Below are 50,914 nucleotides of genomic sequence, written 5' to 3' on the forward strand. Positions count from 1 at the left end.
GACGTCGCCATCACCACCCACGTCCACCTGGTCTCCGACCACCTCACGGCCGGACTGGCGGCGGGCTGGACGCTGGTGGAGATGCGGGAGGCGGTGGTGGACGAGGGGTGGATCGCGCTCAAGCCGAAGTGGGAGAAGTACCGCAGCCACCCGGTCTCGGCGGCGTACGTGTGGGAGAAGCGGGGCTGACGGGCGACCAGTTCCACTTAGCGTCAACCAAAGGTTGACGACCCTCGGGTCGACAACCTACGGTTGACGCTATGGAGAATCCGATCGTTCCCAAGACCACTCAGCTGCGCCTCGACGACCTGATCGACGCGATCAAGAAGCTCCACAGCGACGCGCTCGACCAGCTCTCCGACGCGGTCATCGCCGCCGACCACCTCGATGAGCTCGCCGACCACCTCATCGGCCACTTCGTCGACCAGGCCCGCCGCTCCGGCGCCTCCTGGACCGACATCGGCCGCAGCATGGGCGTCAGCAAGCAGGCCGCCCAGAAGCGCTTCGTGCCCAAGGACCCGGCCACCCCGAACGACCTCGACCCGAGCCAGGGCTTCGGCCGGTTCACCGACCGGGCCCGGCACGTCGTGATGGCCTCGCAGGAGGAGGCCCGCCAGGCCGGCAACGCCGAGATCGGCGCCGAGCACCTGCTGCTCGGCCTGCTGGTCGAGCCGGACGGCCTGGCCGTGCGGGCGCTCGCCGCCCAGGGCATCGCCCCGGAGGCGCTCCGCGCGGCCGCGACGGCCGCCCTGCCCGCGCCCGACGCCGAGGTGCCGGCGCTGATCCCGTACGACGCGCAGGGCAAGAAGGCGCTGGAGCTGACCTTCCGGGAGGCCCTCAAGCTCGGCCACAACTACGTCGGCACCGAGCACATCCTGCTCGCCCTGCTGGAGCTGGAGAACGGCGCCGGGGTGCTGAACGACCTCGGGGTGGAGAAGGCCGCGATCGAGCGGTTCGTCAGCGAGATCCTCGCCGCGTTCGCCGCGTCGGGGACCGAGGACCCGCAGGACTGACCGGACCGTTCCGGGGCCGCGCGGGACGGGCGCGGCCCCGGAACACCGTCGGCCGCTCAGAAGCCCGACACGCGGGTGGTGACGATGCGCACCCGCCCGTCCGCCTTCGCCTCCAGGGCCGCCCGCAGCCGCAGCGACCGCGCCGGGCCCAGCAGTTCGAACGCCTCCTGGTCGCCGACCCAGCGGTGGTCGTCCAGTTCACCGGCCGGGACGGCCACGGGGGTGCCGTCCGGGACGGTGCCGAAGTCGAAGAGGAAGTGCTCGGCCGGGTGGTCGAGTTCGTCCGAGGGGTGGGTCCAGGAGATGGCCAGCAGGTCCCCGGCCTCCCGGACGATGCCGGTCTCCTCCAGCAGCTCCCGGGCCGCGCACTCGGCGGGCCCCTCCCCCAGGTCGATCGTCCCGCCGGGGAACTGCCAGTACTCCCGGTACCCCGCCTTGACCAGCAGGATCCGCCCGGACGCGTCCCGCAGGACGCACCCCGCCGCCGCGTAGATCCGCGGCAGCGAGGCCAGCCACTCTTCACGGGACTTCAACGGCTCGACCGACACGACGGGGCCTCCTGGGGTACGGGGACAGCGTGCCCCCACTCTGCCAGCCGCCGGAACGGTCAGCTCCGGGCGGCCAGGTGCTCGACCAGGCGGTCGAAGCTGGAGTTGTGGCCGGCCTCCGCCTCCGGGCCCAGGAACATCGCCGGGACGTTCTCCTGCTCCATGAGCACCCGGGTGCGGCCGTCGCCGAGGTCGACGAGGGTGATCCGGCCGGTCAGGCCGACGCCCTCCTCGAAGAACTCCAGCATCTCGCCCTCGCGGATCGCGGTGAACCGGGCGCGCAGCGGGTAGCGGTCGCCGGTCGCCTCGATCACCATCGTGCTGTCGAAGCGCCCGCCGACCTCCGGCTGGATGGTCACGGTGTCCAGCGGCACGTGGGTGCCGACCGGGCCCCAGAAGCGGACGAACTGCTCGGGCTCGACGTACGCCCGGAAGACGTCGGCCGGGGCGGCCGGCAGCTCGCGGACGAGGGACAGGGTGCCGAGGTTCTCGGTCATGGTGGTGGTTCCTTCTGCTCGGTCGACGCGCCGCTCAGTGCCGCGCTTTCACAGGGGTAGACCGGGGGCGCCGCGGAAACTCATCGCTCTCCGGAGAAGTTTTTTCCGGGAATCTCCCGGCGGGCCGATGAGGCCGGTCCGCCGCACCGGTCTCATCTCCGTGGAGACCGAACCGAAGAACGAACCGAAGACCGAGCCGAAGAACGAACCGAGGGCCGACCGGCGAACCGGGCCGCAGGCCGGACCGGAGGCGCCCGCCGACCGCGTGCTGCGCTGCGACCTGGGCGCCCTGACCGCCCCCGACCTGGCCGTCGTCGACGCCCTGGCCCGGCTGCGCCTCGCCGCCGCCCGGCACGGGGTGCGGCTCGTCCTGCGCAACGCGGGCGGCCCGCTGCGCGAACTGCTCGCGTTCAGCGGGCTGGCCGCCGTCCTCCCCGTCGAGGAGGACGCCGCGGGGCTACTCCCCGGCCCGTTCCCCGGCCGCCAGTCGCGGCGGCAGGCCGAAGAGCGGGAACAGCACCTCGGTGTCGAGGAAGTTGGTGAGCCCGGTGATCCGGCCCGCTGACACCTCCAGCACGATCAGCGCCCACGGCTCGTGGCCGCCCTCCGGGCTCGGCCGGTACTGGCCGAACGCCGGGCTGCCGTTGGCCGTCGCCGGCACCAGCCGCGAGCCCCGGCAGCCGCTGCCCGGCCCGAGCATCCACTCCCGGAGGTCCGCGTGCCCGGTCAGCCAGAGCGCGAACGGCGGCATGTTGAGCGTGACGTCCTCGTGCAGCAGCGCCGCCAGGCCGTCCATGTCGTACGCCTCGAAGGCGGCGACGTACCGGTCCAGCAGCGCCCGGTGGTCCTCGTCCAGCGCGGGGGCCGGCCGGGACCCGGCCGGGTCGGCGGCGAGCGCGGCCCGGGCGCGCTGGAGCGCGCTGTTCACCGAGGCGACGGTGACGCCGAGCAGCTCGGCGACCTCGTTGGCCCGCCAGCCGAGCACCTCGCGCAGGATCAGCACCGCCCGCTGCCGGGGCGCCAGCCGCTGGAGCGCCGCGACGAAGGCCAGCCGCACCGACTCGCGCTGCGCGGCCACCTCCGCCGGGTCGCCGGTCTCGGGCAGCACCCGGCCGTCCGGCGCCGGGCCGATCCAGGTGACCTCGGGCAGCTGGGCGTCGCTCGCGGTGGCCACGGTGGACGGGCCGGCCAGGTCCATCGGCCGGGCCCGGGCGTTGCGGCCGTTCAGCGCGTCCAGGCAGACGTTGGTGGCGATCCGGTAGAGCCAGGAGCGCAGCGCGGCGCGGCCCTCGAAGCCCCGGTGGCCGCGCCAGGCGCGGACCATGGTGTCCTGCACCGCGTCCTCGGCCTCGAACACCGAGCCGAGCATCCGGTAGCAGTACCCGGTCAGCTCCGTCCGGTACCGCTCCAGCTGGAGCTCGACCGGCTCCTCCGTCATCAGCTCGGCCATCGCCCGCGCCCCCGCTCACCTGCTGCCGTCGATCGCCAGGAACCGTACCGCAGGCCACCGACAACGCCGTCGCCCGCGCCACCGCGCGCACCCGGCCGCCGCCCTGGACGCGGGTCGGGGGCGGCGGCCGGGGCGGGAGCGCTCAGTGCGCGCTGTGCTTCTCGGCCCCGCGGTGCCGGTGTCCCCGCAGCTCGGCGTGCTGCGCGGGCGCGGAGTGCGGGACGGCGGTCACCGCGCCGCGGCCGCCGTGCCGGAAGGAGTCGGCGCCCGCCGCCCCGTCGCCGGCGGCGGACCACGGGGTTCCGGTGCGCGGCCGGGGCGGGAGCGTGTCCGGCGTGGTCGCCATGCACCGGCGTTCCAGCAGTTCCTGGGCGCCGCGGCGGAGCGTGGGAGAGCCTCCCGCTGTTCGCCTGGTCATCGTCGGCCTCCCTTCGGTGGCCGCCGGCCGGAAGGGTCCCGACCGGGGGCCGCACGGGCGTTATGTCCCGATTGTTCGGGGATTACACCTCAACCCATGGCCGCCGGAACGTCAACCCGGTCGACCCGGTCACGCCGGTCACCCCATGAGCTCGTGGACGAAGCACCACCGCCAGTCCTCCCCCGGCTCGTAGGACCGGATCACCGGATGGGAGGTGTTGTGGAAGTGCGCGGTGGCATGCCGCTGCGGCGAGAAGTCGCAGCAGCCGATGTGGCCGCAGTCCAGGCACAGCCGCAGGTGCACCCAGTCCCGGCGCCCCTGGGCCAGGCAGTCGGCGCAGCCGTCCTCGGGCGGCAGGGGCGCGATGTCCCGGGGTGCGGCGGCGAGGTCTTCGCAGGCGCTCATGGAACGCACAGTAGTGACGCCGGGCCCGCCCCGCTCCCCGGGACACGCTCCCGGGACCGCGTGGGAGCATGCCGTTTGTGGCGGATGCAACGGGGAACACGGCAATCAGCACGACCGGCGACACGGGGGACCCCCCGTTCCCGGGCATATCCGGCACCGGCCGGGTCCGGCAGCCCGCGGCGCTGATCCGGCTGCTCGCCGGCCTCGCCGCGACCGCCCTGGCCCTGCTCTGCGCCGACTACGCCCGCGCCACCACCAGCGGCCTCGCCGAGGACGTCGCGGCCGCCGCCGCACTGGTGCCGCACCCGCTGGGCGGCGTCGCCACCGGCCTCACCACCGCCGCCCTGCTGCTCCTGCCCGGCTACTCGGCCGCCCGCCGCCTGCTCCGCGCCCCGGCCGACCGGCGGCACGTCCTCCAGCAGCTCTCCGACGGCGTGCTGGCCGCCGTCCTGGCCTACGGCGCCGCGCTCGCCCTCGACCTCTGGATCGACGGGTCGGCGCCGTTCTCCCTGGTCTCCGCGCTCACCCAGCCGCTGCCCGGCGACCCGCTCGCCCGCACCGCGCCGGTGTACGGCTACCTCGCCCCGGTCCTCGCCTTCCTCACCGCCTCCGCGGCCCGTGAGCGGCGGGTGCCGTGGACTCTCCTCGCCCTCTCCGCGCTGGCCGGCCTCGCCTCCGGGACCGCCACCCCGACCGCCCTGCTGCTGGGGGTGCTGATCGGCTGGACGGCCGCCCACGGCACCCGCTGGGCCGTCGGCACCCCGGACCCCAGGCCCCGGCCCGCCCTGCTGCTGCACGGCCTGCGCGAAGCCGGCCTGCGCCCGGTCTCCGCCGTCCCGGCCGGCCCGGACCGCTACCTGGTCCGGCAGCAGGACGGCCGCCCCGAGCTGGACGTCCGGCTGCTCGACCGGCAGGCGGTCACCGCCGCCCTGGTGCAGCGGGCCTGGCGGCGGATGCGGCTGCGCACCGCCCCGCACCCGCGCGCCCTGTGCTCACTGCGCAACGGGCTGGAGCACGAGGCCCTGGTCTCCTACGCGGCCGTCGCCGCCGGGGTCCGCACCCGCCGGATCGCCGCCACCACCGAACCCTGCCCGGACACCGCCGCGGTCGCCTACGAGCGGCTGCCCGGCCGCACCCTGGACGAGCTGGCCGACGAGGAGCTCACCGACGCGCTGCTCGCCGACGCCTGGGGCCAGCTGGCCCTGCTCCAGCGGAGGGCGATCGCGCACCGCGCGCTGGACCCCTCCGCGCTGCTGGTCGACGGGGCGGGGGCGGTGCACCTGGTGGACCTCGCGGACGGCGACATCGCGGCGGGCGAGCTGGTGCTGCACAGCGACGTCGCCCAACTGCTCACCACGCTCGCGCTGCGCACCGGGGCGGAGCGGTCGGTGCGCAGCGCCGTGACGGTGCTCGGCCCGGACGCGGTCGCCGCCGCCATGCCGCTGCTCCAGCCGATCGCGCTGACCCCCGGCACCCGGCACGCCCTCAAGCGGGCCGCACGGGCCGCGCAGGCCGCGCAGGCCGCACCGGCCACGCCCCCCGCGGAGGGCACGCCCGACCTGCTGGAACAGATCCGCGCCGAGGTCCTCCGCAGCCGCCCGCAGGCCCCCGTCCGGCCGGTCCGGCTGGAGCGGCTGCGCCCCCGCACCCTGCTCGCCGTCGGCGGCGGCGTGGTGGCCGGCTGGCTGCTGCTGTCCCAGTTCGTCGCCACCGACCGCAACCCGTTCGCCGCCGTCGCCGACGCCGACCCGTTCTGGCTCTCCCTCGCCCTGCTCACCGCGGCCGCGAGCCACGTCATGGGGGCGATGGGCTTCGTCGGCTTCGTCCCCGAGCGGCTGGACTTCCGCAACGCCGTGCTGGCCCAGGTGGCCGGCTCCTTCGTGAAGCTGGTCTCCCCCGGCGGGGTCGGCGGCGTCGCCCTGAACACCCGCTTCCTCCAGCGGGCCGGCATCCCGACCGCGCAGGCGCTGTCCAGCGTCGGGGTCGGCCAGCTGCTCGGACTGGCGCTGCACGTGCTCCAGCTCGTCGCCTTCATCTACCTGACCGGCGCGGAGACCGGCGACTCCGAGCGGCGCGCCCTGCCGCTCGTGACCGTCGGCCTCGCCGTGGCGGTCGCCCTGCTGGCGGCGGTGTCCGCGATCGCGCCGGCCCGGCGCTGGCTGGTCGCCCGGCTGCGCCCGCTGACCGCGGAGGTGCTGCCCCGGCTGGTGGAGCTGCTGCGCAACCCGGGACGCCTGGCGGTCGGCTTCACCGGGCAGCTGATGGTGTCGATCGCGCTGATCGCCTGCCTGTACTGCTGCACCCGGGCGGTCGGAGAGGATCCGGGCTTCGCCGCGGTCGGTGTGGTGTTCCTGATCGGCAACGCGGCCGGGAACGCCGCGCCGACCCCCGGCGGGGCCGGTTTCGTGGACACCGCGCTGGCGGGTGGGCTGGTGGCCACCTCGATGGAGCACGGCGCGGCACTGGCCGCCGTCACGCTCTACCGGCTGCTCACCCTCGTCCTGCCGGTGCTCCCGGGCTGGGCGGCGTTCAGCTGGCTCCAGCGCCGCGGGGCGCTCTGAGCGCCGGTCCCGGCTCGGCGGCGGGCTACTCCCGGTACTCGTCCTCGTCGAGCTGGACGACCCGGCTCTGCTCGGCGACGTCCGCCACGTCGGTGGCCGGGTCCGCGCCCAGCGCGCGCCGTTCGGCCAGCTCGTCGTACTCGTCCTCCGCCGTCTCCTCGTCCGGCTCCGCGGCCTCGTCGACCTCGTCCAGGTAGTCCTCGTGGTTCTGCGGCATGGCGTCCGTCCTCGTTCCTCGAAGGTTCCTCGGAGGCTTCTTCCGACCCGCTGGCGACTGCCCGGTGGGGTACTGGCAGTATCCGTCGGCCGCCGCCCGGGCGCGAAGTGCCGGCGGCCCGTCGGCGTGTTGCCGCCCACCCGGATTGACCCGTGGAAACCGATCGGAACTGCACCACACCCGGGGTGCACCCGCTCCCTGGGGTCGTCCTCGTGACGACGAACGCGAACGCCCCGCGGCACCCCGCCCGCCTCGACCACGCCCGCACCGCCCCCAGGGCCTTCCGCGCGATGATCGCGCTGGACGCCGCCGCCCGCGAGGGCCTCGACCCGGCCCTCGTCGAGCTGGTGCAGATCCGCTCCTCCCAGCTCAACGGCTGCGCCTACGGCCTGGACATGCACGTCAAGGACGCCCGCAAGGCCGGCGAGAGCGACGAGCGGATCTACCTGCTGCCGGCCTGGCGGGAGGCCCCCGAGGGCGTCTACAGCGAGCGCGACCGCGCCGCCCTCGCGCTGGCCGAGCAGATCACCCACATCGGCGGCGGCGTCTCCGACGAGGTGTACGGGCGGGCCGCCGAACTGTTCCCGGAGCAGGAGCCGGCCCGGCTGATCTCGCTCTGCTGCACCATCAACGCCTGGAACCGGATCAACGTCGCCACCCGCAAGACCCCCGGCACCCACTGACCCCGCCGGACCGCCCGCGCGGGGCAGAACGGGCCTCCCGGCCACCGGGGTACGATCGGAGCCGTACCAGCAGGGCTTACCCACACCTCCCGGTGGCCCCGAGGCCCTTACGAACGACGGGGAAACCATGTCCGGCTCGCACTACTTCACCGGTGCACCCGAGGTCGCCAGCGAGCGCCGGCCGATCACGGTCACCCTGCCGGACCTCACCCTGGAGCTCACCACCGACGCGGGCGTCTTCTCCCGCACCCGGCTGGACCCGGGCACCCGGATCCTGCTGGAGCACGCGCCGCAGCCCCGGGTGCGCGGCCCGATCCTGGACGTCGGCTGCGGCTACGGCCCGATCGCGCTGACCTGGGCGACCCGCCGCAAGCGGCTCCCGGTCTGGGCGGTGGACGTCAACGGCCGCGCCCTGGACCTGGTCCGGCACAACGCCGAGTCCCTGGGGCTGGGCAACGTGCAGGCCGCGCTGCCCGAGGAGGTCCCCGCCGACCTGCGGTTCGCGGCGATCTACTCCAACCCGCCGATCCGGATCGGCAAGGCGGCGCTGCGCCGGCTGCTGGAGCAGTGGCTCGGCCGGCTGACCCCGGACGGCTCCGCCTTCCTGGTGGTGCAGAAGCACCTCGGCTCGGACTCGCTGCAGAAGTGGCTGAACGAGCAGGGCTGGCCGACCACCCGGCTGACCTCGGTCAACGGGTTCCGGATTCTGGAAGCGCGGCCCCGCCCGACGGCGGGCGAGGGCCCCGAGAGTGGACGAGGGACGACGTCGTGAAGCAGCTCCGCGGGACCGAACTGAAGCGGCTGCACCGCTCCTGGCGGCGTGGCAACGAGTTCCGGCTCGCGATGATCCTGGAGAACCTCCAGTCGCCGTTCAACGTCGGCTCGGTCGTCCGGACCGGTGCCGCGATGGGCGCGGAGAAGCTCTACCTCACCGGTGACACCCCGTCGGTGCGCTCCTCCGGCGCGCAGAAGGCCGCCATGGGCACCGACAAGTACCTGAAGGTGGAGCACCACCCGACCGTCGCCGAGGCGATCGCGGCCGCGAAGGCCGACGGCTTCAAGGTGGTCGGCCTGGAGCTCGCCGACGAGGCGGTGCCGATGTTCGCCGCCGAGCTGACCCCGGCGGTCGCCTTCGTCCTCGGCCACGAGGACCGCGGTGTGACGCCGGAGGCGCTCGGCCTCTGCGACCAGGTGGTCTTCGTGCCGCAGCTGGGCCGGGTCGGCTCGCTGAACGTCTCCGCCGCCGCCACGGTGGCCTGCTACGAGGCGCGCCGCCAGGGGTACGCGCTCACCGGCACCCCCGACGGCTCGGACGCCGGTGGCCCCGACGAGGACTGAGCCCCACCGTGGGCTGAGGCCCACCGCGGGCTGAGCCCCGCCGTGGACTGGGCCCCGCCGCGGGCGGGAGAGGGCCGGCACTCTCCCGCCCGCGGACCGGCTCACACCTGGACCAGCACCTTGCCCCGGTTGGCCTCCCGGTCCAGGTAGAGGCTCCGGTAGGCCTGCGGGATCGCGTCGAAGCCCTTGTGCACGGTCTGGTGGTAGCGGATCTCCCCGCTGCCGACCAGCCCGCCCAGCTCCCGGTGCATCTGCGCCAGCAGCGGCTCGGTGAACCACTCCTGGGCGAAGATCCCGCGGATCGTGGTGCGCGGGAACATGATGTACGGCAGCAGCCGCGGCCCGGTCAGCTCGCCGTTCACGGTGGTCGCCCACTGCCAGCAGACCGCCACCCGGCTGTCCACGTTCAGCATGGTGAACACCGCGTCCGTGATGCTCCCGCCCAGGTTGTCGAAGTACCGGTCGACGCCGTCCGGCGCGGCGAGCAGCAGCGCCTGCCGGGCCTTCTCCGCGTCGTCGGTCTGCGCGTAGAGCACCACCTCGTCGAAGCCCAGCCCGCGCAGGTACTCCGCCTTGCCCGCCGAGCCGGTGGTGCCGACCACCCGGCCGGCGCCGGCCCGCTTCGCCAACTGGCCCACCAGGGTGCCGATCGAGCCGGACGCGCCGCTGATCACCACGGTGTCGCCGGGGCGGACCTCCAGGAAGCGGGTGAGCGTGCCCCAGGCGGTCATCCCGGGCGCGCCCATGATGCCGAGCGCGGTGGACAGCGGCAGCCGCTCGTCGTACCAGGACGGGTCGAGCCGGCGGTAGGCCGGGAAGACCATCGGGAAGGTGCCGGTGGTCCACAGCTCCTCGGCGCCGTTGTGGACGACGTGGGTGCGCCAGCCGCCGAAGCCCTGCACCAGCTCGCCGACCCCGAACGCCGCCTCCGGCCCGGCCCCGACCACCTCCATGATTGAGTCGGCGCCCATGTGGTGGCCGATCGGCGTCTCCAGCGCCAGGCCGTTCTGGTACGGGTCCACCGAGACGTACCTGGTCCGGAAGAGCATCTCGTCCGGCCGCAGGTCGATCTCGACGTCCTCCACGACCTTCTCGTAGACCCGGTTGACGTCGGGCACGCCGTCCAGGTGCTCCCGGACCACCCACTTCTCGATCCTCATGCCAGGGCTCCCGTCTCCATGTTCTCGCTGTCCTCGGTCCGCGCCGCCGCGCCGGCCTCCGCCGGCTCCGCCCGGACCGGCTCGGCGGCCCGGCCCACCGGGATGACCAGGTGCGTCGGCATCGGCGCGCTCCGGTCGATCTCGGCGGTGAACTCCAGCCCGTCGTCCCGGCAGACGAACTGCATGACGTGCCGTCCGGCGGCGGCCGCCCGGATCAGCCCGCCGATGGTCGCCCAGACCCCGGAGAGGTAGAAGTTCGACAGCCCGGGCAGCACCGGGCCGCTCCGCTTGATCTCCTCCTCCACCGTCTCGGCCCCCTCCACGAAGGGGTTCCAGCCGGGGAAGGTGCCGTCGTAGACGCCGGTGTAGCGGACCTGGGTCAGCGGGGTGCAGACGTCGGCGATCGCCACCGCGTCCTTGAAGCCCGGGAAGCGCTCGTCCAGGAAGCCGACGACGCCGTTGCGGACCCTGCGCTTGGCCGCCATGTACTCCCGGCCGTGCTTGACCGGCAGGGTGTGCAGCTCCTCGCCGCGCCGGATCCGGGAGGACTGCTCCGGGCCCTCGTGCAGCGCCCGCCAGGGGGCGATGTCGGAGAAGTACGTCGCGAACACCACCGTGGAGTCGGACGGCGCCAGCTCCGGGTAGTGCCGGGTGCGGAACTGGACGTTCATCGACGGGCAGCGGATCCCGGTCAGCTGGGCCGCCTCCCGCTCGTCCAGCAGGTAGGTGGTGCACGGGTCGCCCGCCGGGAAGGGCTTGCGCAGGCCGAGGAAGAGCGCCACGTACCCCGGCGACAGCTGGCCCGGCTCGTCGATCAGCGAGGTGTAGAGCCGGCGGTAGGTGTCGTTGAGGTACTGGCCCTTGAGCAGCTTCATCACCGTGGTGTGGCCGTCGGCGGCGGACACCACGATGTCGGCGCGGTACTCCCGGCCGTCGCTGAGCCGCACGCCCACCGCGCGGTCCCGCTCGACCAGGATCTCCTCGACCTTGGCGTTGTAGGTGATCTCCCCGCCGAGCCCGCGGTAGCGGTCCTCGATCGAGCGGGCCAGCGCCAGCGAACCGCCCTCCGGCACCCCGGCCGCGTGGTTGGCGTGCGAGGCGAGCTGGAAGTAGAACGGCAGCACCGGGAAGGCCGGGTGCTTCTCGTAGAGGATGAAGTTGAAGGCCTCGCGCAGCAGCGGGTCGCGGAACCGCTGCGAGAAGTCCGTCATCAGCACCGCGATCGACTTGCGGATGGTGTTGAAGTACGGCGTGAAGGAGGCCAGCATCCGCCAGCGCTCCAGCCGGCCCATCAGCCCGACCGGCTTGAGGAACGGGTAGGCGGCGAGCGCCTTGCGGAAGGTCCGGATCCCCGCGCAGAACTCCCGGATCGGCGCGGCGTCGGCCGGCGAGAGGCCGAGCAGGTGCGCCTCCAGCCGGTCCGGGTCCGAGTAGAAGTAGACCGCCCGGCCGTCCCGGCCCCGGACGATGTTGAACACGTCGAAGTGCCGCATCTCCTTGCCCTGGAGCGCGCCCAGTTCGAGCCAGATCTGGTACATCTCGTTGCCCGGGCCGTTGCCGAGCAGCCAGCTGATGCACCAGTCGAAGGTGAAGTCGCTGCGGTCCCAACCGGTGCAGGAGCCGCCGGGGATCTCGTGCATCTCGAAGATCCTGGTGCGGTAGCCGTTCATCCGGGCGTAGCACCCGGTGGACAGGCCTCCGAGACCGCCTCCGACGATGATCATCGACTCCCGCCGGCGTGCGGTGTCCGTCTGCCGTGCCATTCCTGGCCTTCCTCGTCGTCCTTGCTAGCCGTGCCGTGCTTTGCCTAGCCGTGCCGTGCCGTGGCGTCAGTGGGGGTGGCGTCCGCGGGGGCGGCGTCCCTGGGGGCGGCACCCGCGGGGGTGCCGGTTCGTCACCAGGCCACCGGGAGCGCCCGCAGGCCGTTCACCATGGCGTCCTCCTTCCAGCGCAGCTCGCGCTCGGGGACGGCCAGCCGCAGGCCCGGCAGCCGGGTCAGCACCTGCTCGATCGCCACCTGGAGCTCCAGCCGGGCGAGGTGCGCGCCGATGCAGTAGTGCACGCCGTGGCCGAAGCCGATGTGCGGGTTGGCCGGCCGGTCCAGCACCAGCCGCTCCGGCTCCTCGAACACCTCCGGGTCCCGGTTGGCGGCGGCGGTGGCGATCATCACCGCCTCGCCGGCCCGGATCACCACCCCGCCCAGCTCGACGTCCTCGGTGGCGTACCGGGGCAGGCTGAAGCCGGTGAGCAGCGGCACGTAGCGCATCAGCTCCTCGACCGCCTTCGGGATCAGCTCGGGCCGCTCCCGGAGCCGCGCCAACTCCTCCGGGTTCACCAGCAGTTGGTGGAAGAAGTTGCCGATCTGGTTGGTGGTGGAGACGAAGCCGGCGATCAGCAGGTCGCAGGCGATGGAGAGCAGCTCCTCCTCGCTGATCAGCCGCTGCTCCCGGCAGGCCCGGACCAGCGTGGTCAGCAGGTCCTCGCCGGGCTCGCGGCCGCGCAGCTCCAGAACCCCGGCCATGTAGTCGATGAACGCCTGCCCGTCGACCGCCAGCACCTCGCCGGGGGTGACGGCGGAGAGCACCGTCTCCGCCCAGCGCCAGAGCATCCGGTGGTCCTCGGCCGGAATGCCGAGCACCTCGCAGATGATGGTGGTCGGCATCGGGATCGCGAAGTCCTCGACCAGCTCGGCGGGCTGCCCCTTGGCGAGGATCCCGTCGAGCAGCTCGTCGGCCAGCTCCCGGGCCCGCACCCGCAGCCGCTCGACCCGGCGGGCGCTGAACTCCTTGGCCACCAGCGAGCGCAGCCGGGTGTGCTCGGGCGGCTCGGTGGAGAACAGGCCGGCACCGGTGCGGGCCACCGGACGCATCCGCGGCTGGTCCTCGCCCATCGCGGCGGCCAGGCTGAACCGCGGCTCGCCGAGCACCGTCCGGACGTCCTCGTAGCGGGTGACCAGCCAGGCGCCGTCGCCGTACGGCATCCGGATCCGGACCAGCGGCTGCTCGCGCAGCTCGGCGTAGCGGGGGTCGAGTTCGAGGCCGTTCGGCTCGAAGGGGTAGGTCAGCGGGGAGTGCTGGCGGAGCATCGGCGGGTCCGTCTCTCGTGCGGGGGCGGGCAGGCTCGGGGCTCGGCCCTGGGCCGTCTCAGGACGCATGGGGGGCGGCTCCGGTGAGGATCGACCGGGCGAGCCCGGCGTTGTGGGCGATGAACTCGCGGTCGAGCATCTCGGCGTGGGTGCCGAAGCCCTTGAAGACCGCCGTCCGGGTGGCCGAGCTGCCGTGCCAGGCACCGTGCTGCCCGGCCTCGTACAGCGCCACCTTCTCGTCGTCGGAGATCACGCTGAGCGCCGCCGCGACCACCCCGAGGTTGGGCGTGCGGCTGCAGAACCGCAGGTAGTCCCGGGCCTGTTCGCGGGTCTCCTGGGCGACCGCGGCCGAACCGGTGTGCCGCTGGAGGTGCTCGGCCAGCTCCCGCTCGAAGGCCTGCAGGTGCTCGTCGGCGAGGTCGAAGGACTCCGGGATGCGGTGCGAGTCCATGATCACCACGTTGGGCACCGCCCGGCCGCGCCGCTCCAGCTCCTTGGCCACCTCGAAGGCGAGGTTGCCGCCGAGCGAGTAGCCGAGCAGGGCGCACGGCCCCTCCGGCTGGAGCGTCTCGACGAGGTCCGCGTACCGGTCGACCTTGTCGTCCCCGGTCACGTAGTTGAAGGCGACCGTCCGGTACTCCGGGAGGTGCGCCGCGAACTGCCGGTACACCAGCCCGTGGCCGCCGGCCGGCGGGAAGCAGAACAGCGTCTGCTGCTGCTCCTGGTTGAACCAGAGGTACGGCTGGGCGCCCTCGATCCGGCCGGTGATGATGTGCTCCACGGTCTTCGCCATCCCGTGCAGGGTGGTGACCTTGAAGAGCTGGCTGACCGGGATGCTGATGTTGAGCTCGGCCTGCAGCCCGTGGATCAGCTCGATCAGTTTGATCGAGGAGCCGCCCGACTCGAAGAAGTCGTGCTGGAGGCCGGGCTCCTCGATGCCGAGCAGCGCCCGCCAGTGCTCGGCCATCCGGACCTCGTAGAGGGTGACCGGCGGCTCCGCGGCCTCCGCGGCGTCCGACCGGGGCTCGGGCAGCGCGGCCGTGTCCACCTTGCCGTTGGCGGTGAGCGGCAGCGCGGACAGCTCGACGAAGTGCGTCGGGATCATGAAGGTCGGCAGGTAGCCGGCCAGGTGGCGGCGGAGCTCGCGGTGGTCGAAGGTCCGCCCGGGCGCCGGCACGCAGTAGGCGCAGAGCACGTGCTCGCCGTCCCGGTCCGGCCGGACGGTGACCACCGCGCGCTCCAGCTCGGGCCACTCGGCCAGCTGGGTCTCGATCTCGCCCAGCTCGATCCGGTGGCCGCGGACCTTGATCTGCGAGTCGGCCCGGCCGAGCAGGTGCACCCCGCCCCCGGTGTCCCAGCGGGCGAGGTCCCCGGTGCGGTAGAGCCGGACGGGCTCGGTGCCCTCGGGGCCTCCGAGCGGCCGGGTGGCGAACCGGTCGGCGGTCTGCTCCTCGTCGCCGAGGTAGCCGAGCGAGACGCCGGAGCCGCCGATCCACAGCTCCCCGGTGACGCCGGGGGGCACGGGCCGGCCCTGCGCGTCGAGCAGGTAGAAGGCGCTGTTGGGGAACGGCCGCCCGATCGGGACCATCCGGCTGGGCTCCAGGCCGTCCGCCGGGCCCTCGAAGTACGCGCTGTCGATGGTGGTCTCGGTCAGGCCGTAGGAGTTGACCAGCCGGGTGCGGGGCCCGCAGAGGGCGGCCAGCCGCTGGTACTCCTCGACCTTCCAGACGTCCGAGCCGACCACCAGCAGCCGCATGAACGCCAGGTCCTGCCCGGTGCGTTCGCAGTGGTCCAGGACGGTGCGGACCACCGCCGGGACGAACTCGGCGGCGTCCACCCGCTCGGTGCGCATCACCTCGTACAGCCGGGCGGTGTTGAACAGCAGCTCCCGGCCGATCAGCACCAGGGAGCCGCCCGAGCAGAGCGCGCGGACCACGTCCCCGGTGAAGACGTCGAAGGAGGTGCTGGCCATCTGGAGGTGGACCCGGGCGTCGGTGTCCAGCCGGTACTCGGCCTGCCAGGCCCGGTAGGCCGAGGCGAGGTTGCCGTGGGAGACCCGTACCGCCTTGGGCCGACCGGTGGACCCGGAGGTGTAGATGACGTACGCGGGGTCGTCGTGGGACACCACCGCGTCGGTGAACCCGCCGTCGACCCCGAGGTCCACCCCGCCGTCGAGGTTGCCGTCGGCCGCGCCGTCGACCCCGCCGCCGGCAGCGCCGAGTTCGGCGGTGGTGACCAGCCGGGCGGGCAGCGCGCCGAGCCGCTCGGCGTCGTCGCCGACCAGCAGGGCGGCGCCCGCGTGCCCGACCATGTACGCCAGCCGGTCCACCGGGTGCCCCGGGTCCAGCGGAAGGTAGGCGGCGCCGGTGCGGAGCACCGCGAGCAGGGCGGTGATCAGCTCCGGCGACTTCGGCAGGCAGAGCGCCACCACGGTGCCCGGCCCGGCGCCCAGCGCGCGCAGCCGGGCGGCGGCCCGCCGGGAGCGCTCGGCCAGCTCGCCGTAGGAGAGCCGGGCGGTCGGCCCGGACTCGGCCGGCGCGGCCACCGCGGGCGCCGCCGGGTCGGCCGCCGCCGCGCGCAGCACCAGCTCGTGGACCGGCTCCGGGAACGGCACCTGCCGGTCGGCGCCGCTCCACTGCCGCAGCACCACCGCGCGCTCCTCGCCGCCGAGCAGTTCCAGGCCGGTGGCGGCCCGCTCCGGGCCGGCCGCGGTCAGCGCGTCGAGCAGGTTGACGTAGTGGCCGGCCATCCGGGCCATCGTGGCGGGCAGGAAGAGGTCGGTGTTGTACTTGAAGACGCAGTGGAAGCGGCGCTCCGCCTCGTCCTCGTAGGCGGACAGCGTGATGTCGAACTGCCCCTCCTCCTCCGGGAGTTCGATGTACTCCAGGTGGTAGCCGTACTTCTCGGTGGCCACCTTGTGGTGGAGCAGGATGAACATCGCCTGGAACACCGCCGAGCGGCTCGGGTCGTGCTGCAGCCCGAGCTTCTCCACCAGCAGCACGAACGGGTACTCCTGGTGGTCCAGCCCGCCGAGCACCGTGGTCCGCACCCGGTCCAGCAGCTCGGCGACGGTGGGCTCGCCGGCCAGCGAGACGTGCAGCGGCAGCGGGTTGACGAAGTAGCCGTACACGCCGGCGAACTCCTCGTCGGTGCGGCCCGTCACCGGGCTGCCGACGATGATGTCCTCCTGGCCCGCGTAGGCGTGCAGCAGCAGGTAGTAGGCGCTGAGCAGCACCATGAAGACGGTGACGTTGTGCTCGCGGGCGAGCGCGTGCACCCGGGCGCTGAGCTCCTCGTCGAGGACGAAGAACTCGGAGGCGCCGTTGTGGGTCTGCACCGCCGGGCGCGGCCGGTCGGTGGGCAGGCTGAGGATCGGCACCTCGGCGGGCAGGTGGGTGCGCCAGTACTCCAGCATCCTCGGCGCCTCGCGGCCGGCCAGGAAGGCGTTCTGCCGGTTGAGGAAGTCCAGGTAGCGCGCGGCCACCGGGGGCAGCTCGGGCACCCGGCCGCGGCGCAGCCCCTCGTAGACGGCGAGCAGTTCCTCGATGAAGGTGAAGGTGGAGATCGCGTCCGAGATGATGTGGTGGACGGCCTTCATGATCACCCAGCGGGCCGGTCCGCGCCGGAACAGCCGGAACCGCACCAGCGGGTCCCGCTCCAGGTCGTACGGCTTGCGGTACTCGCGGACGATCATCGCGTGGATGTCGTCCCAGGCCAGGCCCTCGACGTCGAAGACCCCGAAGTCCGGCTCCACCTCGGCGGAGACCCGCTGCACGGCGCGCCCGCCGTCCAGCACGAAGTTGGCCCGCAGGCTCGGGTGGCGCTCGACCATGGTCCGGAAGGCCAGCGCCATCAGCTCGGGCTCCAGCTCCACCCGGACCTCGACGGCGCCGCCGATGTTGTAGGCGAAGCCGTCCGGGTTGAGCTGCTTGAGGAACCAGAGCGCCTTCTGGTTCTGGGTCAGCGGGTGGGCCGTCTCGTCCTCGTAGCGCTCGACCTCGGCCGCGCCCGGGCCGTCCGGGTCCTCGTCCAGCAGCTCGGCCAGCGACTCGTGCAGCCGGGCGGCCAACTCGGCCACCGGGGTGTTGCCGAGCAGCGCCACCACCGGGAGGGTGACGCCGAGTTCGCTGCTCAGCCGGGCCCGCAGCTCCATCGCGAGCAGCGAGTCCAGACCGAGGCCGCCGAGGCCGGCGGCGGGGTCGACCTGCTCGGACGGCACCCGCAGCACGGTGGCGGCCAGCTCCGTGAACCGCTCGGTGAGCAGGACCCGCCGCTCCTCCTCGCCGGCCGCCCGCAGGGTGCCCAGCAGGCCGGTCCGCCCGGCCACCGGGGCGGCCTCCCGGGCGGCCGCCGCGAGTTCGGCGACGAGCGGCGGCGGCGCCGGGTACCAGGAGAGGAACACCGGCCAGTCGACGACGGTGGCGACCAGCAGCTGGGCGCGGTCCTGGCCGAGCACCCGCTCCAGCACCGCCATCCCGGTCTCCGGGGCGAGCGAGCTCATGCCCCGGCTGTGCCGGTAGTGGTCGATGAGGCCGAGTTCCTCGATCATGCCGGTGGCCCACGGGCCCCAGTCCAGGCTGAGCGCGGGCAGGCCGAGGGCGCGGCGGTGGTGGGCCAGGGCGTCCAGAAAGGCGTTGCCTGCGGCGTAGTTGGTCTGTCCGGCGGTGGTCAGCAGCGAGGCGATCGACGCGAACAGCACGAAGTGGTCGAGCGGTTCGCCCGCCAGCTGCCGGTGCAGGGCGAAGGCGCCGAGCACCTTGGGGCCGTAGACGGTCTCGAAGGTCGCCCGGTCCAGTTCGCCGACCAGGGTGTCCCTGACCTGCCCGGCGAGATGGAAGACGCCCCGGATCGGCGGCCGGTCCAGCCGCCGGTACTCGGCCAGCCAGGCGGCCAGCGCGGCCTCGTCGGTGACGTCCAGCGGCGCCGGGACCGGCTCGGCGCCGAGCGCCTCCAGCTCGCGCAGGAAGGCGGCCCGCTGCCCGGCCGGACTCGCCGGGTCGAGGTCGCGCCACTGTTCGCGCGGCGGCAGCGGGCTGCGGCCGACCAGGATCAGCCGACGGGCCCCGCGCTTCACCAGGGTGCGGCAGAGCAGCCGCCCGAGCGCCCCGAACGCCCCGGTCACCAGGTACGCCGCGTCCGCCCGCAGCCGCGGCGCGAGCGGCCGGCTCAGCCCCTCGGCGGTCCGCAGCCGGCTGGTCAGCCGCCGACCGTCGCGCAGGGCGATCTCGTCCTCGTCGGCGAGCGCGAACTCCCGCAGCAGGGCCTCGGCTTCGGAGTCCGCTCCGGATCCGGCCGCGGTTCCCGCGCACGGGCCGAGGTCGATCAGCTTCCCCTGGTGGGAGGGGAGTTCCTGGTGGCGGAGCACCCGGGTGATGCCCCAGGCGGGGGCCGCCAGGGGTTCGACGAGCTCGCCGGGGGTGACGGGCTGGGCCGAGCGGGTCACCACGTGGAGGCGGCAGTCCGGGAGTTCGGCGGCCACCAGGGCGGCCAGGGCGACCAGGCTGTAGGCGCCCTCGGCCGTGTGGCCGGCGACGGCGGCGTGGTCGGCCCCGGCCAGCCCGGGCCGGTCGAGGTTCCACAGGTGGACCACCGCGGCCGGGTCGGGGGCGCCGGCCGCGCGGCGGTCGGCGAGCAGCCGGGCGAGGTCCTCGGCCGAGCCCGGGTCGACGGCGGCCGGACGGGCGCCGGCGGCGGGCCGGTAGCCGGTGCCGGGGCGGACCAGCAGGCAGCTGCCGCCGCGGGCGGCGATCCGCGCGGCCAGGGCGTCGGCGACACCGCCGCGGTCGGCGAACAGCAGCCAGTGGTCGGGGTGTTCGGCCAGCAGGTCGGGGACGTCCTCGGCGGCGTCCGGAAGCTCCTCCCAGGCGGGCTCGGCGAGCCAGCCGTCGATGGTGCCGAGGCCGACGGCGGTGGCGGCCTGCTCGACGTCCGCGGCCCGGAAGCCGGTGATCCCGCCGAGCGGCGCACCGGACTCCTCGTACACCGCGAGGTCGCCGACGAGTTCGCTGCCGGCGTCCCGGGTGACGGTGGCGTGCACCCAGAGCGGGCGCTCGCCGACCGCGTCCAGGCGGACCTCCGCGATCGCCACCGGCAGCCGGATGCCCGCCGACTCGGGCCGGCCGTCCAGCAGTTGGGGCGTCAGCAGGGTCTGGAAGAACGCGTCCATCACCACCGGGTGCACCTGGTGGTGCTCCCCCTGCCCGGCGACCGGCGCCGTCGGGCGGATCCGGGCCAGTGCCTCGCCGGGCCCGATCCAGACCTCCCCGATGCCCTGGAAGGCGGGGCCGTAGTGGTAGCCCAGCGCCGCGAGTTCGGCGTAGCAGTCGGGTCCGTCGAGCCGGCGCAGGGCTCGTCCGCGCACCGCCTCGGCGTCCAGCGGCCGGCCGGGCCGGCGGCGCTGGGCGGGGCGGACGGTGCCGACCGTGTGCACGGTGCGCTCGGCGCCCTCGCCGGTGGCGACGGTGAACGAGCCCTGCTCGGCGCAGAGGGTGAGCCGCACCGCACGGCTCTCCTCGTCCGGCAGGAACAGCGCCTTGCGCAGTTCGATGTCGGCCAGCGCGGCGTCCGTGCCGCCGGTGAGCGCGCGGACCGCCTGGACGGCCATCTCCAGGTACCCGGCGGCCGGGAAGAGCACGTCGCCCTGGATCCGGTGGTCCTCCAGGTAGGGCAGGGCCTCGGCGTCCAGCCGGGCCTCCCAGGCCGGTTCGGCGCCGGGCAGCCGGCGGCCGAGCAGCGGGTGGTCCAGCCGCCCGCGCCGGACCTGCTCGACCGGCCGCGGCTCCACCCAGTGCCGGTCGCGCCGGAACGGGTAGCGCGGCAGCGGGACGATCCGGCCGGCGGGCTGGAGCTCCGACCAGTCGACCGGGACACCGAGGTTGTGCAGGGCGGCCAGCGAGGCGGTGAGGACGGCCCGCTCGTCCTCCTGGCGGCGGATCGACGGCAGGGTCCGCACCTCGGGCCGGTCCGCCGTGCCCGGGTGGGCCTCCACGGTCTCCTGGATCGAGCGCCCGAGCACCGGGTGCGGGCCGATCTCCAGGAACAGCCCGTAGCCGTCGTCGGCCAACCGCTCCACGGCCTGCCGGAAGCGGACGCTGTCCCGGACGTTGTGCCACCAGTACCCGGCGTCGAGTTCGGTGCCGTGCGCGGTGCCCTCGCGGCCGGTGAGGTAGAGCGGCACCTGCGCCGGGCGGGCCTTGAGGTCGGCCAGCGACTCCAGCAGCTCGTCCTTGATCAGTTCCATCCGGGCGCTGTGGTACGGGACTTCGACGGTCAGCGGCCGGGCGAAGACCTGCTCCGCGGTGAGCGCGGCGGCGAGTTCGGCCAGCACCTTCTCGTCCCCCGCGAGGGTGAGCGAGCCGGGGCTGTTGACGGCGGCGACCGAGACGGCGTCCCCGTACGGGCGGAGCCGGCGCAGCGCCTCGGCCTCGGTGAGCGCGACGGCGAGCATGCCGCCGGTACCGGCGAGCCTCTGCTGGAGGCGGCTGCGGTGGACCACCACCTTCACCGCGTCGGCCAGGTCGTAGACACCGGCCTCGTGGAAGGCGGCGACCTCGCCGGTGGAGTGGCCGACGATCGCGTCCGGCCGCACGCCCCGGCTGCGCCAGAGCGCGGCGAGGCCGATCTGGACGGCGAAGTTGGCCGGCTGGGCGAGCCAGGTCTCGGCCATCCGGGACGCCGCCTCCTCGGCGGCGAGTTCGTCGGTCAGCGACCAGCCGGTGAGTTCGGCGAGGTGCTCGGCGCACTGCTCGACGGCCTCCCGGTAGACGGGCTCGGTGGCGAACAGCTGGCGGCCCATCGCCCACCACTGCGGGCCCATCCCGGTGAAGACCCAGGCCAGCCGGCGGTGCCGGGCCTCCCGGCGCTGGTCGGCGAGGACCCGGGGGTGCGGCTCGCCGCGCAGGTGCGCGCCGAGCGCCTCGTCGAGGGAGGCGCGGGCGGTGTGCTCGCGGGCGTCGTAGACGATCGAGAGCCGGGCGTCGTGGTGCTGGCGGCGGTGGGCGAGGGTGTGGCCGAGGTCGGCCGGGCGGGCCGGACCGCCGCCGCGGACGCCGGCCAGTTCGGCCCGGATCCCGGCGGCCAGTTCGGGCAGCGCGGCGGCGTCCCGCGCGGTGAGCGGCAGCACCGTCCAGGCGGGCAGGTCGGCGGCCGGAGCGGCGTCGAGCGCGGGGTCGGGGTCGGGGTCGGGGTCGGCGGGGGCCTCGCGCTCCGGCGCGGCCTCCAGCAGGACGTGCGCATTGGTGCCGCCGAAGCCGAAGGAGTTGACCCCGGCGCGGGCCGGTCCCTCGTGGGCCGGCCAGGGCGTCGGCTCGGTGGGGATCTCGTACGGCAGGGTGGCCGCGTCGATCGCCGGGTTGAGCCGCTCCAGGTTGATGTGCGGCGGGATGGTCCGGTGCTTCAGGGCGAGTGCGGACTTGATCAGCCCGGCCAGTCCGGAGGCGGACTCGGTGTGCCCGATGTTGGTCTTGACCGAGCCGACGTAGCAGGTGTCGCCGGGGCGACGGCCGACGGCGAGCGCCCGGGCCAGCGCGTTCGCCTCGATCGGGTCGCCGACCGGGGTGGAGGTGCCGTGCGCCTCGACGTACTGGAGGCCGCCGGGGGTGATCCCGGCCTCGGCGCAGACCCGTTCGATCAGCGCGACCTGGGCGTCCGGGTTGGGCACGGTGATGCCGTTGGTCCGGCCGTCCTGGTTGACGCCGCTGCCGATGACCACGGCGTGCACCGGGTCGCCGTCGCGCAGGGCGTCGGAGAGCCGCTTGAGCGCGACCACGGCGACGCCCTCGGCCCGGACGTAGCCGTCGGCGGCGGCGTCGAAGGTGCGCGAGCGGCCCTGCGGGGAGAGGAAGCCGCCCTTGGTCTCGGCGATGGTGTACTGCGGGGCGATGTGCAGCAGGGTGCCGCCGGCCAGTGCCAGGTCGGTCTCGCCGCGTTGCAGGCTCTGCGCGGCGAGGTGCACGGCGACCAGGGAGGAGGAGCAGGCGGTGTCGATCGAGACGCTGGGGCCGCGGAAGTCGAAGCAGTGCGAGATGCGGTTCGACACCATCGTCATCATCGTGCCGGTGGCGGTGTGCGCGGCGAGCGTCTCGAAGGAGAGGTCGGAGAACTGGACGATCTTGTAGTCCAGGGTGAACGCGCCGACGTAGACGCCGACCTCGCGACCGGCCAGCTCGGCCGGCTTCTGCCCGCCGTCCTCCAGCGCCTCCCAGGCCACCTCCAGCAGCTTCCGCTGCTGCGGGTCCATGTGGTCGGCCTCGCGGCCGCTGATGCCGAAGAACGCCGGGTCGAACTCGTCGAAACCGTCGATGTATCCGCCGCGGCCACCGACCAGCCGGCCCGGCTTGGCCTTGTCGCGGCTGCCGAGGGTGGCCACGTCGTAGCGGCTGCGCGGGGTGGGGGTGATGCAGTCCTTGCCGTCGACCAGGTTCTGCCAGAACGACCGGTGGTCGCAGGCCCCGCCTGGCAGGCGGAGGCCGATCCCGATGATCGCGATCTTCTCCCGCCCGGCGGCGGACGGGCCGGCGGGTGCGGGGCGTTCGGAGAGGTCCGGGGAGGTGACGAAGCGGGAATCCGTCATGCGAGTCGAGTCCTTGGGTCGCTGCGTTCGCGCGTGCGGGCGGGGTGCGGGAGCGCCGCGCGCGCCGGGGGACACGGGCCGTGCGCCGGTTCCGGGCAGGCCGGACGTCGGGTCGGCCGGAGGGACGAGCCGGTCGGGGAGCCCTCGGCCCGGGCGGGTCGGGGAACGGGGACATCGGGTGCGGGCAGGGCAGGGGCAGGGCAGGTCAGGTCGAGCCGGTCGGGGAGCCCTCGGCCCGGGCGGGTCTGCGCCAGGCCTGGAGGTGACTGGCGATCACCCGGCCGGTGGCGGGGAAGCCGCCCGGATCGGCCAGCCCCACCGCGACCGGGCGGCGCCCCGGCCGCCAGGTGAAGCTGCCGAAGGCGTGGTCCCACACCGAGAGGTCGGAGCCGTAGTGACCGGCCTCCGCCAGGTCGGTGCTGTGGTGCAGCCGGTGCTGCTCGGGCCCGGCGAGCACGTGGTTGAGCGGGCCGAGCCGGACGTCGATGTTGGCGTGCACGAAGTAGCCCTGGGCGACGACGAACAGGCCCACCACGAACACCGCCGGTTCCGAGAACCCGGCCAGCGCCAGCGAGAACTGGACGCAGCCCTGGGTGAGCAGGACGTCCAGCAGGTGGTTGACCCCGTTGTTGCCGACGTTCACCTTGTCGGGCACGTGGTGGACCCCGTGCAGCCGCCAGAGTCTCGGATCGGTGTGGCACCAGCGGTGCACCAGGTAGTTGGCCAGCGAGCCGAGCAGCAGCGCGGCCGGGATCTCCGCCCAGAGCGGCAGCGCCCCGTGCGACGGGGCCGCCCAGCCGACGAGCGCGGACACCGGCACCTGGGAGAGGGCCCCGCCGATCATCGTCAGCAGGAAGTAAACGCCGTAACAGCCCCACTCGCGCGCGCTCGGCGACCATTCCGGTTCGTACGGAATCAACTGTTCGAGCAGGGCCATGTAGCCGATCGTCCCGAGCAGGAAGAGCTGGTTCGCCCGGCCGAGGTCCCAGCGCATCCGCAGGGTCGCGGTCGATATCACGACCAGGGCGACCAGCAGGAACGGGTAGGCGCCGTGGCGCAGCGCGATGCGAAAATGCCCACCCACGACGTCCCCCTTCACGACCCGCGGTCGAACGATCACCGAAAGTGTTCGTTCAGATACTAAGGGCGTCTGGAACGCGTGGCGAGACATTTTCGAGGGAAATCATGGAACTCTCGATTTGTCTTATGATCTGCGAACAAGCAATTCACCAGAAGGAGTGAACATTCAGCCCTCCATGGGCACGAATTGCCAAGAGATCAAGGTAATTCAACACATCATCATTCCGGCGTGTTCGACGATTTCGCGCGGCCCGCGCCCACCGCACCACCCCGCGGGCGCCGCCACGCGGATCCCGCGGTCGACCGGGCCTCTGATATCACTGACGGTTCACGACCGGCACCACAGAACGGAACGCCCGCCTTGTCGACCACCCGACCCCCCGCCCCCGGGAGCGGCGGCCCGCTGCTCGCCGGCTACTTCGTGGCGGTCCCCGAGCCGGTGACCGGCGCGGGCCTGCGGTTCGAACGACTGACCACGGCCTGCGACTGCCTGATCGACCGGCTCCCGGAGGACGGCTGCTGGTTCGCCACCCCGCAGGAGGCCCTGGACGCCTGCGCGACGGTCCCGGTGCCCGCCGCGGCCCGGCTCTACGCCCTGCTGATCCCCGCCGAGCACATCGCCGGCGTCGTCTCCGACATCCGCGCGGCCGGCGAGTACGAGCCGGTGCTGCTCGCCCACCTCGACCCCCCGGCCGGCGCCGGAGCCGCCCCCGAGCCGGCCGCGGGCGGGCACGAACTCGGCTGGGAGGTGCTCGGCTACGACTGCGGCATGATCCACAGCTGGCTCTGCAACAGCCTCCACCAGGACGCCGCCCGCGAACTCGGGGTCACCGCCGACGAACGCGGCCTGCTCCCCTCCCGGCAACCCGCCGAACGCCTCGCCGCCTGGGCCAACGCCCGCGACGACACCAAACCGGTCACCTGGTTCCCGGCCGCCCTGGTCGAGTGGGACGCCCCGGTCGAGGGCAACGGCGTCCCGGCCGCCCCCGCGGACCCCGCCCCCTCCCCCACCCCCTGGTGGCACCGCCTGCTCGGACTCGACCGGCCCTGAACCCGCGGCCCCTCACCCGCCGACGCGCGCCTCCCGGAACGGACCCGGGTCGCCGACCGGCTCGGCGACGGCCTCGCCGACCCCCTGCCCGCCGAGCTTCTCCAGGACCGTCTCCAGCAGCTCGGTGTCGCAGTAGATGTGCAGCTCGGTGATCCTGCCCCACTTGATCCGGACCACGTGCACACCCTGGTTCGAGTAGTGGTTGCCCTCGCGGTCGGTGAGGTGGTCGACCCACTCGGCGAAGGCCACGGTGTCCCAGGGCCAGCCCTTGGCGACGACCTTCTTCAGCTCGAACCGCAGATCGGGCATCACCTCCGCCAGCCGGTCGTACCACCGCTGGATCTGCTCGGCGCTGTGACGCCCCCCGGACAGCGCGTGCCCCCCGGAGAACCAGTGCTCCGCGCCGGGAGCGAACTGCCGCACGACGGCCGCGTGGTTGCCCCGGTCGACCTCCGCGAACGAGCGGCGAAGGTTGCGCCGGACGATGGCGTGATACACGTTTCCACCTCTGGTCGTATCGGTGACGATCGCACGTAGTGATGGTTCGTCAACACACTACGACGTCTCGACACCCGGCGGCGGCGCCCCCTCCCCACCCCGCGCACAACACCAAAGAACCCCAGGTCAGCGAACTGACCTGGGGTTCTCGACGGAGCCGCCTGCGGGATTCGAACCCGCGACCTACGCATTACGAGCCCGAGAGTGATCATGATGACTGCTGTCAGCACCGACCACTTGGTGATGAACCCGCAGGTCAGGACATTGCGCCGTGATCCACGATCCCGCCCGAACGGGCACGTGCTACCCCGTCCGCTCACGCAGCGCTCACGCAGCGCGGGTCATGCTCGACTCCAGCACGGCTGCCAAGTTGGACCGTCGTTCTGCACCAACGTGGACCCGATCGCCGACAGCTCGGTCTCCCCTAGACGTAGCTGGGGACGTCCTCGTAGTACCTGTAGTGGTCAGCGTCATACGCGTCATGGCCGCGGTCGACCTTCCTGAAAGTGATCTCGAAGTCGTCAATCTGACCGTCGTCGTAGGTCACCGTGCCGGTGCCGAGGCGCCGAAGCAGCCTGTTCGCATCCATCGGCGGTTCGATCTCCTCGCGTTGCCAACCGCGGGCTCCGTACAGGTAGTCGAAGTACCAGACAAATCCGCCGTGCTTATCGTCGTAGAAGACGCCTCGGGGGCGAATCTCGTGCCCGACCGGCAGTTCGATCGAAGCGACCCTGTCCAGGCGGTCGGTGATGCTGCCGAGCTGGAACCCGAGTGCTCTCCCATGCCGGTTGGCGATGCGGATGTAGAAGCCCTGGGTGATGCCGATGAACCGGTTCGGCTCGTTGGTGGCGAAGATCTTCCACCCGCTGGCCTCGGCACTCACAGGGAAGAACCGCTGGGCCACCGCCCACCCACGGGGAGTGGTGAGCATGCGCTCCAGTTCCACACCGTCCCAGACATGTGTGGGCACGCCCTTGTTCCGCTCGATTGACTCCAACCGGGAGACCAGGGAGCTTGAGGGCTGGGTGGAACAGACAAGGAGGAAGCCGTCAGCGTCATGCTGGGCGACAGCGTCCACGATGCCACCGGCGCTCCCGACATCCTCGCCGTTAACCGAGCGTCCGGCACCGTCCTTGGCGTGGGCCATGTGCTTACAGGAGACGACCCAGTTTCGTGTCTTCGCCCCCAGGAGCGCATCGCCTGGCTCCTCCAGGAGAAGGTCGCGCCCGCCATCTGCTCCCCGGCCGGACCACTTAGCCCGGTACCCGAGGGCCAGGGCGAGTTCGCGGACCAGTTGCTCCAGGTCTTCGCCGTCCTGCGCCAACTCGTGAAAGTCGAGCATGGTGCTCCCTGCCAGTGAGGTGAAGTGTCTAGTACATGCTGCAAGTGCCCGGTGGACCGATGGACGGTCACCTTCTGCGGTCCCCGCGACGCCGTCATGCCTGGATGATGAAGGCGGGTTGGTAACCGTCGTCGATCTTGATGTCCTCGTAGACCACGGTCTCGCACAGCCGGTTCCACCGGTTGCCGAGGAGGACGGCCAGTCCCATCGGGCAAGCGAGGAAGAGGTGCATGCGTCGGAATCGGCGGGTAGCGCCGCGGAGGTGATCGCGGATGCCGACTGCCAGGGCGTTGGCGGCCGGGCTGTCCGGGACGGAGCCGTCCCTCGCCGCGCTGCCCGGTGGGGTGAGGACGATGAGCTTGGCAATGGGCAGGTTCTGCTCACGCAGGTACTGCAGGACGTCCGCGGTCGGGTCCGTGGCGATGGCGACGGCAACGGCGAGCTCGTCGCCCTGGCCAATCTCGTGCTCCACGGCACCCGGGACCAGGGCGGCGTCGAACGGATCGTTGGTAGACCAGAGCTGGCCGCGCTGCACGGCCGCGAGGTCGGTGCCGGTGACCATGCGGAAAGTGGTGCCGACCAGGAACGCCGGTGCTAGCCGGATGCTGCCGGTGACGGAGACGGCAGCGGTTCCAGCAGGCAAGCGTCCGGGCGCGGCCTCGATGTCCGCCTGCAGCTGTGCCCAAGTGTTGGGCGCCAAGGGGTGGCGCTTGGTGTAGTCGGAGTCGCCGGCGAAACGGTCGACCCAGTCGATGGCGTGGTCGGCGTCCGGGGCCATCGGATCCGGTTTGAGGGTGGCGATCGACAGGACGGCCCGAACGGGGCCTGCCTTCAGGTCCAGCTCGGCAACGGCGGCCTCAACCATCGGCAGTGTGAGTTCACGCCGACCGCTGCGGACCATCCTGGCGACCCAGCCGGCTCCCTCCTCCAGCGCCCGCTGGTCGTTGCGCAGGCCGGTGACGGCCATCAGAAGTCGAAGATTCTCCTGGTACCAGACCATGTCCAGTGGCAGGTCGAAGCGCAGGACTGACAGGAGGTCGAGGAGTTCGGCCTCGGTCAGGCCCGCGACCTGGGCCCACCGGGCTCGGGCCTTGCCGCGATCCGACCTGGCTCCGCCGATGGCGGCCTTGGGCATCAGGAGGCCGGTGCGGGCGTCGCGGCCGGCCACCAACTCATCCTTGGGGTCGGCGGCCCGGTTGGTGACTAGGCGCAGGTCGGCGCTACCACCGTCCGCTGTCAGTGCCTTCCACGTCTTGGCGATCTTCTTGAGGATCGACGGGCCGTCGCTGGTGCTGGGCTTGGTCAGGTACTCCTCATTGACCGGCGTGGCGCTGTCGACCGCGTACTTGACCTGCTTGTAGGTGTTCGGGGGACCATCGCGCAGCAGGACGACATCGTCGAGGTTGCCCACACCGTCGAGCTCGACGCCGACTGCGCGGACGGGGTTGTGCGAGCGGGCGGCGTTCTCGCGCAGAAGGGTCAGGCAAGCCTCCCAGGCCACGAGCCACTGGTAGTAGTCGCCGGTTGTACGGACGCTGGTGGGGCCGGGGGCGGGGAGGTGCGCCATCAGCGCTCCTCGGTGAAGACGGGGGTGGGCTCCAGCTCCTCGGCGAGGGTGAGGAGGTCCTCGTCCGTGACGGGCCGGTCGGGGAAGGCGCGGAAGACGGCGGCCGGGACCAGGCGCTGGGTGAGGTCGGAGAAGGTATAGCCGGGCCGGGCCCCGGTGGGGCCGGTGAGCTCTACGACCTTGCGGACGGTCTCCGGCCGGATGTCGAGCCCGTCGAGCGCCTGGGCGAGCACTGCGTGGCGCTGCTCGCCGCCGGGGCGGGTAAAGGTGAAGGTGGCCGCAGCGCGGCGCATGACGGCGGGGTCGAGGGCGCCGACCCGGTTGGTGCACAGCACGACCACGACCGGGAGCCCAGCGCCGGCCAGACCGTCGATGCCGGCCAGGAACGCGTCGACGCCAGCCCGGTCCTCGTGGTGCATCTGCTGGGCCTCGCGGGACTGCACCAAGGCGTCGGCCTCGTCGACGACGAGAATCTGCACGGCGCGCGCCCCCTCGGGGCCCGAGACGCGCTTGCCCGCCGTGTGCATGTGGCTGAAGGCGTCGCCGATGAGTGAAGTCATCTCGCCGACCAGGCCGCTGCCACGGGTGGCGAGCTTGAGCCGGTACAGGTAAACGGGCAGGTCGAGCCAATCGGCGAGGTCGCAGCCGAAGGACTCGGCCAGCGCGGACTTGCCGGAGCCGACGTCGCCGGCGAAGACGAACAGCGGCGCCCGGTCCGCGAAGAGGGTCAGAGCAGCGACGTCGCCGCCGTGGTGCTCGGCGGCCCAGGACCTCAGCCGGCGCGGGTCGGCGAGGAGCGCGGCCTCCTTGCGCAGGCGCAGCTTCATGTCGTCCAGGCCCACCAGTCGGTCGTAGCGGGCGCGGCGGGTGGGCTCGGGCAGTTCGACGACGGGGTGGAACAGGTCGTCCTGGCTGGTCACGTTCTTGTTCCTCCTGCTACTGGCTCTGGGCTAGTGGGCGACGTAGATGTCGCGGGCGACGCCGGTACCGTTGCGGGCGAAGCCGTGCCCGGCGGTGGTGGCGCCCGCGAGGGCGCTCGGGGCGGTGCCGGTTGTCCGGGAGAACGGCAGGTTGAGCCCTGCCTTGTCGCTGCTGGTCAGGAGCCAGAAGGCGGAGCTGTAGGTCAGGAAGCTGTAGAAGCCGTAGCCGGTGACGTCGACCGGGTCCGGAAAGCTGCCCGGCCGGGAGTCGGTGAGCTCGCCACCGACCGTGGCCTTGTAGCGCAGACGGAGCTTCCAGGTGTTGGTGGCCGCGTCGCGGAAGCCATAGTCGACCGTGTCAAGGAATCCACGGTTCAGGAGGATCGCGACCTCCTCGGCGTAGTCCTCGATGCTGTCGAGGGCGGGCTTGCCATAGAGGTTGTAAAGCAGACGCAGGTCGGCACCGACTCTGCCTCCGACGTAACGGGCGTCGGTGATCGTGAACGTGCCGGACGCGGATCTGGAGTACGAGCCGGTCATGGTCACGCTCCCGGGAAGGCGGGGCCGAACAGCTCGCGCCAGGCGTCGAGCGCCTCACCGTTCGATGAGGCGTAGGCGGCCATCGTGATGGTGTCGAGGGTGGCTCTGGCGTGATTCACCAAACGCTGGCGGTCGAGCTCGCTGTAGCCACGCGCGACGTTGTTCTCCGGGTTGACCGGGTCCCAGACCTGAATGGGGTCCGTCGTCGCGCTCACCACGTTGGCCTTGTAGTAGTCGGTGAAGACGATCGGCGTCCGCAGGCCGGTACGGACGATGTAGGAGAGGACCTGCTCGATTGCTGCCGGGTAGTCCTCGACCTGGAGCGCCTTGCCGTTCCAACCGTTGTCCCATAGGTGCGCGACCAGGAGCTCGATCAGGAACGACTTGCAGCGCAGCTGCGGGTCGGCCACCTTGCTCTCGCGGATCCACGCCTTCAGCAGCCGGATCAGTTCCCGGTAGCCGTCACCGGCCTCCGCTTTGCGGTTCTCGATGAAGCGCAGATGCAGCGTGACCGAGGTGAGCACCTTGGTGTTCTTGCTGGTGACCAGGTAGCCCCGGTCGTCCGGCTCACCGGTGTAGAGCACCGGCACCACGTCGATCTTCAAGCCGGAGCCCCGCATGGTGATGCCGACCGCGTGGTCGGAGGGCTTAAAGTCCTCCGCGTCCTTCGTCTTGCCATAGACCTCCTTGCAGCGCTCCTCCAACCAGGCCAGTACGGTCGAGACGTCGACCTCGGGGTCGCCGACGCGCAGGTAGGCGGCGACGTCCGCGTCGGATCCCGTGCCGCTCTTGCGTCGGATCGCGGTGTGCTTGGCCGTACTGCCGGACGCGCGGAGCTTCACCAGGTCGAAGTCCGGGTGAACGGCGATGTAGTTCTCCAGCCGCTCCCGTAGGTGGTTCACCTGCCGGCGACGCTCCTTCGCCTCCTCCGCGGGCACGTTCACCCTGTTCTGCGCGAAGGCCTTAAGGACCCCGTGATCGACATACCGCTCGCCTGCCATACTCATCCACCCTTCACCACCCGGGCGGCCCAATCGGGTCGTAGGACAGGCATACCACCCGCCACTGACAAACCTGGCCCAACTTGACAGCGGTGCCAAGGCACTGGATCCCGGCGGCGAGCAGGCTGGCGATCCATCCGGCGAGAGATCCAAAACGACGGAGACCCGGGCCGCTGAGCGGTCCGGGCCTCCGCGTGTTCGTCAGTCGACGAGGTAATGGGCCTCGATGTAGGCGACGGTGGAGTCATACGGCTCCCCTACCGGCTTCAGCGTGTACCGGCGGAAGACCGCGGCAGTGGCGCGGCGAGCGCCTCGGTTGCGAGCGTCGGCGTTGTCCCACGAACGGGCGAGCGTTTGGGTGACCACCTGGTCGATCTCCTCGGCGAGGTTCCTCTCCGTGACGGTGAGGCCGGATGGTGCGTGGTCATGGATGATCCGCGACAGGACGCCCACGTGGTCGTCGTCCAACACGACGACGGCTTCGTTGGGGTGCTTCTCGGCGTCTACAACAGCACGGGCGACCCGAAGCGCCTCGGACAGGAAGTCCAGCGCATCCTGGGCGTTCTGGATGATCCGGTCCCGCAGCTGCCTTATCCGCTCCGCGAGGGCGGTGTACTTCGCAGAGTCTGGTTCGACGCCCTTGTCGAGCGCGGCCTTGATCCGATCCAGAATCTCCGCCGCAGACGGCGGCTTCTCATCCTCCCTGTCGTCCTTGCCGGGGTTGGGGCGGACGAGAGCGAGCAGCTCCTTGAGGATGCTGATGCCCTGGGCGTCCAGGACGAGGGCTTCCTCCTGGGAGCGCACCACGGCGAAGGAGTGGACGTGGGCGTTGATGATCTCCAGAACCATCGGCCCCAGCTCGGCCAGTCGTTCCTTCCTCTCCTCGTCCGAGGACTTCTTGAACAGGGTCGTGTACACGGATCCGAACAGGCCGAAGCCGTCCCGGTACTTGGCAACCCGCTTGTCGGAGCTGATGAGCGGGTACAAGCGGGCCAGAAGCCGGTAGTCCTTAGCGAACACCTCGGCGGCACCGGGGTTACCGTCGAGGAAGTCGTTGACAGCCCGCACGGACGCGTATCCGTGGACCGTGAGGTCCAGGCCGTCCACATCCGCGAAGAGGTCTTCAATGCGGGCGAAGACATCACGGAACTCTCTGACCAGGTCGGACAGGTCGGTGACGAAACCGCCGCCCTTGGCAGTGCCCTTGGAGGTGGGGTCGGCAACGGCCCGCTGGACCTCTTCGGCCAGGCTGATGTAGTCCACGACCACGCCGGAGGTCTTAACGAACCCGGTCGGAGACACCCAGGTACGGTTCGGGCGGGTGATCGTCTGGAACAGGCTGTGGGCCTTCAGCGGCTTGTCCAGGTAGAGGACGCCCTCATTGGGGGCGTCGAACCCTGTCATTAGCTTTGCGGTCACCACCAAAAAGCACAGCGGGTCGTCGGGGGTGAGGAACTTCCGCTTTTGCTCCTCTTCCTGAGCCTCCGAGAGCTGGAACGGCCGCATGGCGGGGTCTTCGTCCTTGGAGTCCGAGACCGAGATGTTCACCTCAGCGGTGATCCGGTTGTGCTTCCCGACCTCACCAAGCACCTGCGACGCCTCGAAGCCGGCCAGCAGCTCGTTGATCTTGTCCGTGTACGCCACGGCCAACTCGCGGTTGTAGGCGACAACCTGGGCCTTGAGACCGTTGCGGTAGGCGCTGGCCAGGTAATGGTCCACGATGTGCTGACAGACCGTGTGGATACGCTCGGGGTTGGCGAAGACCGAGGTGAGGCGCCCGAACTTACGGGACAGGGCCTCACGGTCGGGGTCGTCGAGGTCGAAGGTGTCTGCGAACTCGTCGAACTCGGCCTGCAACGCCTGATCGTTCATCTCGAAGGAGACCGGGTACGGGTCAAGCATGACCGGGACGGTCGCCTCGTCCAGCAGGGAGCGGGACACTGAATATCGGTGCAGCACCCTGTCCGGGTCGGTCTCCTCGCCGAAGAGGGCGAAGGTGTCGGTGGCGAGGTTCCTGACCGGGGTGCCGGTCATCCCGAAGAACTTGGCGTTCGGCAACGCTGCGCGCATCTGCCAGGCCAGGGACTTCTCCTTGGTGGACTGGGTGCGGTGTGCCTCGTCGACCAACACGATGATGTTGTCCCGGGTCGACAGGTCCTTGCCGGCGTCGGCGAACTTGTGGACGGTCGTGGAGATGACGCCGCGCACGTCGTCAGCCAACAGCGCGCGCAAAGCTTGGCTGGTGGCGGGGCGGTGGAAGTAGGAGTCACCCATCGCGGAGGTGTAGGCCCTGGAGGTCTGCCGAACGAGCTGAGTCCGGTCCGAGAGCAGGATGATCGTTGGCGACTCGGTCCGGGCGTCGGCCAGCAGCAGCGAGGCGGCGAACACCATCAACAGCGTCTTTCCGGAACCCTGGTGATGCCAGATCAGGCCCTTCGACCCGCCGGCCAGGACTCGCTCGTGGATCAGGTGCGCGGCCTCCATCTGCGGGTAGCGCGGCAGGTACTTGATGTCCACCCCGCCCCCGGAGGTGGCGAAGAGGACGAAGTTGGCGAGCATGTCCAGGATGGTGGCGGGGTTCATCAGCAGCTCGACGGACCGCTGCACGTCGGCCTGCCCGGACAAGCTCTCGTCGTCGGAGGTGGACCGGAACGGCTGCCATAGGTTCGTCGGCGCGCCAGCGGCCCCGAACCGCAGCTTCAACCCGTCAGATGCGACAGAGAAGACGTTGGGGGTGAAGAACCACGGGTACTCGGTGGCATACACGTCGTTGATCTCGTGTGCGGCGTCGATCCACCCGGACTTCGCAGTGGGGGACTTCACCTCGACCACAACCAGAGGCAAGCCGTTGACCCAGTACACGAGGTCGAACCGGCGAGAGGTCTTGCCAGGCACGGTGATGGTCACTTCGTCCGATACGACCAGCGTGTTGGCAGTCGGAACCTCGAAGTCGATGACCTTCAGGGCGTGCCACACGCCGTCTGCGTCCCGGAACTCCTTGCGCCCGCGCAACAGGTGCAGCACCTGCTCGTTGGCCCGCACCAGTCCGCCATCGACGGCATTGACCGTGGCGATGATCTCCTCGACCACCGCGCCCACGTCGAACCCGTCGATCACCCCGGGGTTGAGCCGGACGAGGGCATCCCGCAACTGGCCGACGACCACCGTCTGCGTCGTCTCACGCGGCAACGCCCGCCCTGCGGTGAAGCCCCAGCCCATCGGGAGGGACCACTGGATCATTAAGTTCTGGAACTCGCGCTCCCGAACGCCTTTCGCCACGGCTTAGACCTCCAGTTCGGCAGACTTGATCTCGATCGTGCAGTCCAGCAAGCCCGCGAGCAGGCTGGATCGTGCATCTCGGAGGCGGGCGGCCTCAGCGCGCACCCCATCGGCGTTCGCACGAACGGACAGCACGGCGGAGGAAACCTCCTGCTGCCGGTCGAGGTCAGGAAGTGGGATCGGTGTCTCACGAATGCGATCCTGACTAACGTTGACCATTGAGGCGCTGGTGCCTGTAGCCGAACCCGTGAGGTGCGTCCGAGCCAGCTTCAGCGCCATCGCCACAACGAGGAAGTCCGAGTCCAGTTTTGACGATGGCATGAGTCGAAGCGTCTTGTCAGCGAGGTAGAGGCCCTTCCGAACGTCGGCAGGAACTCGCGCAACGGCCCCGACTCGCAAAGGCGTGTTCGCTCGCGTGATGAGTACGTCGCCGGGCTGAACGAGAGCGGACTCAGGCATGGAGGTGTCAGGTAGAAGGGCCTTGGACTCTTCCGGGAGGAACCGGAAGGGCGTGACCGCGCTGACCTTCAACACGCCAAGTTCGTCAGTACCCGGGGGCCTCGTATTTGCTTGGGGACTCCTGCCTCCTTGAATGTCATCGAGCATCGTTCCGAGCGCCACCATTGGTTCGCTGGAGAGCAGGTCCTCGGCGACGGCCATCGACACGCGGTCCAGCGCCTCGGCCTCTTCGTCGAGCGCGACGATCTGGTCGTCGACCGCGTCGAGCATCTCGACGACCCGTGCTTGTATCTCACGAGGGGGGATCGGCAGCTCGATCTGCAACAGTTGCTCTGGGTTTAGACGCTTGCGTCGTTGAACTGTCCCGCTCACCCGATTCCTCATTTCCGCCCACAGTCGCGGCGAGCGACACACGTGCCTCATCCAGGCAGGCACCAGTTCCGGGCCAAGCGTGAACGTCGGAAACTCGTTGCTGACGACGAATCCATCGAACTCGGCAGGTACTACGCTGATCGGGCCTTCCCATGCCGTCAGCTTTCGCATCACGACCTGGTCGACGCGCAGCACATTCATTGCCGCGTATTCTGTGTCGCCGCCGTCGAATTCGCCTTTAGCGATAAGCCCCTGCCCCGCATTCATGACCCCGGCTAGACGGTAGGTGTTTGCAGGAATCATTGGCGTACGCTGGATGTCGAGGCGCATGAGCGATCCGAGCGGACGGAGCGGAAAACCGTCACTCATCGAAGCCCTCGATCCCGGCCTTCGCAAGCACTGCGAGCATGTGCTCCTCGGCTCGCTGACGCTCTGCCCTAGCGAGGTTGTACGCATCGATGAGGGTGCCGAGGTCTTCCTCCTCGACGGCGGACTGCTTGATGTAACGGCCAATATTGAGGTCGTACCCGTTCGCCACGATCTCCACAGTGGAGACGAATCGCACCGCGAGTCCGCCGTCCCCGCCGAGGTCCGCTGGCGTGTTGCCCGCGTCGAATTTCGAGTGGTAGGCGGTCACGACGTCGGCGACATCGGCGTCGGTAAGGACGTTTCGGTTCTTGGCCTTGGTGAACCGTTTGGAGGCGTCGATGAACAGCACGCCGTTCTGGCGCTCCTCAGCCTTAGTCTCACGAGCACGGAACACGAGGATGCAGGTTGGAATGCCAGTCGAATAGAAGAGGTTCGCTGGCAGGCCGATCACCGCTTCCAGGAGGTCATCGTCCAGGACACGCTTGCGGATGGCCGCTTCCTGGCCGCCCCGGAACAGGACACCGTGGGGTAGGACGACCCCGGCACGCCCCTTCTTCGGGTCCATGCTGGCGATCATGTGCTGCACGAACGCCCAGTCTGCCGACGACTGCGGCGCGACCCCGCCGAGGGCGCGTGGGTCGTTGCTCCAGGGCTTCCACTTCTGGCTGTACGGCGGGTTGGCAACGACTACGTCGAACTGCCTGACGGACCCGTCCGGCTTCTTGAAGCGCGGGTCCTTCAGGGTGTCGCCGACCTCGATCTTGAACTGGGTGAGGTTATGCATGAAGAGGTTCATGCGCGCCACACCTGCGGTGTCCCCCACGGCCTCCTGCCCGTACAAGCTCAGGGTGTAACCGCGCTTGCCGCGGGCCTTCAGAAGGCCCGCGGACGCGATGAGCATGCCGCCTGATCCACACGTCGGGTCATACACCGACTCGTAGTTCTGGGGGTTCAGGATCTCGATGATCAGCTCGACGACCTCACGCGGCGTGAAGAACTGGCCGGCGCGGGTGCCGGACCCGTCGGAGAACCGCTTCAGCAGATACTCGTATGCCCCGCCGAGCACGTCGTAGGACATGTTGCCCTCGTGCATCTTCGGGACGCGGTTCATCACCTGCATGACTGCTGCCAGCACGTCCCCCGGCAGTACCTCCTCAGAGGTCCAGGGCATGTTCCCGAACAGACGTGAGAACTTGTCGGGGTTGGCTGTCTCGATGGCCCGCAGGGAGGTACGGACCCGCTGCCCGAGACCAGGCTGGGTGATGGTGGCGAGGTGGGTCGACCAGGAGGCGCGACGCTCCTGGTCTGTGCCGCGGAGGACCAGCGGGATCTCGAACGACTGGTAGTCGCGGTACTCGATCTGGTGGGCTTCCTCGACCGTGAGGCTGTCCCAGCCCTGGTTTTCGACCAAAAACTTCTGGTGCTCGTGGTCCCAGGTGTCCGACAGGTACTTCCAGAACATCAGCGGGAAGATCACCGAGGAGTACTGCGCTTCCGGCATCGCCACGCGCAGCTCATCGGCGGCGGCCCACAACCGGTTCTCGATCTCCTGCTGGGTCACTGCCATCAGTCGGGGGTGTCCTTGCTCGTCAAAAGGCCGGCGACCCGAAGGCCGAAGAGTTCCTGCTGATCACCCGTGCGGGGCATCACGATCCCTGCAGGGGCGACCCGCCAACGATATCCGCCTCCCAGGACAACTCCAGCTTGCTGATCTTCCTTTCACGTCAAGACACGGCCGCCTGAGCTACGTCGTCGCCCGTCTCCACCTGGCACGCGCCGGGGCCGCCGCCTCTCCGAGAGCCTGCCCGAGCTCGGCTCCACGCCTCCGGGGCAGGGCGCTCTAGGGTTGGGCTTTCGTTTATTGCTACAGCTCACGCAGCCCGATTAGGACTCTTCCGATCAGTAGTGGGTCGGACACAGAGCTGATAGTTTCGCCTGGTTGCCCACGCTCCGTAGCTGGCCTCATGCGGTCCGGAGTGGGCCTGGAGGCGTGGAGAAGTTCCGCCCAGACAACCTTCCCGACCGTCGTGGCGGGGTAGTAGTAGCCCCAGCGGGTGGCCATCTCGCTCACCAGGAACAGCCCACGTCCGCCAGTGGCCTCCACGCCCACCTCTCGCCGTACTGGCGGCCGGGGGTCGTGGTCTGCCACTTGGACGAGCAGGCCCGTTCCCGTCAGCTGGAGGGTGAGGGTGAACGTGCTGACGGCGGACAGGCTCGAGTATCCGGTGCTCTGCGGCTCATTGTCGGCCGGATGCCGGACCGCGTTGGTAGTGAGCTCGGAGACGATGAGGTTGGCCGTCTCGATGACAGCGTCCGAGATCCGCCATCGGCGCAGGATGTCGGCAGTATGCCGGCGGGCCCAGGGAACCGCGTTGGGGGTGTCGGCCAAGGTCAGGTGGCTGATGTACGGATGGCCTTGAGACATGGGGTGCCTCCCGCTCGGGGCTGCGTAGGCGTGCAGGTGCCTGCTGCTGGCGTTGATCGGTGGTCCCGCCGTCCCGTGGTGGCCGGATTGCCGGCCACCACGGTCAGAGGTCCTGTGCGCTCCCATGCGGATCGCTCGCGGGCTACGCGGCTACTTCGTGGCGACCACGTAGACGCTGGCCCACTGGCGCTTCGGGTTGGCCATCGTGGGGTCGAAGGTCCACGGCTCGACGGTGCGGAAGCCCGCCTCGGTGAAGAGCTGGGCAAGCTTCTCGTGGTCGTACGCCCAGTAGTGCGGGTTGTAGGTCGGGTCGTCGTCCTGGTCGCGGAAGACGTAGTTGATGAGGTCGAGGTAGGTGTTGATGTCGCCTCGGCACTGCCGCTTGGCGTACCACCGATCAATCATCTCGGCGGCCCGGTCCGGCGGTGCCGGGTACTGGTTCAGGACGAAGGCAGCGTCGGGGACGCCGGTGATGAGCTGGCCGCCGGGCGTGAGGACGCGATGGGCCTCGCGGGCGTAGTACTTGGCGGAGCGCGGGTAGTCGATGTGCTCCAGGAAGTGCTCGGAGAAGATCGTCTCGGCGCTGGCATCGGCGAGTGGGATGCCCTCGCGTACGTCCCACAGGAGGTCGGCCGGCGGGACGATGTCGATGTTGAAGAAGCCTTCGATGCGGTGTCCGCCGCCGCCGATCTGGACCTTGGCGGGGCTCGGCTTGAGGATGCAGTCGGGCAGGGCGGCGACGCTGGCCCGGTGGTGGCGGTGCAGTTCGACTTCCTTGACGGTCGCCCGGAGGGTTCGGGCGAGGCCGTGCGTGGTTGCGGGTGAGTCGAGGGCCTGGTCGAGTTGGGCGAGGAGGACGGTTATCTGCTGGTCGTGCGGGCTCATCGAGGGTCTCGCTTCCTGGGGCGCCTGGGTGGTGGTCAGGTGGTTCGGGAACTGAGCTGGTCGATCTTCCACAGGCCCAGGCCGTTGCCGGGGTGGTGCCGGCCGCCGTCCGTGAAGTCGGTGTCGAAGTGCTCGACGGGCTCGGGCAGGTGGAACGGCGCCGCCTGAAGGTTGAGCGGGCGCCAGTGGGTGTCCGTGGTGTCGCGGTTCTCGGCTTCGCCGACGTAGGTGGTGGCGAGCAGGTAGGTCGAGCCGCTGGCGGTGACTCGGTCGAGGAACGTGAGCACCTCGTGGTGGGTGAGGTGGACGAGGCAGTCCCGTGCGATGACGAGGTCCGCTGCCGGGATGTCGTCCCTGCTCAGGTCGGCCTGCCGGAAGGAGATGCGCTGGCTGCCGTGCCGTTCCTGGTTGAGCTGGACGAGGTCGGGGACGACGTCGAGGCCGACGTAGCCGTCCAGCTGGTCGAACCCGTCGACGTGGCGGATCCAGTTGACGTCGCCGCATCCGGCGTCCGTGACGGTGCGGATCGGGTAGCGCGCGAGAACCGAGGAGAGGGCGGCCCGGACGGCCTCGGTCTGACGGATCTCGGAGCCGGGACCGGAGACCGACTCGGGAGATCCCCAGTGGTTGGTGCGGTAGATCTCGGTGAAGAGCGTCTCGGCGGGTTGGGTGGGTGCCGGCCAGGCAGCGGTGGACGGGGTGGCGGGGCCGTGGGTGGGCATGCGTCTCCTCTGCGATCGTCGTCGAGGGGCGTGGGGCAGCGGTCAGCGGCTGCTGTTGCGCATGAGCGTGTACTTGATGTCGACCAGGCGCGGCGCGATGCTCAGCGCCAGCTGCTCGGTCGGGTGGAGGTGCCCGGCGTCGTCCGGCTCGGCACGCCAGACGCGGTAGTCCAGGTTCGGGTAGGCCGGGTTGATGCCGATCTCGCCCTTGGGCATCGTGCCGTTGAACGGCACGACGATGTCCATGTGGTTCCAGTAGTTCCAGGCTTGCAGGGCCTTGTGCTGGTCGAAGTAGAAGTAGAAGTCGGGGTAGCGGCCGAAGCTGCGGAGTTCGCGGTGGATGAGGTGACCGAGCAGCGGGCCGAGTTGGGTGGCGAGGCTGTCGAACTCCCAGCGCGTGCGGTGCCAGGCTTCGGGCACCTGCCCGCTGGTGAAGAGCCGGGCCGCCACGAGGTAGCTGATCCGCTCGACCATGTACACGCGGGCGTGGGAGGCGTCGATGGTCGGGTCCACCCGCTGCAGAAGTGCCGCCAGCTGCTGCGGGCGGGGACGGAACCTGGCGAGGTTGAACTTGCCGGCCATGTCCGGGAAGGAGGCGAACAGCATCTCCTTGTAGAGCCAGTTGTTGAACTCCCCGAGGTCGGCCAGCTGCCGGGTCCGTGCGGAGGTGGAGTGGAGCATCAGGTACTCGGCGAGGGCCTCGAAGTAGAGGTAGCCGAGGATCGGCAGCCGGGGGATGGCCGCATCCAGTAGCTGCAGGAAGCCCTCCGTGGCCACGGTCGAGCCCTGGTAGACGATGCCGGCGGCCAGGGCCAGGAACGCGGCCGAGTTCTTGATCCGGCCGACGACGGTCTCGCGCAGGTGGTGCCGCTCGGTCTTGCTGAGCAGGTACTCCAGGTCGGTGTAGATCTGCAGGTGGATCGAGCCCAGGCGCAGGTAGTCCACGCCCGCCAATCCGCGGTACGCCTGGGGCGGCGCGGTGATCTCGAAGATCAGCGGCGTGGGTGCGCGTCCGCTCAGGCCGACCTTGGCGAGGGAGGCGGGGGCCTCCTTCGTGAGGACGTAGGCGGCCAGGTTGTGCATGCGGAAGCCGTGCTCGGTCTCTGTGAGCGGCGCGCAGTAGATGCTGCCGACGAGGCATCCGCCGGAGGGGTAGAGCACCCCCTCCTCGCTGATCTCTTCCAGGGCGTGGGTGACGTGGAGCAGGTGCAGCTTGCCGTCACTGCTCAGGCTGTCGAAGAGCGCGTTCTTGCGGAGCAGGCTGCCGTTCGGCGTCTCGTCGGTCAGGCGCTTGTGCCAGGCGGCCGTCTGGGCTGCCAGCGGGTCGGCCTGCCCGGCGTCGGGCAGCAGCGCGGAGTCGAAGAAGGCGTGCGCGTCGGCCCACAGGTCGTAGGCGTCGCGGAGGCTCACGGCTACACCAGCCCCTTCTCGGCGAGCGCGTACAGGACGGCTTCGGCGCTGCTGGCTCCGGCGAGGTACGCGGTCTCGGAGACGGCGACGAGGTCGAAAGCCACGGCACGGAGCTGGTCGAAGGCCGGCTCACGAACGTGCCGCGCGTCGGGCCACCAGGTGAGCTTGGGCAGGCGGTAGCGGTCGAGCGCGTCGGCGGCCTTGACCAGGTCGCAGATGAGTTCGGCGCGAACGTAGTCAGCCCGGTCGTCCGAGCAGAAGGCGCCGTACGGCACGTCGTGGAGGCGGATGGCGGTCGCGGCCTGGATGATCCGCCGGGGCGTGGCCACCAAGCCGAAGTGGGTCCAGATGGTGTCGGCGTTGGCGGCCAGCCAGATGGCGGCGCGGGCGCCATGGCCCCGGTCGTCCTGGTCGTGCAGGCGCTGGCAGTCGTGGACGGCGGCGGCCAGGATGACCGTGGCGGTGTCGGTTTCGTCCAGCTCGTGGATCTCGGCGAGCAGGGTGGCCAGCGCGGCGGTTCGCATGCTGTGCCGGACGCCATGGAGCGAGTCATGCAAACGGGGTTCCGCCAGCCACGTTGCCGGAAAAGCGGACCGGCTCAGGATGTGCTTCGAGGCCGGCCGCAGGGGCGGTGGCCAGGCCGCGCCGAGGTCCGGCCGGTTAGTCTTGATCCACTCGACGGTGGCCGGGTCCATGTACTGGTGGTGCGGCAGCTGCTTGCGGGCAGCCAGGTCGACCAGACTCGTGGTCGTCGGGGTCGTGCTCATCTGTGCCCACCCCCTTCTGGTGGTCTACCGCGATGAGGGGCTCCTACCGGATCGGCGCGGCCTGTGCCTCGCGGGTCTTGCGCTCCTGTTGGGCGGCCTCGAAGGCGGCGGCGAAGTCGGCCAGCTCCTGCTCGCTCATCAGGGTCACGCCGAGTTCGAAGGCGACGTCGACGATCTGGGCGGACGCCTCGTCGCGGGCGGCGTCCGAGGCGCCGTCGTCGAGCAGCACCTCGAATTCGGCGTGGTAGCCCCATGCCTCGCTCCACTTGAGCGCGATCTCCACGCCCTGGTAGCGGAAGTTGTGGCGGAAGTTGAACGCCTCGTGCATCGCACTCTCGAAGCCGAGCGCGTTGAACACCTTCACGGCCGCCGGGACGTCCTCGCGGGCGATGGCGAACTCGGTCTCGTGGAAGGCGGCGCCCTGGCCGATCTTGCTGCCCTTGAGGGTGATCTTGGCGGTACCGGCGGCCGTGTTGTCCGTGACCTTCAGCAGCTGCTCGGGCAGCACGTAGAAGTAGATGTGCTTGGCGTCGTCGCCCAGGTCCTCGCCGTCCTTCCGCAGGCGGTCCATGAGCTGGTCGTGGGTCTCCTTGCCGAAGCGGGCGCGCATCTCGATCTCGACAGCCACGGTCGTGTCTCCTTGTTTCAGGCATGGCGGATCCAGCCGAACCAAGGCGGGGTGGCCCCTGGCTGGTCCGGATGGGGCGGTATGGAGTTGGCGGTGGAGCCGGGTGGTGCGGCGGGCCGTCACTTCACCGGCCGCACCACCCGAGATGGATCAGCCCAGGTCGCCGAAGCGCTCGCGGATCACGCCGGCGTGCAGGTAGTTCGGCAGCGGGACGCCGCCGACCGCCACGCGGGTGGTCGCCACCTGGTCCTCGGTCTCGTTCGGGAAACCCTCCAGGAGCTGGAGGCACTGCTGGACCCACTCGCGGGACTTGGGCCAGTCGCCGGCGTCGCGGAGGCGGACCGCCAGTGCGTAGGCGGTCTCGGTGGCCGCCCAGCGGTCGGTCGCCAGCTCACGCTGGAAGATCGACTCCAGCTCCTCGGCGGAGGCCAGGCGGGTCTGGTTGGTCATGGTGCCCTCTCAGATCGGACGGTGGTGCCCCGGTGGTGGTCAACGCAGTGGCGTCTCAGTGGTGACGCCGCGATCGGCCTAGTTGGTGAAGATCTCGGCCAGCGTGCGGTACTCGTGCAGCTCGTCCTTGTCGAACCACAGCTCGACTTCCTGCGCGGCCTCCTCCTTGTTGCCGGAGGCGTGGACCAGGTTGGCCACGGCCTTGCCGACTGCCACGCTGCCCGCGGAGCTCATGTGCGAGAGGTCGCCGCGGATCGTGCCGGCCGGAGCCTGGTTCGGGTAGGTGCTGCCCACGATCTTCCGGACGGTGGCGATGGCGTCGTAGCCCTCCAGCACCAGGGCAATGACCGGCCCCTGCTGCATGAAGGTGGCCGTGAGGTTGTAGACCTCTGCCCCGAGCCGCTCTTCGAGGTCGAAGTAGTGCTTGCGGGTGAACTCCTCGTCCATCCACTTCATCTTGACGCCGACGATCTTCAGCGCGGCGTCCTCGAAGCGCGAGATGATCCGGCCTCCGAGGCCGCGCACCAGCGCGTCGGGCTTGAGCAGGACGAGCGTGCGCTCGACCGTGTGGACCTGGTCCTCGGCCATCAGTTCCCTTTCAGCTTGCTGGCATTCAGACATGACGAACGATCAGCCCGTCATGAACTGAGGTTACCGGCGCTGGCGAGCCACTTTCGGCGCTCCGACCTACCCCCCGAACGGGTGAACCCTGCGCGGTCCGGTGGCATTCGATCCGCCGCCATGTCGGCACGGCGGTCTCGCGGGCGCAATCACCCAACTCGCTGTCCTGCTTCGGGTACTCACCTAGAATCTCCGAGGGGTCGGCGTGTGTGTCCTGCTACTCCCGGGTGCTTCCAGAGCTCAAGTTGCCGAGATGAGCCTGGCCTTGGGGAGCCGACCGCAAGTCTTCCGGCATCCACGTCGCGCAGCGATGAAGCGCCAGTGCAGTCGATGTGCATCTTCGACGCACGCCTCCTGCACTGCAGCGACCACGACGGAGAGGGAACGGCGTTGGACGTCATCGAGGTCTGGAGCGGTCGTTACGCTTGTCTGCTCCAGTCCGCCCTCCGCCTCACCAACGAGGCTTTCGCCAACCAGCTCGGGATCGCGGTGAGAACGGTGGCCACGTGGCACGCCGACTCCTCCGTTGTACCGAGAGCCGAGATGCAGCAGCTCCTCGACGCCGCGCACGAGAGAGCTTCCGACGCGGCTCGTCAGCGCTTCGCCCTCCTGGCAGCGAAAGAACGCGGCGACGGAGCCTCCGAGTCCGGCACGCCAGCTGCGCAGGCCCTGCGGGTGGCCATCGCGGTTGTCCTCCGGCAGGGCGATGTGCTGCTGGTCTGCCGACGCGACGACGACGCGTCCGGGATCACCTGGCAGTTCCCTGCTGGGGTGATCAAGCCTGGTGCGAAGCCGGAGACCGCGACCGTCCGGGAGACGCTGGACGAGACCGGGGTCCACTGTGCCGTCCGCGGGAGCCTCGGCAGCCGTGTCCACCCCGTGACGGGCGTGATGTGCGAGTACTTCCTGTGCGAGTACCTGGCCGGCGAGGCAACCAACAGCGACGCCGTCGAGAACGTCGACGTGATGTGGGTTCCTCGAAAATCGGTGACCCGCTTCATCGACGCCGATACGATCTTCCCACCCATCCTGGCCGCCCTGGAGGAGCAGACGTGACACAGCAGACTGCGGAGGAACGCCCGGGTATTGCCGCCGCGATCGTGGTCCATGAACGCCGCGTCCTGATGGTGAGGCGGCGGGTTAGCGAGGGCCAGCTCTCCTGGCAGTTCCCGGCCGGTGAAATCGAGGCCGGCGAGTCGCCCGAGGACGCGGCTGTCCGTGAGACGGCGGAGGAGACCGGACTGGGTGTGGCCGCCGTCAAGCTCCTGGGCGAGCGGGTGCATCCGAAGACCGGTCGGCTGATGTCGTACACAGCCTGCGAGGCCGTCAGCGGCACCGCCGAGGTGGTCGACACGGACGAGCTGGACCAGCTCGCGTGGGTGGCTCTCGCCGAGATCCCCGAGTATGTGCCGTACGGGCTCTTCGAGCCGGTGCAGGCGTACCTGGACATTGCGCTCACTGCCTGACCGAGGCTCAGGCTCTACGGGCGGTCACCCAGCGGGTGGCCGCCCGTAGAGCTGTCGGTCTAGTCCCAGGTGGTGCCGGCGAGCAAGCCGTCGAAGGCGAGTGCCCGCATGGCGGTGTTGTAGTCGTCCCACTCGTCCCACTCGTGTTCGGGGGCGGTGAAGTGCAGGTCGAAGTGGGCGCGGGTGAGGTCGGGCTCGTGCCACTCGGCCGCGCAGCGGCAGCGGACGAAGACCTGCTGGCGGACGTTGAGGAGAAGCCAGTCTCGGCGGGCACCGCAGTTGGGGCAGATGATGGGGATGCCGCGGGCATCGAGTTCACCGGGGTGAGCGACAGCGCGGATGACGCTTCGGTGGAGGCCGTCGTGGTCGGCGCCGGGGTTGGTCAAGTGGTGCCCTTTCAAGTCGGTTGACGATCGGCAAGCACACAAGACGCACGGCGGCCGGGATGGTTCCCGACCGCCGTAGACGACATCAAACCGACATCTCAGCAGGGCTGTTAGCTCGCTGGCCGAGGATCCGGCCCCGGTCGCTGGTGGTCAGCGGCGTCGAGCCTGGGTTTCGGGCCGATGGGGGGCGGCCGGGGTAGTCGGGTCGGTGATGTGGTGGCGGACGGTCGGGGCGGCGGACGAGCGCAGGAGTGCCGCCTCGACGGTGCGGTTGGGTGCGGGGTTGTAGCTGGTGTGCTGGATACGGGCGATGAGGACCTTGGCGGGCAGGCGGGCGCTGCCGAGTTCGCGGCGGGCGGCGGCCTCGGTGAGGAGCTGGTGGGGTGTATAGCCGCCGGCCTCGGCGTCGGCGAGCACGGTGGCAAGGGCGGGCCAGTTGGGGTCGGCGAGGATCCGCGTTGCGTGGTCAGGGATGGCGGCGCGGACGTCGCTGGCGAGGGTGTTGCGGGTCTGCTCCTTGGGCTGACGTTGGGCGAGGAAGGCGAGCTGGTCGGCGGCGGCCTGGTCGTAGGCGGCCTGGAGGTGCTGGACGGTTCGGCGCGCGGCCTCGGCCTGCTGGGCATGGCCCTTGGCGGTGTGCCAGCGCTGGGAGAGGATCGCGGCCCAGACGAGGGCTGCGACGAAGACGGCGAGGGTGCTGCCGTCCTTGCCGCTGCCGGCGTGCACGAGGTCGCGGGCCGCCTGTCGCAGACCGGCTGCCGCCGTGTGGTCTGCACGAATCTGGGAGCGCTGGGCGCGGGCGAAGGTCTTCGCTGCTGCTCGGAGTTCGGCGCGCAGGTCCTGGGGAGCGGTCTGGGCGGTGGCCTCGATCAGTTCACCGAGGGCGGTGATGTGCGCCTGCGCACGCGCGTCACCACTGTCGCCGGCGGTGTCGTGGTCGGTGGTGAAGGTGTCGAGGGCGTTGGTGGCGTGCTGCCAGCGGGTGGCGGGCTTGTTGCGGCGGGCGGTGGGGTGCTCCTCCGGCTTGCTGGCCACAAGGAGCGCCTGGAGCTTGGGCAGGGACAGGTCGGGGGCGATCTTCCCGCCGGGGATGTAGTTCGGCTGCCCGTTGGCCTTCAGGTCGCCAGAACGGGCGACGGAGTAGCCCCGAAGGTCGCCGGACGGGAAGCGGAGGATCTTGACCTCGACGCCATCGGCCTGGAGGTAGGCGAGAAGTTCCTCCGCGTTGCTCGCGTGGGGGATGGCGGCGCGGATGCGGTCCTGGAGCCACTCGCGGCTGGTCTGTTCCCAGCCGAGGCGCTTGGCCTTGTGCATCTCAGCCTGGGTGGGGCGGCGTTCGGCGGTCCGGTCGCCCGTGCCGAGCTGGCGCAGGCCGTAGTCCTTCTCGATCTCGCGGCACTCGGCTCCGACGCGCTGGCCGCTGTTGTGGAGCTTGGGGCGGCGGCCGTCCTCGCGGACGGTGGTGGCGAGGATGTGGATGTGGTCGTCCGCGTGGCGCACGGCGATCCACCGGCACGCCAGGTCGTCGTCCTTGGGAGCGATGCCGGCGGCCCGGACGATGCGCTCGGCGATCTCGCCCCATTCGGCGTCGGAGAGGTAGCGGTCCTCGGGTGCGGCGCGTACGGGGCAGTGCCAGACGTGGTCGGTGAGCTTCTTGCCGGGCTCGCTGTTGCGCAGGCGGACGGGCTCGTCGAGGTAGCGGGCGAGCTGGGTGAGGGTGGCGTTCTCGTCGCGGCCGGGGTCGGGCATGGCGAGCATGGCGAAGCCGGCGACGATGTGCGGGTCGCGGTGCTCGTCGTGGCGACCGGGTCCGTAGAGGTAGGCAAGCAGGCCGCGGGTGTTGGAGCCGGGGTTCTTGATGGGGGCGATCACGGCGGTGTTCAGCCTTCCTGGTTGGCGGGCTGGCGAAGGGCCTCGGCGATCTCGGTGAGCAGGCCGTGCAGTTCGTCGAGGGTGCGGCGGATGTCGACCGGGGGCTCGTATCCGCCGTTGAGGGCTCGGGCGATCTGGTTGACGTTGCTGGCGATACCGCTGATCTGGCGCAGGACGCGGGCGCGGAACTCGTGGATGAGTCGGCGTTCTTCCGCCAGGGGCAGGTCGATGAAGAACCGGCCGGCTATGAAGGCCAGGACGACGTCGGCGGCGAACCCGGACAGGCCGCGGTAGCCGTTGGCGGTGGCAGCCGCACGCAGCCGAGGCTCTTCCTCGGGTTCGAACCGCAGAGGGCCGACGCGCTCTTCGCGCTTGGTGCCGGTGTAGCGGCGGTTCTTCGGCGCGGCATCATCGGCGGCGAGGTGGTCGGAGGACTCGTTGTCGGTCTTGGTAGGGCGGACGTTGGCGAGGATCTGCTGCTGGACGGCAAGGAGCTTGTCCGGGTCGGGGCCGCCCTCGGCCCCGACCTCCTGGCCCGGCGCGCCCTCGCGCTGGGCCATCTCCGCCACCCCTGGGGCGGAGATCCCGCGAGTCCGGCCACGAGTCGGACACGCGGTACTACTGGCTCCGCCAGGAGCTCGGTTGCCGAACGCCCACTGCCAAAGACTCTTCACGGTATGGGACTTCTTCCTCTCCTTCGCGCTTTCGCTGGCGGCGCCGCGGGGGTACTGGGTGTCGGTCACGGGCTGATCTCCTGCCGCGGGGTCGTCGAGGTGCTGTGGTGCGAGCGGGATGCGAACGCGGCGCACGGACCGGATCGGGCGGCGACCGGTTCGGCGGAAGGGTGATCCGGTGCTTTGGCAGATCTCGCTGACCACGAGGTGGACATCCGCCAGACCACTTGGCGGTGAAGAGGCCGCCCGCCAGGCGCCAAACGGGTCGTTGGCGGGCGGCCACCAATGGAGGGGTGTCAGGCAGGCACCGGATGCTCACGCGCCTGCTCGAGCTCGCGGTCGGCGTGTTCGGGCTGAGGGTCGGCCTGCTCATCCCGCAGGAGCGTCATCAGCTCCGTCCGCCGCTTGCTGCTGATCGGAATCCCGGCGTCGCTGAGGGCCTTCTCGACCACTGCGACGCTGACACCGTGCTCGGCGACGACCGGCCGCATCATCTCCACGAGCTGGTCCATGGTCTTCGCCGGTGGGCGTCCGGTGCGCTTGCGAGGCGCGACCGGTTCTTCGTCGGAGGCCGGGACGTCGTCCCTGCGCTCAGCCACCGGCGCGGGGCTGGACTGGCCGTCCTGCTCCGCGTTTGGTACGGACTGGGCTGCCGGGGAGGGCTCGGGGTTTTCGTGGAGCGGGAGTTCGTCCTTGGCCGGTTCGGGTTCGGCGGGGGCCTTGGTCGTGGTGGTGTTGTGGGCGAGGAGGGTGCCGCCGAAGAAGGCGAGGGCAGGCCATCCGGCGACCAGGATCCGCAGCCAGGCGGGGACGTGGTCGAGGTCGAGGAGGCCGGCGGTGGCGACGTTCGCGCCGAGGGAGGCGGTCAGGGCGATGGCGAACCAGGTCCAGGCGGTGCCGGCCGGGTGTCCGGTGGCGCGCAGGTTGCGCATGCGGTGCCATGCGGCGACGAGCAGTAGGTCGACCGAGACGGGGTAGGCCCAGGCTTTCCAGCCGTGCTGTCCGGCGGCTTCGGCGATGTCGTGGAGGTGAGCGAAGGACAGGGCGCCCGCGATGGCGGCCTGTACGAGGACGGCGTCCAGGCGGGGGCGTATGGGGTTGGTGGCGGTCATGCGGAAGGTGGTCCTCGCGGATCGGGTGGTGGTTTGCGGGATTGCCGTCTTTGCCGTCTTGCCGTCTTGGCGCGGACGGACGGGCTCTGGGCTGGGGCGGGCGCGGCTCGCCGGTAGCACCGTGGGCGCGGCGCTGTTCAGGTTCGGGACACGGCGCGTATCCGTCTTGGGTCCCGTATCCGTCCCAGCGGAAGGGCCTTTGACCTGCGGTTTTACGGCAGGGACGGCTGGGACGGCACAAGACGGTTGTGGTTCCCGTCCCGGGGCGGCCCGCCGCTCGCGCCGTGGTTCGGGCGGCGGCGGGCCGCTGGCGGCGTGGGACGGCTGCCGTCCCGCGCGCCGTCTTGGAGGCGGGCTGCTGCCGTCCCGGCGTGGGGGCGTTTCCGTCTTGGGCGGCCGTTGCGTCCCGGTGGCAGGCGCTGTGACCTGTGCTGTTACGGCAGGGACGGCAGGGACGGCAGTTCGGGGAAGCTGGTCAGCCTCTGCTGCTCGTGCCCGCACTCTCGTCCGTGGCCGTGGGGGTGACGGGGTGGACGGTGGGGCAGTAACGGCGCCAGGCGTCGAGGAACTTGTGGCGCGTGTAGCCCTTGCGCTGGGTTCCGTCGCCGAGGCGCACGTTGCCGGAGGTGATGCCGAACTCGCGGAGCATCGCGCCGAGTGCGCGCGGAGTCAGCCCGCCCCGGGCCGACTCCGCCCACGGCGCCTCCTCGTTGCCGTTGAGCGCGAACAGCAGCTGGCCGGTGGTCATGCTGTCCGGCTCCGGCTCGCTGGCGGCGTGGAAGATCCGGCGGATGTCGGCGAGGATCCGTGCGCCGCTGGGGTTGTCCTCCTCGGTCTGGACCTCGGCGTCGACCATGCGCTTGCACGCCTGGCGGGCACGGCGGGGCCAGGGGCCTCCGGCGAGGTCGGCGATGATCACCAGGGGCTCCCAGGTGTCGGCCGCGCGGTCCTCGACCGGCATGGCGGGCTCCAGGCACAGGGCCTGGTCGGCGAGCGGTGCCGTCCAGCGGGCGATCTTGTCGCGGATCGCGTGCAGGGCGGGGCGGTCGCGCTTGGTGCGGTACGGGGAGACGCGCTCGCCCTCGGCGCGGCGGCGCATGCGGATCACGATGGAGCGGTCCATGATCGTGTCGGGGAGATCGCCGATGCCGGCGAGGGCCGCCATGGCGAAGGTGGGGAACCTGCCCGGGGCGTGCTCCTTGCCGACCACCCGCAGCACGTAGCGGTCGCGCTGGTGCCCGGCGTTGAGCAGGCCGCGCATCTCCTCGTTCTTCTCGGCCATCTTCGGGCTGCCGAAGATCGTGTCCGCCTCGTCCACCAGCAGGGTGGGCGGCTCCTCGCTGATCGAGCGGAAGATCGCGGCCGGAGACGAGTTCACCGTCGCCACGGGGTTGTGCACCGTCTCGGTGAGGACGTCGAGCAGGCGGGACTTGCCGCAGCGCTTGGCCGGGCCGACCACGGCCAGGCGCGGGGCGTGCTGCCACGAGCCCTGCAGGTGGGTCGCGGCGACCCACAGCGTGGCGGCGTCCAGGGCCTGGTCGGAGGGAAGGATCACGAACTTCGCGATCTGGGCCCTCAGCTGCGCGAGCAGGTCGGCACCCTCGGTCGCCTCGGTGTCGGGCATCAGGTCGGTCCCGTCCGGGACGGCGGGCTCGGCAGACGCCGCCTCGGCGTCGTGTCCACAGGCTGTGGACACGACGGCCTGCTGGGCGGGCAGGTAGGTGCCGGGCTCGCCAGCCTTGGCAACCGGCGGCCAACTCGCGGTGGAAGCTGCCGGATCGGGCTGGTGGGACGTAGACTCCATGGTGAAGCTCCAGACTGGGGCGCGGGACCTGTTCCGTCGCGCGCCGCCAATGAAGGTCGCGGGTAAGGACTTCGCCTGGCCCTCGGTGTTCGCAGCACCGGGGGCCTTCGTGCGCCCCGGGGTGGTCGGGCCGGGGATCCTGGCCCTCTCAACTCACAGGGACTGCTTGCACCTTGGCGGTGGCGAGGTCGATGGCCGCCGGCAGCCTGAGAAGTTCGGCCCGACCCATCCCCTGCGCCGTCGCCGATATGTCACCAGTTCGCACATG

Annotated in this window: 44 protein-coding genes (1 of these 44 running past the window's edge); 11 read left to right on the forward strand and 33 right to left on the reverse strand. The window is 70.9% G+C overall.

Annotation, left to right across the window (positions count from 1 at the left end; genetic code table 11):
• Positions 1-189, forward strand: the end of a protein-coding gene (locus tag ACFC0B_RS33695; RefSeq protein ID WP_376094682.1) for a class I SAM-dependent DNA methyltransferase. The gene continues 519 nt to the left of window position 1, outside the view; 189 of the gene's 708 nt are visible here — the last part of the coding sequence; the start codon falls outside the window, past its left edge; the stop codon is at positions 187-189.
• Positions 190-260: 71 nt separating this feature from the next.
• Positions 261-1,013, forward strand: coding sequence for a Clp protease N-terminal domain-containing protein (locus ACFC0B_RS33700; RefSeq protein WP_376094685.1), 753 nt, complete (start codon positions 261-263; stop codon positions 1,011-1,013).
• 56 nt (positions 1,014-1,069) lie between these two features.
• Here ACFC0B_RS33700 and ACFC0B_RS33705 read toward each other — a convergent pair whose 3' ends face one another.
• Together ACFC0B_RS33705 and ACFC0B_RS33710 are read right to left on the reverse strand one after the other, a co-directional pair.
• Entirely contained in the window at positions 1,070-1,561 is a 492-nt protein-coding gene (locus tag ACFC0B_RS33705) for an NUDIX domain-containing protein (RefSeq protein WP_376094688.1), read from the reverse strand.
• Between the two features lie 59 nt (positions 1,562-1,620).
• Positions 1,621-2,058, reverse strand: coding sequence for an SRPBCC domain-containing protein (locus ACFC0B_RS33710; protein ID WP_376094691.1), 438 nt, complete (start codon positions 2,056-2,058; stop codon positions 1,621-1,623).
• 160 nt (positions 2,059-2,218) lie between these two features.
• Here ACFC0B_RS33710 and ACFC0B_RS33715 point away from each other — a divergent pair, with 160 nt between their 5' ends.
• Positions 2,219-2,623: an STAS domain-containing protein gene (locus tag ACFC0B_RS33715; protein WP_376094694.1), complete on the forward strand. Its 405-nt coding sequence runs from the start codon at positions 2,219-2,221 to the stop codon at positions 2,621-2,623.
• Here ACFC0B_RS33715 and ACFC0B_RS33720 read toward each other — a convergent pair.
• From ACFC0B_RS33720 to ACFC0B_RS33730, 3 genes are all read right to left on the reverse strand, one after another.
• Positions 2,516-3,508 carry a sigma-70 family RNA polymerase sigma factor gene (locus tag ACFC0B_RS33720; protein ID WP_376094696.1) on the reverse strand — a complete coding sequence of 331 codons (993 nt, stop codon included), beginning with the start codon at positions 3,506-3,508 and terminating at the stop codon, positions 2,516-2,518. The two genes, ACFC0B_RS33715 and ACFC0B_RS33720, sit on opposite strands and share 108 nt — an antisense overlap.
• Positions 3,509-3,650: 142 nt before the next feature.
• Positions 3,651-3,926 (reverse strand): hypothetical protein, encoded by a 276-nt coding sequence (locus ACFC0B_RS33725; protein WP_376094698.1) that lies wholly within the window; start codon positions 3,924-3,926, stop codon positions 3,651-3,653.
• 138 nt (positions 3,927-4,064) lie between these two features.
• Entirely contained in the window at positions 4,065-4,331 is a 267-nt protein-coding gene (locus ACFC0B_RS33730) for a UBP-type zinc finger domain-containing protein (protein ID WP_376094700.1), read from the reverse strand.
• 77 nt (positions 4,332-4,408) lie between these two features.
• Here ACFC0B_RS33730 and ACFC0B_RS33735 point away from each other — a divergent pair, with 77 nt between their 5' ends.
• A complete protein-coding gene (locus ACFC0B_RS33735; RefSeq protein WP_376094703.1) occupies positions 4,409-6,892 on the forward strand; it encodes a lysylphosphatidylglycerol synthase domain-containing protein in 2,484 nt (827 codons plus the stop codon).
• A gap of 25 nt (positions 6,893-6,917) precedes the next feature.
• On the opposite strand, the gene ACFC0B_RS33740 is transcribed toward ACFC0B_RS33735, so the two are convergent.
• A complete protein-coding gene (locus ACFC0B_RS33740; RefSeq protein ID WP_376094706.1) occupies positions 6,918-7,109 on the reverse strand; it encodes a hypothetical protein in 192 nt (63 codons plus the stop codon).
• Positions 7,110-7,321: 212 nt separating this feature from the next.
• Here ACFC0B_RS33740 and ACFC0B_RS33745 point away from each other — a divergent pair, with 212 nt between their 5' ends.
• The 3 genes from ACFC0B_RS33745 (at position 7,322) to ACFC0B_RS33755 (ending at position 9,130) form a co-directional block, all read left to right on the forward strand.
• Positions 7,322-7,792 carry a carboxymuconolactone decarboxylase family protein gene (locus ACFC0B_RS33745; RefSeq protein WP_376094709.1) on the forward strand — a complete coding sequence of 157 codons (471 nt, stop codon included), beginning with the start codon at positions 7,322-7,324 and terminating at the stop codon, positions 7,790-7,792.
• A gap of 127 nt (positions 7,793-7,919) precedes the next feature.
• Complete coding sequence (locus ACFC0B_RS33750; protein ID WP_376094712.1) at positions 7,920-8,564, forward strand: class I SAM-dependent methyltransferase; 645 nt, start codon at positions 7,920-7,922, stop codon at positions 8,562-8,564.
• Positions 8,561-9,130 (forward strand): TrmH family RNA methyltransferase, encoded by a 570-nt coding sequence (locus tag ACFC0B_RS33755; protein WP_376094715.1) that lies wholly within the window; start codon positions 8,561-8,563, stop codon positions 9,128-9,130. Before ACFC0B_RS33750 ends, ACFC0B_RS33755 begins: the two co-directional genes overlap by 4 nt.
• A 101-nt stretch (positions 9,131-9,231) precedes the next feature.
• Here ACFC0B_RS33755 and ACFC0B_RS33760 read toward each other — a convergent pair whose 3' ends face one another.
• From ACFC0B_RS33760 to ACFC0B_RS33780, 5 genes are all read right to left on the reverse strand, one after another.
• On the reverse strand, positions 9,232-10,290 hold the full coding sequence (locus ACFC0B_RS33760; RefSeq protein WP_376094718.1) for an MDR family NADP-dependent oxidoreductase: 1,059 nt from the start codon (positions 10,288-10,290) through the stop codon (positions 9,232-9,234).
• A complete protein-coding gene (locus ACFC0B_RS33765; protein WP_376094721.1) occupies positions 10,287-12,053 on the reverse strand; it encodes a phytoene desaturase family protein in 1,767 nt (588 codons plus the stop codon). Before ACFC0B_RS33765 ends, ACFC0B_RS33760 begins: the two co-directional genes overlap by 4 nt.
• A gap of 131 nt (positions 12,054-12,184) precedes the next feature.
• The gene (locus ACFC0B_RS33770) at positions 12,185-13,375 is read right to left on the reverse strand and encodes a cytochrome P450 (protein WP_376094724.1); all 1,191 of its coding nucleotides are present in this window, start codon (positions 13,373-13,375) and stop codon (positions 12,185-12,187) included.
• 58 nt (positions 13,376-13,433) lie between these two features.
• Entirely contained in the window at positions 13,434-22,946 is a 9,513-nt protein-coding gene (locus ACFC0B_RS33775) for an amino acid adenylation domain-containing protein (RefSeq protein ID WP_376094727.1), read from the reverse strand.
• A 205-nt stretch (positions 22,947-23,151) separates the two neighbouring features.
• Positions 23,152-24,030 (reverse strand): sterol desaturase family protein, encoded by an 879-nt coding sequence (locus ACFC0B_RS33780; protein ID WP_376094730.1) that lies wholly within the window; start codon positions 24,028-24,030, stop codon positions 23,152-23,154.
• Positions 24,031-24,387: 357 nt separating this feature from the next.
• On the opposite strand from ACFC0B_RS33780, the gene ACFC0B_RS33785 reads away from it, so the two are divergent.
• A complete protein-coding gene (locus ACFC0B_RS33785; protein ID WP_376094733.1) occupies positions 24,388-25,077 on the forward strand; it encodes a hypothetical protein in 690 nt (229 codons plus the stop codon).
• 12 nt (positions 25,078-25,089) lie between these two features.
• Here the strand turns inward: ACFC0B_RS33785 and ACFC0B_RS33790 are convergent, their stop codons facing one another.
• The 17 genes from ACFC0B_RS33790 to ACFC0B_RS33870 all read right to left on the reverse strand — a co-directional run bounded on the left by ACFC0B_RS33790 (position 25,090) and on the right by ACFC0B_RS33870 (position 43,299).
• Complete coding sequence (locus ACFC0B_RS33790; protein WP_376094736.1) at positions 25,090-25,575, reverse strand: nuclear transport factor 2 family protein; 486 nt, start codon at positions 25,573-25,575, stop codon at positions 25,090-25,092.
• 424 nt (positions 25,576-25,999) lie between these two features.
• A complete protein-coding gene (locus ACFC0B_RS33795; protein ID WP_376094739.1) occupies positions 26,000-26,917 on the reverse strand; it encodes a restriction endonuclease in 918 nt (305 codons plus the stop codon).
• 94 nt (positions 26,918-27,011) lie between these two features.
• The gene (locus ACFC0B_RS33800; RefSeq protein WP_376094742.1) at positions 27,012-28,484 is read right to left on the reverse strand and encodes an SAVED domain-containing protein; all 1,473 of its coding nucleotides are present in this window, start codon (positions 28,482-28,484) and stop codon (positions 27,012-27,014) included.
• Complete coding sequence (locus tag ACFC0B_RS33805; RefSeq protein WP_376094746.1) at positions 28,484-29,404, reverse strand: AAA family ATPase; 921 nt, start codon at positions 29,402-29,404, stop codon at positions 28,484-28,486. The genes ACFC0B_RS33800 and ACFC0B_RS33805 overlap by 1 nt, the downstream gene beginning before the upstream one ends.
• Positions 29,405-29,434: 30 nt before the next feature.
• Positions 29,435-29,944 (reverse strand): hypothetical protein, encoded by a 510-nt coding sequence (locus ACFC0B_RS33810; RefSeq protein ID WP_376094749.1) that lies wholly within the window; start codon positions 29,942-29,944, stop codon positions 29,435-29,437.
• Between the two features lie 2 nt (positions 29,945-29,946).
• A complete protein-coding gene (locus tag ACFC0B_RS33815) occupies positions 29,947-30,951 on the reverse strand; it encodes a CBASS oligonucleotide cyclase (RefSeq protein WP_376094752.1) in 1,005 nt (334 codons plus the stop codon).
• Positions 30,952-31,146: 195 nt separating this feature from the next.
• Positions 31,147-34,224 carry a type I restriction endonuclease subunit R gene (locus tag ACFC0B_RS33820; protein WP_376094755.1) on the reverse strand — a complete coding sequence of 1,026 codons (3,078 nt, stop codon included), beginning with the start codon at positions 34,222-34,224 and terminating at the stop codon, positions 31,147-31,149.
• Between the two features lie 3 nt (positions 34,225-34,227).
• The gene (locus ACFC0B_RS33825) at positions 34,228-35,385 is read right to left on the reverse strand and encodes a restriction endonuclease subunit S (protein ID WP_376094758.1); all 1,158 of its coding nucleotides are present in this window, start codon (positions 35,383-35,385) and stop codon (positions 34,228-34,230) included.
• Between the two features lie 31 nt (positions 35,386-35,416).
• Complete coding sequence (locus ACFC0B_RS33830) at positions 35,417-36,991, reverse strand: N-6 DNA methylase (RefSeq protein WP_376094761.1); 1,575 nt, start codon at positions 36,989-36,991, stop codon at positions 35,417-35,419.
• Between the two features lie 297 nt (positions 36,992-37,288).
• Positions 37,289-37,813: an ATP-binding protein gene (locus tag ACFC0B_RS33835; protein WP_376094764.1), complete on the reverse strand. Its 525-nt coding sequence runs from the start codon at positions 37,811-37,813 to the stop codon at positions 37,289-37,291.
• A gap of 186 nt (positions 37,814-37,999) precedes the next feature.
• A complete protein-coding gene (locus ACFC0B_RS33840; RefSeq protein ID WP_376094767.1) occupies positions 38,000-38,734 on the reverse strand; it encodes a methyltransferase domain-containing protein in 735 nt (244 codons plus the stop codon).
• A 35-nt stretch (positions 38,735-38,769) separates the two neighbouring features.
• The gene (locus ACFC0B_RS33845) at positions 38,770-39,456 is read right to left on the reverse strand and encodes a class I SAM-dependent methyltransferase (RefSeq protein ID WP_376094770.1); all 687 of its coding nucleotides are present in this window, start codon (positions 39,454-39,456) and stop codon (positions 38,770-38,772) included.
• 42 nt (positions 39,457-39,498) lie between these two features.
• Complete coding sequence (locus ACFC0B_RS33850) at positions 39,499-40,866, reverse strand: hypothetical protein (RefSeq protein WP_376094773.1); 1,368 nt, start codon at positions 40,864-40,866, stop codon at positions 39,499-39,501.
• A 2-nt stretch (positions 40,867-40,868) separates the two neighbouring features.
• Positions 40,869-41,633, reverse strand: a complete 765-nt coding sequence (locus ACFC0B_RS33855) for a hypothetical protein (RefSeq protein ID WP_376094776.1) — start codon at positions 41,631-41,633, stop codon at positions 40,869-40,871.
• Between the two features lie 43 nt (positions 41,634-41,676).
• Positions 41,677-42,261 (reverse strand): hypothetical protein, encoded by a 585-nt coding sequence (locus ACFC0B_RS33860; protein ID WP_376094779.1) that lies wholly within the window; start codon positions 42,259-42,261, stop codon positions 41,677-41,679.
• 150 nt (positions 42,262-42,411) lie between these two features.
• Entirely contained in the window at positions 42,412-42,711 is a 300-nt protein-coding gene (locus ACFC0B_RS33865) for a hypothetical protein (RefSeq protein ID WP_033346891.1), read from the reverse strand.
• A 78-nt stretch (positions 42,712-42,789) separates the two neighbouring features.
• Positions 42,790-43,299, reverse strand: coding sequence for a nucleoside-diphosphate kinase (locus ACFC0B_RS33870; RefSeq protein ID WP_033346890.1), 510 nt, complete (start codon positions 43,297-43,299; stop codon positions 42,790-42,792).
• Between the two features lie 423 nt (positions 43,300-43,722).
• Here ACFC0B_RS33870 and ACFC0B_RS33875 point away from each other — a divergent pair, with 423 nt between their 5' ends.
• Positions 43,723-44,388: an NUDIX hydrolase gene (locus tag ACFC0B_RS33875; protein ID WP_376094816.1), complete on the forward strand. Its 666-nt coding sequence runs from the start codon at positions 43,723-43,725 to the stop codon at positions 44,386-44,388.
• A complete protein-coding gene (locus tag ACFC0B_RS33880; protein WP_376094783.1) occupies positions 44,385-44,798 on the forward strand; it encodes an NUDIX hydrolase in 414 nt (137 codons plus the stop codon). The genes ACFC0B_RS33875 and ACFC0B_RS33880 overlap by 4 nt, the downstream gene beginning before the upstream one ends.
• 59 nt (positions 44,799-44,857) lie before the next feature.
• Here the strand turns inward: ACFC0B_RS33880 and ACFC0B_RS33885 are convergent, their stop codons facing one another.
• The 5 genes from ACFC0B_RS33885 to ACFC0B_RS33905 all read right to left on the reverse strand — a co-directional run bounded on the left by ACFC0B_RS33885 (position 44,858) and on the right by ACFC0B_RS33905 (position 50,646).
• Positions 44,858-45,184 carry a hypothetical protein gene (locus ACFC0B_RS33885; RefSeq protein ID WP_376094786.1) on the reverse strand — a complete coding sequence of 109 codons (327 nt, stop codon included), beginning with the start codon at positions 45,182-45,184 and terminating at the stop codon, positions 44,858-44,860.
• A 150-nt stretch (positions 45,185-45,334) separates the two neighbouring features.
• Positions 45,335-47,056 (reverse strand): relaxase/mobilization nuclease domain-containing protein, encoded by a 1,722-nt coding sequence (locus tag ACFC0B_RS33890; protein ID WP_376094789.1) that lies wholly within the window; start codon positions 47,054-47,056, stop codon positions 45,335-45,337.
• Positions 47,057-47,064: 8 nt separating this feature from the next.
• Positions 47,065-47,616, reverse strand: a complete 552-nt coding sequence (locus ACFC0B_RS33895) for a MobC family plasmid mobilization relaxosome protein (protein ID WP_376094792.1) — start codon at positions 47,614-47,616, stop codon at positions 47,065-47,067.
• 410 nt (positions 47,617-48,026) lie between these two features.
• A complete protein-coding gene (locus tag ACFC0B_RS33900) occupies positions 48,027-48,842 on the reverse strand; it encodes a DUF2637 domain-containing protein (RefSeq protein ID WP_376094795.1) in 816 nt (271 codons plus the stop codon).
• 475 nt (positions 48,843-49,317) lie between these two features.
• Positions 49,318-50,646: a DUF3631 domain-containing protein gene (locus ACFC0B_RS33905; RefSeq protein ID WP_376094798.1), complete on the reverse strand. Its 1,329-nt coding sequence runs from the start codon at positions 50,644-50,646 to the stop codon at positions 49,318-49,320.
• Between ACFC0B_RS33905 and ACFC0B_RS33910 the strand changes: the two genes are divergently transcribed.
• Positions 50,645-50,914 (forward strand): hypothetical protein (locus ACFC0B_RS33910; RefSeq protein ID WP_376094801.1); only part of this gene is annotated, 270 nt, incomplete at its 3' end. The two genes, ACFC0B_RS33905 and ACFC0B_RS33910, sit on opposite strands and share 2 nt — an antisense overlap.

This window comes from Kitasatospora sp. NPDC056184 (assembly GCF_042268405.1).
Taxonomy (GTDB): domain Bacteria; phylum Actinomycetota; class Actinomycetes; order Streptomycetales; family Streptomycetaceae; genus Kitasatospora.

Excerpts from the sequence above, each read along its gene's own strand:
- ACFC0B_RS33700 (WP_376094685.1), top strand. The coding sequence starts at position 261 with ATGGAGAATCCGATCGTTCCCAAGACCACTCAGCTGCGCCTCGACGAC.
- ACFC0B_RS33710 (WP_376094691.1), bottom strand. The coding sequence starts at position 2,058 with ATGACCGAGAACCTCGGCACCCTGTCCCTCGTCCGCGAGCTGCCGGCC.
- ACFC0B_RS33720 (WP_376094696.1), bottom strand. The coding sequence starts at position 3,508 with ATGGCCGAGCTGATGACGGAGGAGCCGGTCGAGCTCCAGCTGGAGCGG.
- ACFC0B_RS33725 (WP_376094698.1), bottom strand. The coding sequence starts at position 3,926 with ATGACCAGGCGAACAGCGGGAGGCTCTCCCACGCTCCGCCGCGGCGCC.
- ACFC0B_RS33730 (WP_376094700.1), bottom strand. The coding sequence starts at position 4,331 with ATGAGCGCCTGCGAAGACCTCGCCGCCGCACCCCGGGACATCGCGCCC.
- ACFC0B_RS33740 (WP_376094706.1), bottom strand. The coding sequence starts at position 7,109 with ATGCCGCAGAACCACGAGGACTACCTGGACGAGGTCGACGAGGCCGCG.
- ACFC0B_RS33750 (WP_376094712.1), top strand. The coding sequence starts at position 7,920 with ATGTCCGGCTCGCACTACTTCACCGGTGCACCCGAGGTCGCCAGCGAG.
- ACFC0B_RS33760 (WP_376094718.1), bottom strand. The coding sequence starts at position 10,290 with ATGAGGATCGAGAAGTGGGTGGTCCGGGAGCACCTGGACGGCGTGCCC.
- ACFC0B_RS33765 (WP_376094721.1), bottom strand. The coding sequence starts at position 12,053 with ATGGCACGGCAGACGGACACCGCACGCCGGCGGGAGTCGATGATCATC.
- ACFC0B_RS33770 (WP_376094724.1), bottom strand. The coding sequence starts at position 13,375 with ATGCTCCGCCAGCACTCCCCGCTGACCTACCCCTTCGAGCCGAACGGC.
- ACFC0B_RS33775 (WP_376094727.1), bottom strand. The coding sequence starts at position 22,946 with ATGACGGATTCCCGCTTCGTCACCTCCCCGGACCTCTCCGAACGCCCC.
- ACFC0B_RS33795 (WP_376094739.1), bottom strand. The coding sequence starts at position 26,917 with ATGCTCGACTTTCACGAGTTGGCGCAGGACGGCGAAGACCTGGAGCAA.
- ACFC0B_RS33800 (WP_376094742.1), bottom strand. The coding sequence starts at position 28,484 with ATGGCGCACCTCCCCGCCCCCGGCCCCACCAGCGTCCGTACAACCGGC.
- ACFC0B_RS33810 (WP_376094749.1), bottom strand. The coding sequence starts at position 29,944 with ATGACCGGCTCGTACTCCAGATCCGCGTCCGGCACGTTCACGATCACC.
- ACFC0B_RS33815 (WP_376094752.1), bottom strand. The coding sequence starts at position 30,951 with ATGAGTATGGCAGGCGAGCGGTATGTCGATCACGGGGTCCTTAAGGCC.
- ACFC0B_RS33825 (WP_376094758.1), bottom strand. The coding sequence starts at position 35,385 with ATGCGCCTCGACATCCAGCGTACGCCAATGATTCCTGCAAACACCTAC.
- ACFC0B_RS33830 (WP_376094761.1), bottom strand. The coding sequence starts at position 36,991 with ATGGCAGTGACCCAGCAGGAGATCGAGAACCGGTTGTGGGCCGCCGCC.
- ACFC0B_RS33840 (WP_376094767.1), bottom strand. The coding sequence starts at position 38,734 with ATGAGCCCGCACGACCAGCAGATAACCGTCCTCCTCGCCCAACTCGAC.
- ACFC0B_RS33845 (WP_376094770.1), bottom strand. The coding sequence starts at position 39,456 with ATGCCCACCCACGGCCCCGCCACCCCGTCCACCGCTGCCTGGCCGGCA.
- ACFC0B_RS33855 (WP_376094776.1), bottom strand. The coding sequence starts at position 41,633 with ATGAGCACGACCCCGACGACCACGAGTCTGGTCGACCTGGCTGCCCGC.
- ACFC0B_RS33865 (WP_033346891.1), bottom strand. The coding sequence starts at position 42,711 with ATGACCAACCAGACCCGCCTGGCCTCCGCCGAGGAGCTGGAGTCGATC.
- ACFC0B_RS33870 (WP_033346890.1), bottom strand. The coding sequence starts at position 43,299 with ATGGCCGAGGACCAGGTCCACACGGTCGAGCGCACGCTCGTCCTGCTC.
- ACFC0B_RS33895 (WP_376094792.1), bottom strand. The coding sequence starts at position 47,616 with ATGGCCCAGCGCGAGGGCGCGCCGGGCCAGGAGGTCGGGGCCGAGGGC.
- ACFC0B_RS33900 (WP_376094795.1), bottom strand. The coding sequence starts at position 48,842 with ATGACCGCCACCAACCCCATACGCCCCCGCCTGGACGCCGTCCTCGTA.
- ACFC0B_RS33905 (WP_376094798.1), bottom strand. The coding sequence starts at position 50,646 with ATGGAGTCTACGTCCCACCAGCCCGATCCGGCAGCTTCCACCGCGAGT.